45 protein-coding genes (2 of these 45 cut by a window edge) are annotated in these 57,671 nt (G+C 44.1%); 6 read left to right on the top strand and 39 right to left on the bottom strand.

Annotation, left to right across the window (positions count from 1 at the left end):
- The 22 genes from GMA13_RS02455 to GMA13_RS02350 form a co-directional block, all read right to left on the bottom strand.
- On the bottom strand, positions 1–1,010 hold the start of the coding sequence (locus GMA13_RS02455; protein WP_255882627.1) for an alpha-amylase family glycosyl hydrolase. 1,354 nt of this gene lie to the left of the window's left edge; only the first 1,010 of its 2,364 coding nucleotides appear in the window; the start codon lies at positions 1,008–1,010; its stop codon lies beyond the left edge, outside the window.
- A gap of 239 nt (positions 1,011–1,249) precedes the next feature.
- Positions 1,250–1,579, bottom strand: a complete 330-nt coding sequence (hisE, locus tag GMA13_RS02450) for a phosphoribosyl-ATP diphosphatase (RefSeq protein ID WP_255882626.1) — start codon at positions 1,577–1,579, stop codon at positions 1,250–1,252.
- A 15-nt stretch (positions 1,580–1,594) separates the two neighbouring features.
- Entirely contained in the window at positions 1,595–1,915 is a 321-nt protein-coding gene (gene hisI, locus GMA13_RS02445; protein WP_255882625.1) for a phosphoribosyl-AMP cyclohydrolase, read from the bottom strand.
- A 4-nt stretch (positions 1,916–1,919) separates the two neighbouring features.
- Complete coding sequence (gene hisA / locus GMA13_RS02440; RefSeq protein WP_255882623.1) at positions 1,920–2,651, bottom strand: 1-(5-phosphoribosyl)-5-[(5-phosphoribosylamino)methylideneamino]imidazole-4-carboxamide isomerase; 732 nt, start codon at positions 2,649–2,651, stop codon at positions 1,920–1,922.
- Positions 2,652–2,709: 58 nt separating this feature from the next.
- A complete protein-coding gene (hisB, locus tag GMA13_RS02435) occupies positions 2,710–3,288 on the bottom strand; it encodes an imidazoleglycerol-phosphate dehydratase HisB (RefSeq protein WP_255882622.1) in 579 nt (192 codons plus the stop codon).
- Positions 3,289–3,300: 12 nt separating this feature from the next.
- Positions 3,301–4,356: a histidinol-phosphate transaminase gene (locus GMA13_RS02430; protein ID WP_255910359.1), complete on the bottom strand. Its 1,056-nt coding sequence runs from the start codon at positions 4,354–4,356 to the stop codon at positions 3,301–3,303.
- A gap of 95 nt (positions 4,357–4,451) precedes the next feature.
- The gene (gene hisD, locus GMA13_RS02425; protein ID WP_255910356.1) at positions 4,452–5,744 is read right to left on the bottom strand and encodes a histidinol dehydrogenase; all 1,293 of its coding nucleotides are present in this window, start codon (positions 5,742–5,744) and stop codon (positions 4,452–4,454) included.
- Between the two features lie 5 nt (positions 5,745–5,749).
- On the bottom strand, positions 5,750–6,388 hold the full coding sequence (hisG, locus tag GMA13_RS02420) for an ATP phosphoribosyltransferase (protein WP_255882617.1): 639 nt from the start codon (positions 6,386–6,388) through the stop codon (positions 5,750–5,752).
- A 24-nt stretch (positions 6,389–6,412) separates the two neighbouring features.
- Entirely contained in the window at positions 6,413–7,618 is a 1,206-nt protein-coding gene (hisZ, locus tag GMA13_RS02415) for an ATP phosphoribosyltransferase regulatory subunit (RefSeq protein ID WP_255910353.1), read from the bottom strand.
- Between the two features lie 328 nt (positions 7,619–7,946).
- Positions 7,947–9,308, bottom strand: coding sequence for an AI-2E family transporter (locus tag GMA13_RS02410; RefSeq protein WP_255882615.1), 1,362 nt, complete (start codon positions 9,306–9,308; stop codon positions 7,947–7,949).
- A 12-nt stretch (positions 9,309–9,320) separates the two neighbouring features.
- Positions 9,321–13,691, bottom strand: a complete 4,371-nt coding sequence (locus GMA13_RS02405) for a PolC-type DNA polymerase III (RefSeq protein WP_255882664.1) — start codon at positions 13,689–13,691, stop codon at positions 9,321–9,323.
- A 27-nt stretch (positions 13,692–13,718) separates the two neighbouring features.
- On the bottom strand, positions 13,719–14,756 hold the full coding sequence (gene ispG / locus GMA13_RS02400; RefSeq protein ID WP_255882614.1) for a flavodoxin-dependent (E)-4-hydroxy-3-methylbut-2-enyl-diphosphate synthase: 1,038 nt from the start codon (positions 14,754–14,756) through the stop codon (positions 13,719–13,721).
- A gap of 127 nt (positions 14,757–14,883) precedes the next feature.
- Positions 14,884–15,936: an RIP metalloprotease gene (locus GMA13_RS02395; protein ID WP_255882613.1), complete on the bottom strand. Its 1,053-nt coding sequence runs from the start codon at positions 15,934–15,936 to the stop codon at positions 14,884–14,886.
- Positions 15,937–15,976: 40 nt separating this feature from the next.
- Entirely contained in the window at positions 15,977–17,122 is a 1,146-nt protein-coding gene (locus GMA13_RS02390) for a 1-deoxy-D-xylulose-5-phosphate reductoisomerase (protein WP_255882612.1), read from the bottom strand.
- A 51-nt stretch (positions 17,123–17,173) separates the two neighbouring features.
- Positions 17,174–17,998 (bottom strand): CDP-archaeol synthase, encoded by an 825-nt coding sequence (locus tag GMA13_RS02385; protein WP_255882611.1) that lies wholly within the window; start codon positions 17,996–17,998, stop codon positions 17,174–17,176.
- A gap of 20 nt (positions 17,999–18,018) precedes the next feature.
- A complete protein-coding gene (locus GMA13_RS02380; protein WP_255882610.1) occupies positions 18,019–18,777 on the bottom strand; it encodes an isoprenyl transferase in 759 nt (252 codons plus the stop codon).
- A 131-nt stretch (positions 18,778–18,908) separates the two neighbouring features.
- Positions 18,909–19,463 (bottom strand): ribosome recycling factor, encoded by a 555-nt coding sequence (frr, locus tag GMA13_RS02375; protein ID WP_255882608.1) that lies wholly within the window; start codon positions 19,461–19,463, stop codon positions 18,909–18,911.
- A gap of 24 nt (positions 19,464–19,487) precedes the next feature.
- Complete coding sequence (gene pyrH, locus GMA13_RS02370; RefSeq protein ID WP_255882663.1) at positions 19,488–20,195, bottom strand: UMP kinase; 708 nt, start codon at positions 20,193–20,195, stop codon at positions 19,488–19,490.
- Positions 20,196–20,497: 302 nt separating this feature from the next.
- The gene (gene htpG, locus GMA13_RS02365) at positions 20,498–22,393 is read right to left on the bottom strand and encodes a molecular chaperone HtpG (protein ID WP_255882607.1); all 1,896 of its coding nucleotides are present in this window, start codon (positions 22,391–22,393) and stop codon (positions 20,498–20,500) included.
- Between the two features lie 227 nt (positions 22,394–22,620).
- Entirely contained in the window at positions 22,621–24,063 is a 1,443-nt protein-coding gene (locus GMA13_RS02360) for a nicotinate phosphoribosyltransferase (RefSeq protein WP_255882606.1), read from the bottom strand.
- Positions 24,064–24,600, bottom strand: a complete 537-nt coding sequence (locus GMA13_RS02355) for a cysteine hydrolase family protein (protein ID WP_255882605.1) — start codon at positions 24,598–24,600, stop codon at positions 24,064–24,066.
- Positions 24,601–24,948: 348 nt separating this feature from the next.
- Positions 24,949–26,307, bottom strand: a complete 1,359-nt coding sequence (locus tag GMA13_RS02350) for a D-alanyl-D-alanine carboxypeptidase family protein (protein ID WP_255882604.1) — start codon at positions 26,305–26,307, stop codon at positions 24,949–24,951.
- A 297-nt stretch (positions 26,308–26,604) separates the two neighbouring features.
- On the opposite strand from GMA13_RS02350, the gene GMA13_RS02345 reads away from it, so the two are divergent.
- Together GMA13_RS02345 and GMA13_RS02340 are read left to right on the top strand one after the other, a co-directional pair.
- Positions 26,605–27,729 (top strand): exonuclease SbcCD subunit D, encoded by a 1,125-nt coding sequence (locus GMA13_RS02345; protein ID WP_255882603.1) that lies wholly within the window; start codon positions 26,605–26,607, stop codon positions 27,727–27,729.
- Entirely contained in the window at positions 27,726–30,473 is a 2,748-nt protein-coding gene (locus GMA13_RS02340; RefSeq protein WP_255882602.1) for an AAA family ATPase, read from the top strand. Before GMA13_RS02345 ends, GMA13_RS02340 begins: the two co-directional genes overlap by 4 nt.
- A gap of 53 nt (positions 30,474–30,526) precedes the next feature.
- On the opposite strand, the gene GMA13_RS02335 is transcribed toward GMA13_RS02340, so the two are convergent.
- The 7 genes from GMA13_RS02335 to GMA13_RS02305 all read right to left on the bottom strand — a co-directional run bounded on the left by GMA13_RS02335 (position 30,527) and on the right by GMA13_RS02305 (position 40,301).
- Positions 30,527–32,035, bottom strand: coding sequence for a dockerin type I domain-containing protein (locus GMA13_RS02335; RefSeq protein WP_255882601.1), 1,509 nt, complete (start codon positions 32,033–32,035; stop codon positions 30,527–30,529).
- A gap of 218 nt (positions 32,036–32,253) precedes the next feature.
- Positions 32,254–34,278, bottom strand: coding sequence for a SpaH/EbpB family LPXTG-anchored major pilin (locus GMA13_RS02330; RefSeq protein WP_255882600.1), 2,025 nt, complete (start codon positions 34,276–34,278; stop codon positions 32,254–32,256).
- Positions 34,279–34,649: 371 nt separating this feature from the next.
- Complete coding sequence (locus GMA13_RS02325; protein ID WP_255882599.1) at positions 34,650–36,668, bottom strand: bifunctional 4-hydroxy-3-methylbut-2-enyl diphosphate reductase/30S ribosomal protein S1; 2,019 nt, start codon at positions 36,666–36,668, stop codon at positions 34,650–34,652.
- Positions 36,669–36,677: 9 nt separating this feature from the next.
- Positions 36,678–37,298: a 1-acyl-sn-glycerol-3-phosphate acyltransferase gene (locus tag GMA13_RS02320; RefSeq protein ID WP_255882598.1), complete on the bottom strand. Its 621-nt coding sequence runs from the start codon at positions 37,296–37,298 to the stop codon at positions 36,678–36,680.
- A 167-nt stretch (positions 37,299–37,465) separates the two neighbouring features.
- Positions 37,466–38,143 carry a (d)CMP kinase gene (gene cmk / locus GMA13_RS02315; RefSeq protein WP_255882597.1) on the bottom strand — a complete coding sequence of 226 codons (678 nt, stop codon included), beginning with the start codon at positions 38,141–38,143 and terminating at the stop codon, positions 37,466–37,468.
- An 18-nt stretch (positions 38,144–38,161) separates the two neighbouring features.
- Positions 38,162–39,409 (bottom strand): NAD(P)/FAD-dependent oxidoreductase, encoded by a 1,248-nt coding sequence (locus GMA13_RS02310; RefSeq protein ID WP_255882596.1) that lies wholly within the window; start codon positions 39,407–39,409, stop codon positions 38,162–38,164.
- Complete coding sequence (locus GMA13_RS02305; RefSeq protein WP_255882595.1) at positions 39,402–40,301, bottom strand: MurR/RpiR family transcriptional regulator; 900 nt, start codon at positions 40,299–40,301, stop codon at positions 39,402–39,404. The genes GMA13_RS02310 and GMA13_RS02305 overlap by 8 nt, the downstream gene beginning before the upstream one ends.
- 404 nt (positions 40,302–40,705) lie before the next feature.
- Between GMA13_RS02305 and hisH the strand changes: the two genes are divergently transcribed.
- Positions 40,706–41,320 (top strand): imidazole glycerol phosphate synthase subunit HisH, encoded by a 615-nt coding sequence (gene hisH, locus GMA13_RS02300; RefSeq protein WP_255882594.1) that lies wholly within the window; start codon positions 40,706–40,708, stop codon positions 41,318–41,320.
- 17 nt (positions 41,321–41,337) lie between these two features.
- Positions 41,338–42,093, top strand: a complete 756-nt coding sequence (gene hisF / locus GMA13_RS02295; protein WP_255882593.1) for an imidazole glycerol phosphate synthase subunit HisF — start codon at positions 41,338–41,340, stop codon at positions 42,091–42,093.
- A gap of 216 nt (positions 42,094–42,309) precedes the next feature.
- Here the strand turns inward: hisF and pulA (GMA13_RS02290) are convergent, their stop codons facing one another.
- Together pulA (GMA13_RS02290) and pulA (GMA13_RS02285) are read right to left on the bottom strand one after the other, a co-directional pair.
- Positions 42,310–45,372, bottom strand: coding sequence for a type I pullulanase (pulA, locus tag GMA13_RS02290; protein WP_255882592.1), 3,063 nt, complete (start codon positions 45,370–45,372; stop codon positions 42,310–42,312).
- A gap of 65 nt (positions 45,373–45,437) precedes the next feature.
- Positions 45,438–47,690 (bottom strand): type I pullulanase, encoded by a 2,253-nt coding sequence (gene pulA / locus GMA13_RS02285; protein ID WP_255882591.1) that lies wholly within the window; start codon positions 47,688–47,690, stop codon positions 45,438–45,440.
- Between the two features lie 381 nt (positions 47,691–48,071).
- Here pulA (GMA13_RS02285) and GMA13_RS02280 point away from each other — a divergent pair, with 381 nt between their 5' ends.
- Both GMA13_RS02280 and GMA13_RS02275 read left to right on the top strand, forming a co-directional pair.
- Positions 48,072–48,908 carry a CHAP domain-containing protein gene (locus GMA13_RS02280; RefSeq protein ID WP_255882590.1) on the top strand — a complete coding sequence of 279 codons (837 nt, stop codon included), beginning with the start codon at positions 48,072–48,074 and terminating at the stop codon, positions 48,906–48,908.
- A gap of 5 nt (positions 48,909–48,913) precedes the next feature.
- Positions 48,914–49,363: a phage holin family protein gene (locus GMA13_RS02275; protein WP_255882589.1), complete on the top strand. Its 450-nt coding sequence runs from the start codon at positions 48,914–48,916 to the stop codon at positions 49,361–49,363.
- Positions 49,364–49,410: 47 nt separating this feature from the next.
- Here the strand turns inward: GMA13_RS02275 and GMA13_RS02270 are convergent, their stop codons facing one another.
- The 8 genes from GMA13_RS02270 to GMA13_RS02235 all read right to left on the bottom strand — a co-directional run.
- Positions 49,411–50,316: an alpha/beta hydrolase gene (locus tag GMA13_RS02270; RefSeq protein ID WP_255882588.1), complete on the bottom strand. Its 906-nt coding sequence runs from the start codon at positions 50,314–50,316 to the stop codon at positions 49,411–49,413.
- On the bottom strand, positions 50,303–51,643 hold the full coding sequence (locus tag GMA13_RS02265; RefSeq protein ID WP_255882587.1) for an HD domain-containing protein: 1,341 nt from the start codon (positions 51,641–51,643) through the stop codon (positions 50,303–50,305). The genes GMA13_RS02270 and GMA13_RS02265 overlap by 14 nt, the downstream gene beginning before the upstream one ends.
- A gap of 91 nt (positions 51,644–51,734) precedes the next feature.
- On the bottom strand, positions 51,735–52,646 hold the full coding sequence (gene era / locus GMA13_RS02260; RefSeq protein ID WP_255882586.1) for a GTPase Era: 912 nt from the start codon (positions 52,644–52,646) through the stop codon (positions 51,735–51,737).
- Between the two features lie 182 nt (positions 52,647–52,828).
- The gene (locus tag GMA13_RS02255) at positions 52,829–53,323 is read right to left on the bottom strand and encodes a diacylglycerol kinase family protein (RefSeq protein ID WP_255882585.1); all 495 of its coding nucleotides are present in this window, start codon (positions 53,321–53,323) and stop codon (positions 52,829–52,831) included.
- Between the two features lie 3 nt (positions 53,324–53,326).
- Positions 53,327–53,830, bottom strand: coding sequence for an rRNA maturation RNase YbeY (ybeY, locus tag GMA13_RS02250; RefSeq protein ID WP_255882584.1), 504 nt, complete (start codon positions 53,828–53,830; stop codon positions 53,327–53,329).
- A complete protein-coding gene (locus GMA13_RS02245) occupies positions 53,831–54,766 on the bottom strand; it encodes a PhoH family protein (protein WP_255882662.1) in 936 nt (311 codons plus the stop codon).
- 322 nt (positions 54,767–55,088) lie between these two features.
- On the bottom strand, positions 55,089–56,756 hold the full coding sequence (locus GMA13_RS02240; protein WP_255882583.1) for a leucine-rich repeat protein: 1,668 nt from the start codon (positions 56,754–56,756) through the stop codon (positions 55,089–55,091).
- 149 nt (positions 56,757–56,905) lie between these two features.
- Positions 56,906–57,671, bottom strand: partial view of an ABC transporter permease gene (locus tag GMA13_RS02235; RefSeq protein WP_255882581.1) — the 3' portion only. Its footprint extends 38 nt past the window's final position; the window shows 766 of its 804 coding nt (coding positions 39–804); its start codon lies off the right edge, out of view — the gene reads right to left on this strand; its stop codon occupies positions 56,906–56,908.

Genomic DNA, 57,671 nt, shown 5'->3' with positions numbered 1-57,671 from the left:
CCGGCGATAAAGTTATCGTGCGACTCAACCCACAGAACAAGGTCGGAAGCTTTTGCGCCGGTAACGTTGTAGCTTATAAGTCCGGGCGAGTTTGTACCCTTGCCTGCTGCGTTACGAACCTTTGTGCCGTATGCACTGTCTGTAATTCTCATATATTTTGTGTAATTTCCACTTGCTGTTCCAAACGGAGCAAGAACCTCACCATAGATGAACACATCCGGCTTAATCTCTTTAGCATAAGATGTAACATTTTTCCAGAAATCGCTTGCGTAGTGAAAGCCGTTTATATCCGGGTCTGAGTCAAGCTCAATGTGCTTTGCGGCGTCAAAACGGAAGCCGTCTGCACCATAATCAAGACATTCCTTGATAAGCCCCTTAACGTATGACTGAACCTTCTCGTTTCCTGTGTTAAGATCAGGGAGCTTGCTTAAGGTGTACTGAGTCATTGAATAACGGTTAGAGTCGGAAACAGTCCTCTGCGTGTTATGCCAGCAGTCCGGATCATCACGCAAATCAGGTATAACAGAGTCAGCAATCTGAGCAGTGCTGGCGCCGTCCTGCTGAGCCATATGGTTTGCAACAATGTCAACAATAACATTAACGCCGTACTTGTCAGCCTCGTCGCACATAGCCTTGAAGTCTGCCTTTGTGCCAAAGTTATTGCCTACTTCAAAGTTAATCGGCTGGTATGTAACCCACCAGTCGCCTGCGTAAAGTCCGCTGTTGATTGTTGTTTTGTTTGCCTGAACAGGCGAAACCTGTACCGATGTATAACCTGCCTCGGCAATTTCCTTCATATACTTTTTAACGTCGTTGAAATACCAGTTAAAAGCGTGAAGAATATTTCCGTTGCCTACGTTTGAAGCAAGATTATAGCCGGTATTCTGGTTTGAAGCGGCTGTATCGGCTGTATTGTCAACAGCGGTAACAGAAACAGGAATAACCAAGCTGCCTGTTGCCATTACAGCGGCAAGAGATGCGCTGATAAGCGCTTTTTTTGAAAATCTCATTATATTGACCTCCTAAAAAAATATATATTAATTATATACTTTTTCTTAAAAAATTTCAATTAAATATGCACAATAAAAACGGGTGTCAGAGCATTTCGTTAAATCGCCCAAACACCCGTATGTATTAATGTAAAAATTCACCAAGGAATTTTGTGAGTTATAGCTATTATTTCACTCAAACCCGCAAAACAGCACCAACTAACGCACAGTGGATTTTGCAAATAAACAAAACTCTCAAGTTATGAATTCTTATCAACCTGATGAAAGGTTTTGAGATTGCCTGTCTTTTCAGACCTTTTGTCAAGCTCTGCTAAAACATCCTCAAGAGGAATGCCCATTTCAACCATAAGCACAGTCAGGTGATACATTAGGTCGCAGATTTCATAAACGGTTTCGCCGTTGTCGTTGTTTTTTGCGGCGATTATCGTTTCGCTGCATTCCTCGCCAACCTTCTTTAATATCTTATCTCTGCCCTTGTCAAACAGATAACAGGTGTAAGAGCCTTCTTGGGGATTCTCCTTACGGCTTACAACTGTATTATACAGTGCAGATAAAACGCTGTCATTCATATTCTATGTTCTCCTTTATTTTAATTTTGTGAAAAAGCAGCTGTGGTTTCCTGTGTGGCAAGCGGCTCCGGTTTGCTCCACAGTTACAAGAATTGTGTCGTTGTCACAGTCAGAATAAATATCAATCACCTTTTGCAGATGACCTGATGTTGCACCCTTGTTCCAAAGCTCCTGTCTGGAACGGCTGTAAAACCATGTGTAGCCGGTTTCAAAGGTTTTTTGGATTGATTCTCGGTTCATATAGGCAAGCATCAAGACCTCGCCTGTTGATTTTTCCTGTACTATTGCCGGAACAAGGTCTGATTTTTTAAAAAATTTATCAAAATCTATATTCATACTATTACTCCGTTTTTTCTACTCTCTTGCCAATAATAATTGCGTCCTTAAGCTTCAAGTCGCCTGTATAAATTGCCTTTCCTGCTATTGCGCCGTAAATATTCAGCTCGGCAAGGTTTATGATATCCTTTAAATTCGACACGCCGCCGCTTGCAATAATATCACAGCTTACAGACGCCTTAAGCTCATCAAGCTGAACAAGGTTCGGACCTGAGAGCATACCGTCCTTTGAAATGTCAGTGAAAATAATTTTTGATACGCCGATTTTCTCCATCTCTTTTGCAAGAGTAATATAACCAATGCCCGAATTGTCAAGCCAGCCCTCGGCGCAAGCCAAGCCGTCTTTAGCGTCAATGCCGACTGCTATTTTTTCACCGTATTTGTTAACGGCGTCAACGACAAGCTGCTTGTTCTTAAGTGCGGCTGAGCCTAAGATAACTCTTGCGGCGCCGTTTTGAAGGTAAAAATCGACAGCCTCCATATCTCTGATACCGCCGCCAACCTCAACGTTAAGGTTTGTTTTTTCGCATATGTTCAAAATTATTTCGTGGTTTTTCCTTACTCCGTCCTTAGCGCCGTCAAGGTCAACCATATGAATCCACGTTGCACCGTCATCCTGAAATGCCTGTGCAGTTTCAAGCGGACTGTCCGCTACCTTATGTACTGTTGAATAATCGCCCTTGAGCAGGCGAACACAGTTACCGTCCTTTAAATCTATTGCAGGTAATACTATCATAATAATTCCCCTTCCAAAACAAATCAAATAAACCCCTAAACTGATTTGTGAAATATCTTTACAGAACTCCCTTTGTTGAAAGCGTTTTGCCTCTTTGAGTTTTTTCTGCGGCACTGGCAAGTGCGTGAGCCACAGCCTTGAAGATTGCTTCTATTATATGATGGCTGTTTGCGCCGTATTCGCATTTTATATGCAAGGTTATTCCTGCGTTAAAGGCAAGCGCACGAAAAAATTCTTCTGTCATACAGCAGTCAAATCCGCCGACAACAGCCTGCGGCATTTCAGCCTTGAACACAAGAAACGGTCTGCCGCTTACATCTACGCTTGCAAATGCAAGTGCTTCATCCATTGGAATATAAAAGCTGCCGTAGCGCTTTATGCCCGACTTATCTCCGAATGCCTTGGCAAGAGCCTGACCGATTACAATACCTACATCTTCAACGGTGTGGTGACAGTCAACCTGCAAATCGCCCTTTGCCCTTACTGTAAGCCCGAAGCCCGAATGCATTGCAAGCGCTGTAAGCATATGGTCAAAAAAGCCGACGCCCGTATCTATTGAAATATTGCCGCCGTCCAAATCAACGGCAACAAAAATCTCCGTTTCCTTTGTTGTGCGCTCAACAGCGGCATTCCTCATTTTAATCATCCCTTATAATTTATTGCAGAAATCGTTTATCTGGGAAAGAACCGTCCTGTTTTCGTCATCCGTTCCTGCGGTAATTCTTACATAGTCGCCCATATATCTTATAGCAGTACCCTGTGAAAGCAGGTAATCAAAAAGCTCCTTGGAAACGGGCGATTTTACAAACACAAAGTTTGAACAGCCGTCAACAACCGCAAAATACTGCGGATAATGCTGTGCAAGCTCTGCAACACTATTATATAAGCTTTCCCTTTGCGTTACAATATAGTTTTTAGTTTTTGTTAAATATTCCTTATGTGAGAAGATAATTCTTCCAATTTCCTGTGTAACAGTGTTAACATTATACGGTGATTTTACAGCTTTCAGAGCCTTTGTTATGGTTTTATTCGCCACAGCAAAACCAAGTCTTATTGCCGCCGCACCGACAGCCTTTGACGCCGTTCGCAAAATTATGAGGTTATCATACTTGCAAACCTCGCCCAAAAGCGACTTATTCCAAAAGTCCATATACGCCTCGTCAAGTACAACAAGGCAGTTAAGGCTTGTGATAATGCGCACTACATCATCTGTGTCAAGGCCTTTTGAGGTCGGGTTACAGGGGTTGGAAAAGATAACTGCGCCGACATTTTCTTTCTTTGCTGTTTCAATAAGCTTGTCAACGTCTATTGTAAGGTCGCTGTTTTTTTCAATTGTTTCACAGTTAAGCTCCGATATTGAGGTGTAAAAGCGGTACATTGAAAAATCAGGCGCAACCGTTACAAGCGTTTGACCCTTCATAAGAAACGCCGTCATTATTATAGAGATAAGCTCGTCAGAGCCATTGCCTGCCGTTACGTTTTCGGCGCTGATGCCGTAATAATCGGCAAAAGCCTTGCACACTGCCGAGGCATTTGGGTCCGGGTAGCGGTTAAAGCTTATATTATCAATTGCACTGTGAATTTCCGCCATAATATCCTCAGGCAGATTCACGAATGATTCATTGGCGTCAAGTCGAATTTTCATCTGCCCTGTTATTGGGTCATATGGCTCAAGATTGCATATTTTTTCATTTAATTTATACATATATTTTTCCTCTGTCTTTCTGCCAATAATCAATGCTGTTTGTAACGGCATACTGTTACGATTTGCCCGCTGATTGTTTGATTTTTCAGAATTGCTTACTCCAAACCAAAGCGAACCTTAATTGAATTTGCGTGTGCTGTCAAGCCCTCTGTATCGGCAAACTTAATTATGTCCGCCGCATCTCTTTCAAGAGCCTTTTCAGAGTAATATATAAAGCTTGAACGCTTAATAAAGCTATCAACGCCGAGCGGCGAGAAGAAGCGGGCTGTTCCGCTTGTAGGCAGAACGTGGTTAGGGCCTGCGAAATAGTCGCCGAGCGGTTCCGGCGAGTAGTTGCCGAGGAACACCGAGCCTGCGTTGTCGAGAACGCCTATGTAGTCGAGCGGATTCTCCATACAAACCTCAAGGTGCTCCGGAGCAAGTCTGTTTGCAAAATCTATCATCTGTTTGTTATTTTCGCAAATAATAATTGCGCCGTAGTTTGAAAGAGCCTCATCAATAATTTGCTTTCTTGAAAGCGTTTGGCTCTGTCTTTCTATTTCAAGCTTAACGCTCTCGGCAAGCTCCTTGCTTGTTGTAAGCAGGATTGACGAAGCAAGAACGTCGTGCTCTGCCTGCGACATCAAGTCAGCCGCTACAAATTTCGGGTTTGCGCTGTTGTCAGCCATAACAAGGATTTCGCTCGGACCGGCAATCATATCAATATCAACAGTGCCGTAAAGAAGCTTTTTTGCCGTTGCAACAAAAATATTGCCGGGGCCTACAATCTTGTCAACCTTTGGAACTGTCTGTGTACCGTAGGCAAGAGCCGCAACAGCCTGTGCGCCGCCCATTAGAAGTACACGGTCAACGCCTGCCGCTAAAGCTGCCGCCATAATATCCGGATTCGGCTTGCCCTGCTTTGTAGGCGGAGTTACCATTATAATCTCATTAACGCCTGCAATTCTTGCGGGAATAGCATTCATCAAAACTGACGACGGATAAGCCGCCGTACCGCCCGGAACGTAGATTCCTACTCTGTCAAGTCCTCTTACACGCTGGCCTAAAATTACCTTATCGTCCTTTGTTGTGAAAAAGCTCTGACGAAGCTGACGCTTGTGAAAATCAGATATATTCTCGGCTGCCTTCTCAACAGCCTTTAAAAAGTCAGGGTCACAGCTTTTTGCAAGCTCCTGCATTTCTTCCTTTGTAATCTCGGTTTTTTCGGGAGCCTTGCCGTCAAATTTTATGGTGTATTCACGCACAGCCTCGTCGCCTCTTGCCTTAACATTTGCAAGAATTTCGCTTACTGCCGCTGTTACGTCTTTGTTTGTCTTTTCGCTTCTGCTTTCTATTTCCTTTAAAAGCTCAAGTTCTGCCTTTCCGTCAGCTACTACTGATGGTATCATTTATATCACTCCGTTTTTGTTATAAATTTCTCCATTTTGTCAACAAGCTCTTCTATCTCCTTCTTGCGGAGCTTTAAGCTTGCGTTGTTTGCAATAAGCCTTGCCGAGATAGGAACAACCTCCTCGTACACCTCAAGGCCGTTTTCTTTAAGTGTAGAGCCTGTTTCAACAATATCTACTATTGCGTCGGCAAGACCGAGAAGCGGAGCAAGCTCCACACTGCCCTCTATTTTTATAAAGCGAATATCCATCGCCTTGTTTTCAAAATGTGTTCTTGCAACATTCGGATATTTCGTTGCTATTGTCTTTGCCTTGTAGCCGTCATAAAAATTATAGCCTGCCTTGCCTGCAACGGCGAAGCGGCACTTGCCGAAGCCTAAATCAAGCAGCTCATAAAATGATGTGCCGTTTTCTAAAATTGTGTCCTTGCCGACAACACCCAAATCACACACACCGTGCTCTACATATGTAATAACGTCTGCCGCCTTTGCAAGCACAACCTCAATTTCACCGGAGCCTATTGGCAGAATAAGACGTCTGCCCTTGTTCCTTACGGCGGTGCAGTCATAGCCTATCTGCTCTAAAAGCCCAACCGTGTCCTTTTCAAGTCTGCCCTTTGTCAGAGCTATTCTCAACGGTTTCATATATACAACCACAAACTCCCTTCATTATTCCATGCTTTCAATATCAACGGTTTCCGGTGAGCTGTTCATAAAGCACACCTGCTTAACTCCGTTTTCCTTAGCGTAGCTTATTACCTCGTCACGGCTTTTGAAAACGCTGTTTTCGCACTTGAAGCCGCTGAGTGTATAAAAGCGGCACTGGCTTATTGCCTCCATCTCGAAGCCTTCGTATGCGTGGACAATTATATCGGCAGGCTTCTCTTCAAAGCTTTTGCCCGAATTCAGCATAATATCTGCCAGTGCGTCTGCGTTAAGTGCAAAGCCGGCCGCCGGCATAGGAGCGTCAAACTCATCAAGAAGTTTATCGTATCTGCCGCCTGTCAGCACAGCGTCGCCGCTGCCCTCAACAAAGGCACTGAAGATGAAGTCGCTGTAATAGTCGTTTCTCTGAACAAAGCCTAAGTCCATAATGAGCTTGTCCCCCATCATAAGCTTTGACAGTGCGTGGTATATCTCACTTAAATACGCAAGGTCGCCCTCACCCTCTGTTCCTGCAAAAAGCTCAGCTGCCTGCTTTAAAACGTCTTCGCCGCCGAACAGCCTTGGAAGCTTTCTTATAGCCTCGACTGTATCTGACTTTGGAAGAGTGTCAAGTATTGAATTGAGCTGTGAATAGTTCTTTGACTGGATTGATTCCCTTATGCTTTCCTTTGTTTCATCATTGCAGTCAAGCTTTTTTGCAAGTGAACGGAAAAGTCCCGCATGGCCTAACTCTATTCTGAAATCGGGAACAATTTTCTGCAATGCTTCAATAGCCGTTATTATAACCTCAAGGTCGGCTCTTTTTCCTGAAGCGCCCAAAAGCTCAATGCCAGTCTGTCTTATCTCGTTCTTTCTGCCTGTAAGGCTTGGGTTACTGCGGTAAACCGTTTGATTATAAAAAAGTCTTATTGGCAGCGGTTTGTTTTGCAGCCTTGTTGCAACCACTCTTGCTATTGGCAGGGTGGAATCGGGGCGTATAACCAAAAGTCTGCCCTTATTGTCAGTGAGCTTGAACATACGGTCCTGTGCGATTGCGCTTGATTTAAGATTAAACTCGTCAAAAAACTCAAGACCCGGCGTCTTGACCTCATGATAGCCCTTGGAACGGTAAACAGAGGTTGTAATGCTTGTTACCTCGTTAATTGCGCTTGTTTCCTCAAACAAATAGTCCTTTGTGCCCTCCGGCGTAATTTTATAATAGGCTTTCATAGCTCGTTTCCTTTCTTTTACTTTAGCGTGCTAACATAATAACACAGTAAAGTTATATTGTCAACTCTTTATTTACAGTAAAAATACTACCTCATAGTGCCGCAAAACGGACAGCCAAGAGCTACCCTGACTGTCCGAAAAGGGAAGCAGAACTCGTGTTGAGTTTTGCTGTGATTAGCATTTGCACTTGCTCAAAAATTCATATGTTTGTGCGAAAATCCAAGACCGTTCCTTACAACCTCGCTATAACAATTCAACAATCTAAACACACAAATCTCAAAGCTGATATTCTTTAATAGAAGGACGAAGCGACAATAATAATTTTTCATTATTTATTACTGCTGTCCGACTTGTCGGAGTCATCGTCGGTGTTGTCCTTTTTCATTTTCTTAGCCTCTTCCTTAACCTTTGATTTTATCGTACTGATAAACTCTGTGTTAAAGATATAGCCTTTTTCTTCTTCCAGAGAAACTTCACGAGGGTCTTTCGGCATTTGCTGTTTTATAATGTCGTCCTCAGGCGGAGTACCAAGAACATCCTGCTTGCCGACCTTTTTAATTCGTGAATTGACGTGGCGTGTAAGCAACACATAAAGCGTTGAGAACACAGGCACCGCCAAAAGCATACCCCAAAAGCCGAACAGTCCTGAGCCGACAATAACGCTTGCCATTATCCAAAAGCCGGAAATACCAATGGAGTTGCCGAGAATCTTAGGTCCGATAAAGTTGCCGTCAATCTGCTGTAATATAAGCAGGAAAACAGAAAACCAGATTGCCTCAATTGGGTTGATAACAAGCATTATGAATATTGTTATAACAGCACCGACAATCGGGCCGAACATTGGCACAAGGTTTGTTATTGCTATAATAACGCTTGTCAGCACTGCGTAATCAAACCCGAAAACAGACATTCCGATAAAGCACAGCACGCCGATTATTAAAGAATCTATAATCTTTCCGTAAACAAATTTACCAAAGATTTTATTTGACAGCTCGCCTATCTCAAGAAGCTTTGAATTTGCTTTTTCGGGAATATACGCTAATCCGAATTTCTTAACCTGATAAATAAGCTTTTCCTTACAGCCCATAAAGTAGCAGGAAATAAACACGCCCATAAACAGGTTAATCACAGAAGTGGTTACGTTCTTAGTAACGTCAAATACAGACGGCATAAGGTTTGAAGAAAAGCCGGAAATCAAATTTGAAATTTCGTCGCCCGTTATTCTTGTTACTATATCGTTTAAGAATACAAAAATATCGCTGTTCTTTGTAAGCTGAATATTGAACCACTTATCCATAAAGTCAGTAAGCCAAACTCTAAAGCTTTCAAAATAGACAGAGAAGTTTGTAATAAGCTTGTCAACGCTGTCGATAATTTCAGGTACAAGAATTACAATAAGGAAAGCGATAACGCTGAAGATTATCAAATACGCCAGCACAAGCGCAAGAGGCTTGCGAAGCTTTCTGGCATATTTTCCCCTTTTTGCCATTCCCGCAAAAACCTTTTCCGACAAATAGACGTAAGGCAAATTAACAAGAAACGCCACTATAAAGCCGACAACAAACGGCATAAGTACGCCCAGCACGGTTGAGAATATTCCCCACACTGTGTTGATATTAAACAATATAAACAGCAAAAACACCGTGTATGTTATCAGCAGCATAGCGTGCTTAAGTTTTTTTGATTTCATACCTTTCCTCCTTTAGAACAGAGTAAGCTGGCTGCTTTCGGGCAGGTTGCCCAATGCGCCGACCTCTCGGAGGGTTTCAATAACAGCCTTGGAAATTTTTGTTCTTCCCTGAAGGTCCTCAACCGACAGATACTCGCCCTGCTTGCCCTTTTCGGCAAGAACCTCTGCGGCAGCATCTCCTACGCCCGAAAGCGACGAGAACGGAAGCCTTATCTTATTTCCCTCTATAACAAACATTTTAGCCTCTGATTTGTAAATGTCAACAGGCAAAACCTCAATTCCTCTTGCGAGCATCTCATTTATTATCTGCAAATTGGCATATTCAGCCTCGTCCTTGGCGCTTGCCTCATAGCCCTTTGCTTTGATATTTTTCATTTTTTCTCTTACGGCATTAATACCCTTAAGCACTGTTGCACCGTCAAAATTCTCTCCTCGAACCGAGAAGTACGCCGCATAATACTCAGTCGGCTTATGCACCTTGTACCAGCCGAGCCTTAGTGTTGCAATCATATAAGCCGCTGCGTGAGCCTTTGGGAACATATATTTAATTTTCATACAGGAGTCGATATACCACTGCGGCACATCGTGCTCCTTCATTGCTTTAAAATGGTCCTCTGTTAAAAGCTTTGTCGACTTGCCCTTACGGACAATCTCCATTATTTTAAACGCCATTTTCGGCTCAAGTCCTCTGTGCAGCAGATATGTCATAATTGAGTCACGAGTACCGATAACCTCGGAAATTGTGCATTGGCCGCTGTGAATAAGGTCGGCGGCGTTGCCAATCCATACGTCTGTACCGTGAGAAAGACCCGAAATCTGCAAAAGGTCAGAGAATGTTTTCGGCTGTGCCTCAACAAGCATATTGCGAACAAAGTCTGTTCCTACCTCCGGCAGAGAGAAGGTTCCTGTCTGTGAGCCTATATCCTCCGGCTCAATGCCCAGAGCTTTTGTTGAGGTAAACAGCGACATAACCTCGGGGTCGCTCATTGAAACGTTCATTACCGATATGTTCGTGAATTTTTCAAGATAGTGGTAAATTGTAGGAACATCGTGTCCAAGCTCGTCAAGCTTACAAATTGTGTCGTGGATTGAGTGGAAGTCGAAGTGGGTTGTGATATTGTCCGACTTCATATCGTTAGCCGGGTGCTGAACGGGACAGAAGTCGAAAACCTCGTTGCCCTTAGGCACAACAACCATTCCGCCGGGGTGCTGACCCGTTGTGCGCTTTACTCCGGTACAGCCTGCGGCAAGACGAGATTCCTCGGCTCTGTGCAGAACCTTGCCCGTTTGCTCGCAGTATTTTTTTACATAGCCAATCGCCGTTTTTTCGGCAACCGTTGCTATTGTACCCGCCTTAAACACGTTGTTCTTGCCGAACAGCTCCTCTGTGTAGCGGTGAGAGTGCGACTGATATTCGCCGCTGAAGTTCAAGTCTATATCAGGCGTTTTATCGCCGTCAAAGCCCAAGAAGGTTTCAAACGGAATTTCGTGGCCGTCACGGTCATATGGAGTTCCGCACTTCGGGCAGTTTTTCGGCGGCAGGTCAAAGCCTGAGCCGACGCTGCCGTCCGTTATAAATTCACTGTTTTTGCAGTTCGGACAAATATAGTGAGGGCAAAGCGGATTAACCTCCGATATACCGGACATTGTTGCGACAAAGGACGAACCAACGCTTCCTCGTGAGCCGACAAGATAGCCGTGCGCCTCACTGTCGGCAACAAGCTTTTGCGCTGTCATATACAAAACAGAGAAACCGTGCTTTGTAATTGAGCCAAGCTCTCTGTCAAGCCTTGCCTGAACTATTTCAGGTAACGGGTCGCCGTACTTTTCCTTCGCCCTTTTCCATGTAATTGTTGTAAGCTGTTCCTCAGCACCGTCAATGAACGGCGGGAAAACTCCCCTCGGTATCGGACGGACACGCTCAATTGACTCGGCGATTTTTCTTGTATTTGTAACAACAACCTCGTATGCCTTTTCCTTACCGAGATACTCAAATTCCTTTAGCATCTCCGCTGTTGTCCTAAGATAAAGCGGAGGTTGGTTTTCGGCGTCTGCATAACCCTGAGCCGCCTGCAAAATCTTTCTGTACTCAGCGTCCTCCGGCGCCTGAAAGTGAACGTCACAGGTTGCGACAACTGGAATGTTCAGCTTTTTGCCGATTTTGATTACCGTTTTGTTAAGCTCCTGAAGCTCCTTAATGTCGGAAACCGTGCCGTTTCTTAGCATAAACATATTGTTGCCTATTGGCTGAATTTCAAGGTAGTCATAGAATGAAGCTATTTTCAGAAGTTCTTCCCAAGGCTTGCCCTCCACAATGGCTCGGAACAGCTCGCCTGCCTCGCAGGCACTGCCGATTATAAGACCCTCACGGTGCTTAATAAGCTCCGACTTCGGGATTCTCGGCTTTTTGTAAAAGTAAGTAAGGTGAGCCATTGAAATAAGCTTGTATAGGTTTTTAAGTCCTGTATTATTTTTAACAAGAATAATCTGATGGTAAGAAACAAGCTTTTTAATATCTGCTCCTGCTATATTAGTATTAATTTGCTGTACGGTGGTTATGCCGTAATCATCATTAAGACGGTCGGCAAGACACAGAAAAATTCTTGACAGTATCTCTGCGTCATCACAGGCTCTGTGGTGGTTAAAAGAGCCTAAGCGCAGATATTTTGCAACTGTGTCAAGCTTGCAGTTTTTAATATCCTTTAAAACAGCTCTGCAAATTGCAACGGTGTCTATTGATGTAAAGCTGTACGGCATACCGCAACGGCTTGCCGCCGCTCTTATAAAGGACGTATCAAACGGTGCATTATGCGCAACTAAAATTGCATCATCGCCGCAGAAATTGTAAAAATCCTTAAGCGCACTGTCCTCAAACGGAGCGTTCTTTACCATTTCATCGGTAATGCCTGTAAGCTCGGTTATCTTGCCCGGAATAGGCCGCTGAGGATTAACAAAGGTTGAAAAGGTATCTACAACAGCGCCGTTTTCAATCTTGACTGCACCGATTTCCGTTATAGCCTCCTTTGCCGCCGAAAGGCCGGTTGTTTCAAGGTCAAAGCAGATGAATCTGCCTGTTTTAAGGCATTGGTCGCCCTTGCCGACTACCGAGGAAATCATATCGTTAACAAAATATGCTTCGGTGCCGTAGATAACCTTGAATGCGTCGGGCTTTTCCTCGTCGTCACGGCTTACAAGACTCTCCACCGTATCCATAGCCTCAGGGAAAGCCTGAGCAACGCCGTGGTCGGTTACCGCTATTGCAGGGTGCCCCCATGCATGTGCCTGCTTAATAAGCGAAGATGCGTCCGAAACGCCGTCCATTGATGACATTTTCGTATGCAGGTGAAGCTCCACTCGCTTTTCGGGTGCATTGTCAACAACCTGCACCTTCTTTATCGTGCCTATTGCGCTTGCACGAAGAACAATTTCGTTTATGTATCTGTCATACTCAATGTCGCCTCGGCAAACTATTGTACTGCCTTTTTTTATATCAGCGGCAGGCTTAGCCGATTTGATATCGTCAAACACCTTGACTATCATTGAGCCTGTGTAGTCCGTTATCTTTATTGTAATAATATTCTTCCTGCCGTCCTTGGTTGTCTTGCAATCTGTTTCAAACACATCGCCCCAAATGACAACCCTGCCCGAATCTGCGGCTATGTCTGTTATGGACATAATCTTCTTTGTGCTGAAAGCATTGCCGTAAAGCGGCTTTGCACTGCCCTCAATAACAGCCGGATAGTAATAATCGTCCTGTCTTATTTCAACGGTTTTTACAACCTCTCTCGCCTTTTTACGTTTGGAGCTTTCCTCAAGCTCCTTTTCCTCATCGTCAAAGGCTATTATCTGTTCACGTCTTTTTTTCTCTTCAATTATATTCTGCTTTTGTATGTACTGCTCGCTGTCGGCTTCTATTGTAAGAACTCCGTCAAAGCTGACGCTGAAGCTCTGGTTGAATTCCTCAAGGATAATATTCGCAAGCGCTCGGTCAAAGCTTTTCGCCTTTAAAAGTGCTGCGCCGCCGTGACACAGCATAACGGTGAGCGTTCCGTCCTCGTTTATTTTTACCGTAGAATCATTAAGAGAGCCGTTAAGGCTTTGGTTACGCCTTTTAAGCTCCTTTATAAGCTCAGGGTAATAATCGGGCGAAAAGCTGCCCTGAGGGAACACCGGCTTTATAAACGCACCGGAAAGCCCCATTGGCAGCTCCTTGATTATGTTTTCGGCGTCGAACAAAAGTTGTCTTGGCACTGTATGTTCAAACCGTACCGTAAGATTCATCATTCGTGTTGCCGAATTGATTTTTGCGGCTTCTATAACTCCGTTTTCGAGCTGCTGCGGCAGCTTGCCGCCGTACTCGCTGAAAAGCTCCTTTATCGTCATCAAATCGGTTTACCTCATTTTCTCAATTCACATTTTCTCAATTTCATTTATCAGCTCATCAATCAATACGTTTTCGGGAACCTTCTTGATTATCTCTCCCTTTTTAAATATAAGGCCCTCGCCCTTGCCGCCGGCAATGCCTATATCAGCCTCTCTTGCCTCTCCGGGTCCGTTGACAATACAGCCCATAATGGCAACCTTTAAGTCCTTTTTACAATCTCTGAGCCTTTGCTCAGCCTCGTTTGCAAGGCTAATCAAATTTATTTTTGTTCTGCCGCAGGTTGGACAGGAAACAAACGTAACTCCGCCCTTGGCAAGTCCCAACGCCTTAAGCAAATCCTTGGCAGCATAAATCTCCTTAACCGGGTCGGCTGTAAGGGAAATTCTTATAGTATCACCTATATCGTGAAGCAAGAGCGAACCGATTCCTGCCGAGGACTTGATAAGTCCCATTCTTTCCGTTCCTGCCTCGGTAACGCCGAGATGAAGCGGATAGTTGCAGTGAAGCGAGGCAAGCTCATACGCTCTTACCATTGTTTTAACGTCTGAGGACTTCATCGACAGAACTATGTCGGTAAAATCAAATTTTTCTAAAAGTGAAGCGTGGTAAAGTGCGCTTTGGCACAATGCCTCGGCTGTTGGAGCGCCGTATTTAGCCAGAATATTTTTCTCAAGACTGCCGGAATTTACGCCGATTCTTATGGGTATATTCTTCACCTTGCAGGCATTCGCAACAGCCTTTACTCTGTCGTCAGAGCCAATGTTGCCGGGATTTATTCTTATCTTGTCAACTCCGGCTTCAACACATTCGAGCGCTATTCTGTAATCAAAATGAATATCGGCTACAACCGGAATATTCACGGTATTTTTGAGCGCATAAATAAGCTGCACTGCCGACAAATCCGGCACTGCGGCTCTTATGATTTCACAGCCTGCGGCTTCAAGCTCCTTAGCCTGTCGCACGCTGCCCTGTATATCCTCAGCAGGAACGTTGAGCATTGATTGAATTGAAATATCGGCACCGCCGCCAATCAAAACTGTGCCTGCTTTTACCTGTTTTGTCATATATAGCCACAACCCCTTTCGGCAAATCGAGCATTTCATCGGTTTTATGCTAAAGTTCAAAACCGTTCCCCACAGCCTTGTTAATACTTGCTGCGACAATCATAATTATTTAATACCTCTTGCGGCATCAGCCAAAACCCGAACCTGTTACGATTCGCATTATATCGTTAAACGTAACTGCAAGCATAAACACCATTAATAGCGCAAAGCCTGCTGCGTGTATGGCGCCCTCGTACTTTTGCGGTATCGGCTTACGTCGGATAAGCTCAATGAGCAAAAAGAAAAGTCTGCCGCCGTCAAGAGCAGGAATTGGCAAAAGGTTAAATATGCCGAGGTTAATCGTTATAATCATCATTACGTTCAGAATGTTGTTGAAAGCATCAAGAAAGCTGCTTTCAAGGCCTGCTGAGGCTACCGTTGTAACCGCCGAGGCAACGCCTACAGGACCGGACATATCGTTAAAGCCAAACTTGCCCGTTACCAAGCCAATAAGGCTCGCCCAGACCATTCTTACCGTTGAAACCGTCTGTCCTATTGTTTCACCGCAAACAGAGAAAAAGTTTTTGTCAACACGCTCAACGTAGAAGTCACGTACAATCTGCTTTGTGCCGTTGTTGTCATAGGTGGCAAGCGGTACATTGCCAAGGTCAATGCTCTGACCGTTTCTGTTCACCTTAATATCAGGGCTGAAACTTTGGCAGGTTCCGAGTGCAAAGGTTATATCCCGTGCGTTCCAAATTGCATAGCCGTCAATTTCCTCAAGCCTGTCGCCTATCTGAATACTGTTTGAGGTTACGGAATTATCGTCAAATGCGGCAATTGTTGTTGAAGCGTAAAACGGCTGCTGGAGAACAAGAATCAAAGTCATAACTAAACCAAGAACAATATTCATAACAGCGCCTGCCGCAACAATAATAATACGTTTCCACACCGCCTTGTTGCCAAAGGCTCGTGGGTCGTCGCTGTCCTCGTCTTCACCCTCCATTGAGCAAAAGCCGCCTATCGGCAAAAGCCGAAGCGAATATTTTGTTTCACCCTTTGTAAAGCTGAAAAGCTTTGGCCCCATACCGAGGGCAAATTCATTGACCTTAACGCCCGAAAGCTTTGCCGAAACAAAGTGTCCTCCCTCATGAATAAGCACGATAAGTTCAAACAGCAGTACCCCTATAATAATCAGCAATGCAACGTCTATGGTAAATCATCCTTTCATACTCTAATGCTTAAAAGCTTGCTCTTACAAGCTCTCTTGCCGCTTTGTCTGCGTTTAATACGTCTTCAACGCTCTGCGGCTGTATGTTATCCTGCCTGAGCATAGCCTTAAGCACAAGCTCCGGAATTCTCAGGAACGGTATTTTTCCATTCAAAAACAATCCGACAGCCTCTTCGTTTGCACCGTTAGCCGCCGCAGGGCAAAGGCCGCCCCTGTCAAGTGCGTCACGACAAATCTGCATACACTCAAAGGCTTCAATGTCCGGCTCAAAGAACGTAAGCTTTCCAACATCGGCAAGGCTAAGACGCTGAACGGGACAAGGCAATCTTTCGGGGTATGTCAGAGCGTACTGGATTGGTATTTTCATATCAGGCATACCGAGCTGTGCGATAACAGAATTATCGTTAAGCTCTATAAGTGAGTGAATAATGCTCTCACGGTGAACAACAACGTCAATTTTATCCTGCGGCATATTAAACAGCCACGAAGCCTCGATAATCTCAAGACCCTTGTTCATCATTGTAGCGGAGTCTATGGTAATTTTTTGACCCATACTCCAATTTGGGTGCTTAAGCGCCTGTTCAACTGTTACACCCTCAAGCTCCTTTTTGGTTCTGCCGAAAAACGGTCCGCCGGACGCAGTAAGAATAAGCCTGCTGAGCGCCTTATCGTCAGGTACTCCCTGCAAGCACTGAAAAATTGCGGAATGTTCACTGTCAACAGGATAAAGCTTTACGCCGTTTTCCTCAACAGCCTTCATAACAAGACTGCCGCCGGAAACAAGGGTTTCCTTGTTTGCAAGGGCAATATTTTTGTGCGCCTTTGCGGCTGTAAGGGTCGGCAGAAGTCCTACCATTCCTACAACCGAATTCAAGACGGTATCACATTCTTTGTGCTGTGCGGCAAGGCAGAGTCCGTCCATTCCGCTTACAACCTCAATGTCAGTATCCTTAAGAGCTGCTTTAAGCATTGGTGCTTTTTTCTCGTCAAATACAGCAACCAATGACGGCCTGAATTTTCTTGCCTGCTGTTCAAGCAGCTTTATATTGCCGCCTGCGGCAAGCGCAGTTACTCTTATATTCAGCTTTTCACACACCTGCAAAGCCTGTGTGCCGATTGAGCCTGTTGAGCCTAAAATTGAAAGAGCGTCAGTCATTTTGTTATCCTTTCACATATATGTAAAATCAGGTGAAATAATCGGCAAATTTTATTTTACGAGTATCGGGAAATATTCGATAAACAGCATAAGAAACGGCGCAGTAAAAATAACGCTGTCGCATCTGTCAAGTATGCCTCCGTGACCGGGGATAACACTGCCGTAATCCTTTACGTGACAGCTTCGCTTGATAGCGGAAAAAGACAAATCGCCGATTATCGACACAACGCCGCCTAAAAGCGCCATAATCACAAGAGAAAGATACTGCACCTGCTCGCCGTTTTTGAAGCCTATACACTGGAAAACAACAGCAAATATAACAGCGCCCAAAACTCCTGCCAAAAGTCCGCCGACAGCACCCTCAACCGTCTTTTTGGGGCTGATTTTCGGGCAGAGCTTGTGCTTGCCCAAAAGACTGCCTGCAAAATATGCACCTGCGTCTGCAACCCAAGGAATGGCGAGCGACATCATAATATAGAAAAGAGAGTTCTCTGTGTTTTTGTCACACATAAATACTATTGTACCCATACCTACGGTTATAACCGTTGTAGTGGTAAAAGCAAAGGCAATTTCGTCAAATTTAATGCTGTCGGAAAAAGCAAGAAGCATTATAAACATAGCAAAAACATATGCAATTGCCAAAATATGCCAATAGCCTAATGTAAAAAGTATCGGCATTAAAGCCGCAAAAACAGCAGACGGAATAATTATCTGCGGTTTTTGCGTAAGACCTCTTGCCGAAAAAATCTCTGTCACACAAACAAGTGCAACAAGAGCAACTAAAATATTATACATTATCGGCGCATACTGAGCCGCAATCAGCATAGCCGCAACTATTGCAGAGCCTGTAACGCCGGAAATAATTCTTGTTTTCATATTAAACCCGCCTTAAAAAATTATACGCTGCCAAAACGTCTGTTCCGGCGAGCATACTCTAAGATGCATTCTTCAAGCATCTTTTTTGTAAAGTCAGGCCACAAAACATCGTCAAGTATTACATATTCCGCATATGCGGACTGCCACAAAAGGAAATTTGAAATGCGGTATTCGCCGCTTGGTCTTATTATTAAATCGGGGTCGGGCTGATTAGCCGTGTATAAATTTGAGGAAATGAGCTGCTCGTTTACGTCATCCGGCAATATTTCACCGCTTGCCGCCATTTTTGCAATGTTCCTTGCCGCCCTTACAATTTCATCTCTGCCGCCATAGTTCATTGCAATATTAAGCACCATTCCCGTTCTGTCCTTGGAGCACTCCTCGTTCTCCTTGATAAGCGCCTGAAGCTCCGGCGAAAAGGCGGTTTTGTCGCCTATAAAGCGAACCACAATATCCTCATCCTTAAAATCTCTTATAGCCTCTTCAAGGTAGGATTTAAACAAGTCCATCAGGGCGTTGATCTCATTTTCAGGGCGTTTCCAGTTTTCGGTTGAAAAAGCATAAACAGTGAGATATTTTATGCCGATATTGGCACAATGCTTTGTTATAGTGCGAAAGTTCTTCGCTCCCGCCCTATGGCCTGCGCTTCTTGGCAGTCCACGCATTTTCGCCCAGCGACCGTTGCCGTCCATAATAATGCCGATATGCTCAGGCAGGATTACGTCTTGAAGGCTTAACTGCGCTGAGCTGTTTTTATTTTTAAATAAACCGAGAGCCATAATTACACCGCCGTAACCTGATAAATTTTAGTGTGGATATTGTGCAGCTTCCCCTGCCAAAGCTTCGGCACAGCAGCCAAAGCGGTCAAGACCGTTGTGCTTTAACAAGGGAAGCGTGCCATATTGCAGCATCAGATAGCCATAACTTCCTTTTGCTTCTTCTCCGCCATTTTGTCAATCTCTTTGACAAATTTATCTGTGAGGTCCTGAATTTTCTTCTCAGCCTTTTTGAGGTCGTCCTCGGTAAGCTCGCCGTCCTTTTTCTTTGCCTTTACCTTGTCAACAGCATCTCTTCTTACGTTTCTTACGGAAACCTTTGTTTCCTCAGCCATTTTGGAAACCTCTTTTACAATTTCCTTTCTTCTGTCCTCGGTAAGCGGCGGAAAAATTATTCTCAGCGCTTTACCGTCATTCTGCGGGTTAATGCCGAGGTCTGAGGTCTGAATAGCCTTTTCAAGCGCTCTTAAAACCGATACGTCCCAAGGCTGAATCATAAGCGTTCTCGCCTCTGTAACCGACACAGCCGCAAGCTGGTTTATCGGCGTTGGGGCGCCGTAGTAATCAACCATTATTTTATCAAGCACGGCCGGGTTTGCTCTGCCTGCTCTTATTGCCGCATAGTCGTCGGCAAGATGTGAAAGTCTTTTTTCCATTCGGCTTTCTGCCTTAGCAATTGTTTCGTTCATATCAATTCTCCTATATATTTTTTATTACTCTACAAGTGTTCCGATATTTCCGCCGCATACTGCTTCAACAATATTCTGCGGCTGGTCAATGCTGAAAACAAGGATTGGAATGTGGTTATCCTTACACAGCGAAGCCGCTGTGCTGTCCATAACCTTTAAGTCCTTGTTTAAAACATCATAGAAGGAAACCGTATCGAACTTTTTGGCGTTCGGATTTATCTTCGGGTCGCTGTCATAAACACCGTCAACCATTGTTGCCTTGAAAATTATGTCGCAGTCAATTTCAGCCGCACGCAATGCCGCTGCTGTGTCTGTTGAGAAAAACGGGTTGCCCGTTCCGCAGCCAAACACAACAACTCTGCCTTTTTCAAGGTGGCGAACAGCCTTGTTGCGTATATATGGCTCGGCAAAAGCCTGCATTGCTATTGCAGTCTGCACTCTTACATCAACGCCGAGCTGTTCAAGAGCGTCCGCAACGCCGAGGGCATTGATAACGGTAGCCATCATACCCATATGGTCTGCTCTTGTGCGGTCCATTTTTCCGCTGCTTCTGCCTCGCCAGAAGTTGCCGCCGCCAACAACAATTGCAACCTGCACGCCCATATCTACAAGCTGTTTTATAGGACGGCAGATTTTCAAAACGGTGTCAAAGTCAATGCCGTGTTCGCTCTCGCCGGCAAGCGATTCTCCGCTGAGCTTTAAAAGCAATCGTTTATACTTTGGTTCCATAATAAACTTCCTTTCATAACGGTTATAGTGGGGCAATAATGCGCAAATGCTATGCCCTGAGCATACTTAGTCACTCTTATAATACTATATATTGTTTTTCATGTAAAGGTATACCGCAAATTTTTCACAGCAATTTAATAATATTTTTCCTTACAGAAAAATAAAATCCCGTCATTTTGACGGGACTTTATGCTAAAGAAATATGTATTTTATTATATAGCGGTTAAATTCAGCAAAGCAAGCCGCAACAGCCAAGACCTATACTGTGAACGATTTTTAATAATTCTTCATTGCGCCTGCAAAGCTTACATAAGCGAGCAGACAAGGTCGCAGTAGTGTGTTGCGTCCTCAAGCGGAAGTCCGGCTATAAGCAAAGCCTGATTGAACAGAATTTCGGCGTATTTTGCCGCTTTGTCCTTATCATCGGCTTCAAAGGCTGACTTAAGAGATGTAAACGCAGAATTTTCCGGATTCAACTCAAGCACCTTTGAGGATTTCGGCTTTTCCTCGTTGCCCGGAAGCTGAGCATAATACTTTTCAACCTCAAAAGTAACCGGACCTTCCGTTGAAAGGCATACCGGGTGACTCTTAAGCTTGTTTGAAATAACAGCCTTCACAATCTTTCCGTTAAGGCTCCCCTTGATAAAGTCGAGAAGCTCCTTGTTGTCCTCCTGCTTCTTTTCGGTTTTTTGCTTTTCCTCGTCGCTCTGCAGGTCGGCGTTCTCAGCTGTGATTGACTTGAACTGCTTATCTTTGTACGACACAAGAGCCTGAGCTACAAACTCGTCAACGTCCTGTGTGAAATAGAGAATCTCATAGCCCTTGTCACGGCAAAGCTCCATTTGCGGCATAGCGGTAATTTTTGCAATGCTGTCACCGCATGCATAGTATATGTACTTCTGGCTTTCGGGCATTCTTGACACATAGCTGTCAAGCGTTGTCAGCTTGTCCTCCTCATTTGAGCTGTAATATACGAGCAAATCAGAAATATCGTCCTTGTGTACGCCGTAATCGCTTACAACGCCGTACTTAACGTGTCTGCCAAAGTTTTTCCAGAAGCCTTCATACTTTTCTATGTCATTGTCCAGAATTTTCTTAAGCTCGTTTTTAATCTTCTTTTCAATATTCTTTGCAATTATTGAAAGCTGACGGTCATGCTGTAAAATTTCACGGGAAATATTCAGCGACAAATCGGGCGAATCAACAACACCCTTTACAAATCCGTAGTATTCCGGCAAAAGCTGTTCGCATTTATCCATAATCAAAACGCCGTTTGAATAAAGCTGCAAGCCTCTTTTATATTCTCTTGTGTAGTAGTTGAACGGAACATCGCTTGGAATAAAGAGCATAGCCTTATAGGACACAACTCCCTCGGCGCTTACTCTGATTGTAGCAAGCGGGTCATTGTAGCTGCCGAAGTTCTCCTTGTAGTATGCGGCACATTCCTCGTCCGATACCTCGGATTTTGACCTCTGCCAGATAGGAACCATACTGTTTACTGTTTCACGGTTTGTAACGCTCTCCCATTTCGGGTCTTCACCCTCTGCGGCTGTGTTCACAGGTGTTGTAACGTCCATTATAATCGGGTGGCGAATATAGTCGCTGTACTTCTTAATAAGGTACTTTATTCTGTACTCGTCAAGGTATTCGCTGTACTTTTCGTCCTCGTCATCCTCTTTTAGGTGCATAGTTATCTGCGTGCCGACCTTGTCCTTTTGGCAAGGCTCAATTGTGTAGCCGTCAACTCCGTTTGAGTTCCATTTGTAGCCCTGGTCGCTGTCATAGCGTCTTGTTATAACGGTTACGTCGTCTGCCACCATAAATGCCGAGTAGAAGCCAACGCCGAACTGGCCGATTATGTCTGATTTTTCGTTCTCGTCAAGCTCCTTCTTGAATTGGAGCGAACCGCTTTTTGCTATTGTGCCGAGGTTGTCCTCAAGCTCCTGCTCACTCATACCGATACCATCATCTGTAACGGTGATTGTACGTGCGTCCTTGTCGGAGTAAATATTGATAGACGGGGTATCAGCCATAGCCTCTCTCGCCTTTTCATCTGTAAGAGATACAAAGTGCATCTTGTCAATAGCGTCGCTTGCGTTTGAGATAATTTCTCTTAAAAAAATCTCCTTATGCGTGTAAATTGAGTTGATCATAAGGTCCAAAAGCCTTTGTGATTCTGCCTTAAAGGTCTTTTTCTCCATAACAATCAGGTCCTTTCATTTTTGCAATATAAAGTTTAGTATATTATAGCATTTTTTGACACCCTGTCAATGAACAAACAGTTAACGAGTGAATAAAACAAACAAAATGCCGGTATAGTCTTAGTAATTTTTATGACCGACGCTTTGCAAACATTTTTAATTTTCGTTAATTTCTCCTATGACATTTTAAAAAAATTACGGAAACACAATGCTAATGAGCATAATTATTACAGCTTTGCCTTCTCAAGTAACTCACGCTTTATTCCCCACAGCTTTTCCGACAAATCGACATAATAGCTGTGCGGATTTTCAAAGCGTTTTACCTCGTCCCACAAAAGGCTTACCTGATTTTCACAGTACGCCTTAATATCTGAAAGCGGCGGAATGTTATAAACCAATTCGCCGTTTTTGAATATCGGCTGTAAAAGCTCCTTTGCCGTATAGCTTGTAAGCGTTTTTGTTTTCCATGTTGCGTTCTGGTCAAAGATTATAATAGGCCGTCTATCGTCTATTGTTTCGTCATAAACGCAAAGCTGGTCTGCAATTGCCTTTCCGCTTTCCCTGTCGTAAAGTCGGTATAGCTTTTTAAAGTGCGGATTGGTTATCTTGCCTACGTTTTCGCTTATCTTGATTTTCGGAACAATTTCGCCGCTGTCATTCTCGACAGCTACAAGCTTATAAACCCCGCCGAAAACAGGCGAGCTTTTCGAGGTTATCATTCTCTCGCCTACACCGAACAAATCAATTTTTGCGCCCTGCATAACAAGGTCGCTTATCAGATGCTCGTCAAGCGAGTTTGAGGCTACTATTTTACAGTACTCAAGACCTGCTTCGTCGAGCATTTTTCTTGCCTTTTTAGAAAGATAAGAAATATCGCCCGAATCAAGGCGAATTGCAAAGCTTTTTATGCCCATAGGCACAAGGATATTTTTAAATGCCTTTATTGCATTCGGAACTCCGCTTTTCAGAGTGTTATAGGTATCTACAAGCAAAGTTGAACTGTTTGGGTACAGCTTGCAGTAGGCTTCAAAAGCCTCGTATTCGGTGTCGAACATTTGAACCCACGAATGAGCCATTGTTCCGCTTGCGGGAACACCGTAGAGCATATCGCTCAACGTGCAAGCTGTTCCTGCTGCACCGCCTATATAGGCAGCTCTTGCGCCGTCTATTGCTCCGCTTGCACCCTGAGCTCGGCGAGAGCCGAATTCAAGCACCGCCCTGCCCTGTGCCGCACGAACAATTCTGTTCGCCTTTGTAGCTATCAGCGACTGATGATTCAGCGTGAGCAAAACAAAGGTTTCTATAAGCTGGGCTTCAATCGCAGGAGCTTTTACTGTCATTATCGGTTCGTTTGGAAACACAGGAGTTCCCTCCGGTACGGCGTAAATGTCGCCTGTGAATTTGAACTCTGCAAGATAGCGCATAAAGTCCTCGTCAAACATATTTTTGCTTCTGAAATATTCAATTTCTTCCGCTTCAAAGTGCAGGTTTTTGATATAGTCAATCACCTGCTCAAGTCCTGCGGCAATGGCAAAGCCTCCGCCGTCCGGTACTGAGCGAAAGAAAACGTCAAAATATGTGTTGCGCTTGTAAAAGCCGTTTTTTAAGTAGCCGTTGCTCATTGTAAATTCGTAAAAATCCGCAAGCATCGACATATTCTGTCCGTTCATTCAAACTCCTCCTATAACCTTAATTTGCAATTTCTTCATAACCTCTAAGGCTGATGTATAAAGCTTTTCATCAATATCAGCTGTGCAAAGTGAATCCACTATAATTTCAGCCTCGCTAAGAGCTGTTTTTGCCAAAACAGCGTTTGAAATAACGCAAATGCTCGTAACAACGCCGACAAGCTCAACGCTATCATAGCTGCTATCTCTGAGGTAATCGAAAAGCTCAGCCGAACCGAAGCTCGGCTTGTAAAAGCATTTGTCACAGTCCCGTCGCATAGCTTCAATTTTGCCGTAAAGCTTCCAGCCGTGTGTTCCGTTAACGCAGTGAACAACAGGCAGATTTTTGCCCTCGCTTGTGCTTAGGTAATCCTCACCGTGCGTGTCGAAGGTAAAGGCAATGTCACCGCCGCTTTGGCGGTATTCCTCAATTTTTGCGGCAATTCTATTTTCAAGCGCCAAAGCCTGCTCAAAGCCGAGCGAGCCGCACACGAAATCGTTTTGATAGTCGATGACTATCAGAAGCTTTTTGGGGTTCATTGGTACTTCTCCTTTGTACATTTAATGTAATTTCCAAAACGATTTGGAATGGTTGCTATGATGAATGTTCATTAAATACCGCAGGGGCAACCCGTAAAACGCCGAAACACACAAGCAATTGATACCGTAAACGTACTGTTGCCGACTGCCCCTGACAACACGATACTAATTTCATTAAAGCAAGCAGGATTACGCAAAACCGCTCCCTACAACATCGTTGCAAAATCAACAAAGCATTTATCTTTATTTTTATCTTTATTTTTATCTTTATTTTTATCTGTATTTCCTCTAATACTCAAAATGGCTGCTTCACCAACGATGAAACAGCCATTTATTTTTTATGACAAATTACAAATCTCTCGGCTTATTTACCTTTTCCTTATCCTTACCCTTGCCCTTGTTAAGTCTTGCAACAAATATCAAATATGCTGCAAACAGAACAATAACAAAAGCTGCCGCTATAATAAATATCGGTGAGGTAACAACATTCTTTATTACCGTCATTGCATATACAAGCTCGCTCTTTTCGATTGTTTCGCTTGCAACAAGGTTTATTTTCGTCAGCTCCTGATCCTTGTAGTAGATTGTTGCTGTGCCTACTACCGTACCCTTGCTTACAGGTGTGTCGATAACCTCAGGTACATCAGATTTTATTACTATATCGTCCTTTGACTTATCAATCGGAAGCATTGTTGAATAAGCGTATTGCGGGACAAGCATAAGTGTGTCTTTATCCATTGCGTAATTAATCTTGACCTCGCATACAGGTGTTTGCTCGGCTACAACCTGCTGAAGCTCCATATTTGAAAACGCCCACTCATACAAAGCCTTGCTGTCAAGCATTGCGCCGTTGTCACGGTAGTCGCCGTTATCGTCATAGCAGGGTGAGTGCATTGCAACGCACATATATGCCACGCCGTCCTGAACAGCGCTTGAAACCAAGCAATAGCCTGCTTCATCGGTTGTTCCTGTTTTAATACCCTTGGCGTATTCATAGTAATAATCGCCCTCAGAGTTTTCGTTAATCATATAGTTTGTTGTAATAATCGGGTTTTCGTCGTCTTCGTCGAGGCTAAGGTGATATGTAACCGTATTTGTTATGTCGGTAAATCGTGGTGTTGTAATTGCATACTCGGCTATCTTAAACATATCACGGGCGGTTGTGTAATGGTTTTCGTCGTGAAGTCCGTGTGGGTTTACAAAGTTGGTGTTATCACAGCCAAGCTCCTTTGCCTTCTGATTCATCAGCTTAACAAATTCAGGAACATTGCCGTCGCTTATATAATCGGCAAGCACAAGTGCGGCGTCGTTGCCGGAAGGCACCATCATACAGTAAAGAAGCTCAAGCACGCTGATTTTTTCATCAACATATTCCGCAAGACCGGAAACCGAGCTGTCTGTTCCCTCAAGCTGGTCAAGCACGCTCTGCTTGATTGTTACCATAGTATTTTCAAGATCCTTTACCTTTTCCGTGACAATGACGTATGTCATAATCTTTGTTGTTGATGCAGGATAGCACTTTTTATCTGCGTCCTTCTGGAAAATTGTGGTATCCGTATCAAGATTTACAAGATAGATATAATCGCTGTTCAAGTCAAGCTGAGGATCAAAGCTTACGCCTGCGGCGCTTGCGTTAAGCATAAGCATTGTTGACAGTATGACGAATGTCAACACAAAAGCAATTCCCTTTGACAATTTTTTTCTCATAGAATTTTTCCCTTCCCTGTGGTAGAATAAAGTATAAAGTTATGATACAACATTTTAATTAAAATTTCAATTGTTATATTGCAATAATTTTATTTACACGGGTTTGCGGGCAAGCCATTTAGCCCAAAGCCTTAAAAAAACCGTTATGGGCTAAGCCCCCGTTAGCTTGCCCAAAGGATAATTTCTTATTTGCATAGCAAATATTTTCCTGACGTAAGGCAGATTTCACTTTGCCGCAGGAAAATTTAATTGCAATGCAGTTTTTTGACGACATTGCTTAAAAAGGACGGTAAGACTATGAAACTAATACACACGGCAGACTGGCATTTAGGGAAAATAATTTTTTCCCACTCAATGCTTGAACTGCAAACAGAGTTTTTAGAGGACTTTTTAAAGCCGCTTATCATCTTGGAAAAGCCCGACGCCTTTGTGCTTGCAGGCGATATTTTCGACAGGAGCATTGCTCCGCCAGAGGCGATTCGGATGTTTGACGGCTTTATCGAATTTATCACAGAGTTGAACATTCCTCTGCTTTCGATAACAGGAAATCACGACGGCGCAGAGAGAATAACGCTTGGTGCGTCAATACTTAAGCAAAGCGGAATACACATTGCAACTGACATAAAAAACGCACTTGAGCCTGTTGTGCTTGAATCAGACGGCGAAAAATTTTGCTTTTACCTTATACCTCATTTTGACCCTCCTGCGGCAAGGGAGTTTTTTGGTGATGACAGTATAAGAGGCTTTGGCGAAAGCTACAAGGCTCTTACAGACAGAATATATAAGCAGCTTGACCGCAGATGCGTAAACATTGCAGTGTCGCACTGCTTTATGAGCGGCTGTACCGTAAGCGACTCGGAAAGTCCTGTGTATATCGGCGCAAGCGGAGAGGTAAGCGGCGACTTATTCTCCGGCTTTGACCTCACTTTGCTCGGTCATCTGCACAACGCACAAACAGCAGGCAAAAACGGATTTTATTCAGGCTCACCTCTTAAGTATTCATTCGGAGAACAGGGCAGCCAAAAGGGAGTGAATATCTTTGAAATAAGAAACGGCAAAACACAGCGCCGTTTTGTTCCGTTTACACCTTCGCTTGATATGAGGGTGATTTCAGGCGAGTTTGATAAGCTTTGCGAATACGGCAGAGAAAAGCCAAGTGACGATTACATTCATATTCACCTGACGGACAAAAAGCCAATTTTTATGCCGCTGCAAAGGCTGCGTGAGTTTTACCCGAATATTCTTGAAATGAGCAGTGAGCTTTTGGCGGCTCCGGGGGAAAATATTTCCGTACCGTCAAAGCGGAGCTTCGGCGAGAGTGTGGAGCTGTTCTGTGAATTTTCAAAGCAGATATGCGGCGTTGAGGCTGACGAAGAGGAAATAGAGCTGTTCAGAAAAATTGCGGAGGAGGCGCTAAGATGAAACCGCTAAAACTTGTAATGGAGGGGTTCGGCTCGTACATAAAGCGCACTGAGATTGATTTTACAGCTTTCGGTGACAATGCGCTGTTTTTAATAACAGGCAGTACAGGCGGCGGAAAGACCACTATACTTGACGCCATATGCTTTGCGCTGTACGGCAAGGCAACAGGCGGACTGCGAAGCTGGGAACAGATGAGAAGCATTGGCGCAGATGACAGCATACCCACCTGTGTTGATTTCACATTTTCACTTGGGCAGAAAAAATACCGATTTTTTCGCAGTCAAACCATTTACACAGGCAGACGTGACGGAGAAAGAAAAACAAGGGTTGAAAATGCCTGCTATGATTTATCCTATGGTGAGAAGCTGTTGAAAAGCGGAGCAGACAGAGGCGTTACGCTTCAAGCGCAAAGCTTGCTCGGACTTGACTGCGACCAGTTTTCACGAGTTATGATTTTGCCTCAGGGCGAATTCCGCCGCCTGCTTTTGTCGCCGTCAAGTGAAAAAGCAAAGCTGTTTGAAAAGCTGTTTGATTCACAGCAATGGTCAAGAATAACGGACTGTGCAACAGAAAAAGCCAAGGCTGTTGAGGAAGAGGCTCAAATACTTGTTGCTAACCGTCAGGCACTTTTAAGCTCCTGCGGCTGCGAAACAAGCTGTGAGCTTGAGGAAAAATCAGCTCTTGCCGCAGAAAGATACACAAAAGCAAAAAAGACGGCTGAAAAGCTTGACGCTCAGTTCAAATTAAAACAGGTTCAGTCACAAAAGCTGAAAAGACTCGACGAGCTGAAAGCCGCAGCAGAGAAAAGCCGCATTGCCCTTAACCGAGCAAATGAGGAGCAGAAAACGGCAATTGAGCTTTTTGCCGCCGCAGAAAAAAACAGCGAAGCTATAATCCCCTTGCGTGAGGAAATAAACCTTGAGCGTGAAAAGGCGCTTAAGCTTGACGAGTCGCTTAAAAAGCTTTCACAAATAACGCTTGCAAAAAAGGAGCTTAAGCAATGCGAGGAATCGCTTGATAAGGCTCAAATGCAGAAGGAAACGCTTGAACAGCAGGCTAAAGAAATTATAGGCAAAACAGCAATTGGAGAGGAATACATAACCACTGTTCGGCGTGAAATTGAGTCAATACCAAACGAGATAATCAAGCTTCAAACGCTGAACGAGATAAGTGAGAATTACAAATTGCTTGAAAACATAAAGCAAAAGCTTGAAGATGCCGAAAAGGAAGCCGAAATCAGCGTTAACGCATACAACAGCGTAATGCTTGAGCTTGAATTGCTCAGAGAAAGCGAAAAAGCGGTGGAAGAAAAATTGCAGGGCAATATGGCAGTTTATCTTTCCTCACAACTTGAAAGCGGCAAGCCCTGCCCTGTGTGCGGTTCAAGCTCTCACCCACACCCTGCAAAACCAATCGGCGAGGACGAACAGGGACTTGCAAGAAAGAAAAAGGAGCTTGCTCACCTTATCAAGGAAAAGGAGCAGTTATGTTCACAAAGGCTGAGATTTAAGTCGGAAAAAGCAGCGTTGTGTGACCAGCTAAAGCAGCAGCTAAACGAGCAACAGAGCAAGTGCGACAGCTACAACATTTATTACAAGACCTGTAAGCATGATTTGGATATGCAAAAAAGCAGGCTTTATGAGCTTAACGCAAAGAAAGCTAAGCTTCCGACCGCTGAAAGAAAGCTTGCCGCACTTAAAGCTCAGCTTGAGCAAAACAACAAAAGCTCAGCCGCATTGGCACAGGAAATTCTCTGTCTTGAAACTCAGAAAGCTCAATCTCAGGAGAGGATAAGCACTCTCTCGCAGTATCTCGGCAATCAAATTGAGGGTGAAAGCAAGCTTAAGTCAAGCCTTAATGCCGCAAGACAAAAAATAAACCTGCTCGAAAAGCAGGTGCAGGAAATTCAAAAAACGCATTCTGCGGCTAAAAGCCGCCTTGAGGTTGCCGCCGCACTGATTAGCGAAAGGAAACAGCAGCTTGACGAATATGAAAAGCAAAGGCTTGAAGCCGAGGAGCAATGCGCCGAATTTGAAATCAAGGACTATGAAAAAACGGCGGAGGAATGTAATGAGCTTGAACGCCGTCTAAAGCTTATGCTTGGTGAAAGCGGAGAGGCAAAAAGGGAAAGCGAGAGCCTTAAAAGCTCGCTTGAACAGATACAAAAACAGTTTGAAAAATCAAGAGAGGTAGAAAAGCTGTATTCAAACCTATGCCACCTTGCCGACATACTGAGAGGCAGCAACCCGATGAAGGTTCCAATAAAGATGTTTGTCCTTGGTATGATGCTTGAGGATATTTTACTTCAGGCGAATAAGTATTTTGTTATACTCAGCGACGGCAGATACAAGCTTGAAAAGGTTACACAGGAACAGGGCGGCAACTCACTGAGAGGACTTGACATTGAGGTTTTTGACGGCTCATACGGCGGCACAAGACCTGTTCACACTTTATCGGGCGGCGAGATGTTCTTGGCATCGCTGTCACTTGCGTTCGGACTTTCGGACGTTGTTCAGGGCTATTCGGGCGGCATAAGGCTTGACTCTATTTTCATTGACGAGGGCTTCGGCTCTCTTGACAGTGAAACGCTTGACACAGCTATGAAGGCACTTGACAGAATAAACCGTATGGGCAGAACCGTTGGTATAATCTCACACGTTTCACAACTCAGCGAAAAGATTGGTAACAAAATCATTGTAAGTTCTGACAACACAGGAAGCCACATTGGCGTGGCGGTGCAATAAAAAACGGCTGTGCTATCCTTTGCGGTAACACAGCCGATATTTATTTGTAATTATTAACCGAAAATAGTCATACGCTGAATTAAAATTGCGTCAATCATAGTTACTTTTTGGTCGCCGTTCATATCCGCCCTTGCAAGCACTGCTTCGTCAAGAGTTGACAACCCTATGGTATACTTTTGCAGCAAAATTGCGTCACGCATTGTTACTGTGCCGTTGCCGTCAATATCACCCTGAACTGCGGAGGGTACAAATGGCGAAAGTGAAATCTCTGATATTACGCCGGTTTCATTCGGGGTTTTCCTTACGTCGGCAAGGAAAACGCCGTCCCTCTCGGCAAAGCCGTACATCAAGCCTGTTGCAGTATCCGGCAGTGTATAAACTCTTTGGTCGTCGCTGCCGTCAAAGGCAATTGCGTTAACGCCGTTCGGAAGCGAGTAATAAATAACGTTTCCGATAAGCTCTAATCTGCTGAAATCACCTATAAAATAACCTGAGTGGTCAAGCGTTTGCCAATATACACCCGTCAGGGCGCTTGGTACCGTCTCCGCCTCGTTGGTAACAAGGTTTCTGCGTTCAAGGTAGGAATCGTTTTGTGAATCATAAGCAGCATAAACCGCCTCGTCGCCCATTACACAAATTTTTGAATCAACATCGTTCCAAAACCTGTTTGGGTAAGAGGTTTCGGAAATTGTGTCAGAGGTTGTCCAGGAGTAATGGTCGGACGCCTTAATTTCCTCGTCGGTACACAAAAAGCTTGAATGGCCGACATAGCCTACTTTGTCTGGAACAGGGTCGTCGTAGGTTAAGTCAATATGATATGTTTTGCCGCCTATATCAACAGTGTTCCAAACGTGGTTCATCTCTTCGCTGAGGGCATAGCCAACCTCAATTGACAGCCTGCTCATTACAGCCTTATACGCAAAGCTGTAGCCCTGGCAAACAGAGCGTTTGTTAACCAATGTGCCGTAGGCGTTGTAAACAAACGGTGACGGCTCTGCCTGTGAATCGTAAACCTCGGTTGCATATTCACTTTTTGAAACTATATAATCGTGAACATACAGCGCCTTTGCAAAGTCGGTACTCTGCGACTGCGCCAAAGCCACAATCTTATCAATCTCCGCATAAAATGGAGTAAAGTAATCGTCCTGTTCTTCGGCAGTGAAAAGATATTTTGGGTAAAAATCCACTACCTGACCGTCTGAGTACCGTGAATATGAAAAAGCGTTTGAAAGGTTAATAAGATCCGGGTTTTCGTTACGCACATAGCCTATAATAGTTGTCATTTCGTCAGCGTATATACCATACGCAGAAATATCAATAGATTCCTCAAAATTACGCACGCCTTTTACAATATCATCCACAGCGGACAAAACCTGCTGAGATAAATTGTCGGGCATCTTGGACGCAGCAAGAATATCGCCCGAAACGCTTGACGGCGCCCACTCAACACGGACTTTTGATATAATTTTATCAGAAGAAAGCGCAAGGGCGCTCGGCGCAGAAGCAAGCGCAACAGCCGCAGCCAATACAAAAGAGCTTATTTTAAGCAGTTTATTTTTCATATCTAATCACCTCTCTGAGTATACTCTAACATATTTAACAAGTTTTTTCAACACTTTGCGGTAATTTTATACATTGATTTTTCATTTGCAAGTTGCCCTGTTTACAAAAAGGCTATATAAACGGCTATACACAGAAGAAGCGCCGCAAATTCGGAAATTTGCGGCGCCTATTAATTTAAGCCAACAAAAGACTTATGTATTAATTTTAAACGCTTAAATTAAGCATTCTTTTTCTTTGACCTTTTGGATTCTACGAACATAAGCACTGAACCGCCAATAAGAATTAAGCCTGCAACGGTAAAGATGATTGTTCCTATTCCACCTGTCAAAGGAAGATCCGGTTGTTTTATGTTTACTACTGTGAAGTCGCCATCTGTCGAGTATGTTGTACTTGATACTACAAAGTCTATCGGACTTGTAAGAAGCTGATAACCGGTCTGTGTTTTTGTTTCAACAAGCTGATAACTACTTCCTTGTCTAAGACCTGCAATGAAAACCTTACCCTCTTCATTAGTCTTAACCGTTGCGTCTGCGTCGGTTACAGCTGCACCGGCGTCAGCAGTTATTGCAAGCTTGTAATAGCCGGGTTTATCGGTTTCTGGAGTTACTGCCATGTTATTGCCTGCATTATCCTTAAGCACAAACTCAACGTCCTGCATAACAGTGCCGTCTGTACTATTTTCAGCACGTTTGATTATGCTGTATCCGCCTGTTACAGTTTTTGCTGTACCCTCGTCGCTGCCTGCAACATCATACTGATTCGTATAGTCGATTTTAGCGGTATTTACAATATCAACATTTGCAACTGCGTTTTGGTTTATATCAGTTTCAATCTCAACAGCTACTGATTTAAGAGCGCCTGTTGCGGCGTCGTAAAGATCGGCAATGTTGTTTTTGAAATCAACGGTAATTACTTGTCCGGCTACTGTCGGTGTAACGCCGGTATACTCTGCATTATTAACCAAAATTTTTGCACTCTTATATGTAAGTTCTGCCGGGAGAGTATCGGTTATTTTATACTCCTTGTAGGTGCTTATATCAGCAGGAACAGTTGGAGTAATTGTCCATTTTACAGTTTCGCCTATTTCAGCGGTTACCTTATCAACAATTTTTGTAATTGTTGGTTTTGCTGAGTTGTCAATAGTTACATCAAATCCGGCATATTCAGGATTTGCTTGCATTCCGTCCCAATTCCACGTTCCAAACGGAATCCCGTATTCAGTACTTTGGTCTGTTGATAATGTTGTTGTGACACCCTTGACTATTTCAAAGGGCTGCTCCGGGGCAAGAGTCAACGTTTCTCCGTTAACTATAGCCGCCTTTGTCTCAACGAACACATATTTTCCGACCGGAAGACCGTCAACGGCAATTGTACCGTCCTCCTGAGCCATTACTACCGTGTCATATCTTGAGTCGGTATTGGTCTTTAACCCGTTTTGATATCCCTTTTGTATCGGAGCAACACCAACAACCGGAACACCTGTGTAATCCTTAACGTCACCTGATGTTGTCGGCGTTGTAGTGGTTACATCATAAAGTGTGAATTCAGGATACTGTGTAACCTTATCTGCATCTGTTATATCGGCAATATTTTTGTTGTTTATTGTTTTTGTAAGCTTGGCTGCACCGAGCGTTGTCAGGTTTTTAGGGTAAACATAAACGTTTGTCAGCCATGAGTCACTGTTACCGTAACCGGAAGTACCGCCGGGATTTCTCCCTTGGTCGGTCATCGGCAAATAAACGAGGAACGGAGCCGACTCGGTATCAACATAAACGGGCTTATCTGTCTCTTTAACATAATACAGACCTGCAACGTTTGTTGTAAGCGTAACCTTACCGTCGTCATTAGTTGTGCCGGAAATTTTTTGATCATCAGCAGCCGCATTATAAATCTCTTCAGCCTGAGCAATGGTTTTTGTGTTACCAATATCAGCAACCTTAACCATTGTAAACGTAACACCCTTTAGCGGCGTATAATCGGAATTATACGCACCGGGGTCATCATCTGTTGTACCGTAAAGTCCACTCGTGTTGCCTATAAACTGATCAGGATCATACCAGTTATAATAACTTCCATCGGACGGCGTTGGTCGGGCATATTTTGTAATATTCAGGGTATACGGACCTTCCGGCATCTGGTACTTTTCACCAACTGCAGAAGCTGACATTGCAAGCCCGGCAAACGCTGAAAAAGCCAACAACATAGCCAGAACTACGCTCGTGATTTTTTTTGTGATTTTCACTTTGGAATCATCCTCTCTGATTTTTAAAATTATATTTTAATTCCCACGAAAAATTAAAACCGTTGTGTGCCTTACAAGCTTTTGTAAGTGTTTTATACCTCTATTAAATTTATATCGTTATTATACCACCCTTACTGTATATTGTCAATATTCTTTTTTAACTCTTCTAAATATCTTTGTGCATATTAACAGCACACAAAAAATAGCCTGTAACAAGCCACAAATGCTGTTACAGGTTATTATATTGTATTTTACGAGCAAAATTTGACAACGCTTCGACGCACTTTTCAGCATTATCCCGATATATAACATAAGCCGAGCCGCCCAAACGGACAGCCCGGCTGTTATTTTGATAGATTAGCAATTTATAATTATTCAGCAGTTTCCTCAACGGGTGCTTCTGTTGTTGCAACAACCTCGTCAGCCTCATCAGCCTGCTCAGCCTTAGCGTCATCAAGAAGCGCTCTGATTGAAAGGCTTACTCTCTTCTTGTCAAAGTCGATTGCGGTAATCTTAGCATTAACAACCTGACCTACTGTCAGCTCATCCTGCGGCTTCTCAATTCTGCGGTCAGCAATCTGAGAAATGTGGATAAGGCCGTCAATACCCGGCAGAATTCTTGCGAATGCGCCGAAAGAAACCATACCTACAACCTGAGCCTCAACAACAGTGCCTACCGGGTAATCTCTCTTAAGAATCTCCCAAGGGTTGTCCTCGCTCTTCTTGTAGCCAAGAGAAATGTTGCCCTTCTCTGTGTCGATATCCTTAACGTAAACCTCAACTGTGTCGCCTATGTTTACAATCTCAGACGGATGCTTAATTCTACTCCAAGAAAGCTCGCTGATGTGAATCATACCGTCAACGCCGCCAATGTCAACAAATGCGCCGTATGATGTAAGAGATTTAACAACGCCGGTGTAAACCTTGCCAACCTCACAGTTCTTCCAGAACTCTTCCTTAATCTTGTCGCTTTCCTCCTTGAGGACAGATCTAATAGAGCCTACTGCTCTTCTTCTCTTAGCGTCAACATCAATAATTCTGAAGTTTACTTCCTTCTTAAGAAGGTCGTCAAGCGACTCGCCTCTTGTAAGCGTTGCCTGTGAAGCAGGAACAAAAATCTTCATTCCGTTTGAAGCAACAAGAACGCCGCCCTTGATAACGTCTGTTACAACGCCTGTAAGAATGTCATTTGACTCAGAAGCTGCAACAATTGTGTCCCAGCCCTTTAAAGCGTCAACACGCTTCTTTGAAAGCATAATAACACCCTCTTGGTCGTTGGTACGCATAATGAGCAAATCAAGAGTATCGCCAACCTTAACGAGATCCTCAATTTTTGCATTCGGATCATTTGTAAGCTCGTCGAACTTAACAACGCCGGCTTGCTTTCTGCCAACGTCAACAAAAACCTCGTTAGGGGTAATTCTCTCAACTACGCCCTGTACCCTCCCATCTGTATTTAAACTTTTGAGATTCTCCTCGAGCATCTCAGCAAAGTTGCTTTCTGCATTTTCGTTGTTTGTTTCACTGGAATTGTTTAAAATGTCTGTCATGTTATCCAGTACCTCCTTTATTATCCTTGCCGGCGCAGACGCACCGGCCGTTACGCCGATTCTTTTGGCAGATAAAACCATATGCGGCAAAATGTCGTCCTTGCCCTGTGCAAGCACGGTGTTTTCACAATAGCTTTTGCAAATGTTAAAAAGCTTGCAGGTGTTTGAGCTGTTGCGGTCACCGATGACAACCATAAAATCCGATTGCTGTGACAATTGCGCTGCCTCTGTCTGCCTATCAGTCGTAGCATTACATATTGTACCAAATAAAATCGAATTTGTATATACCTTTTTTATTGTTTTAGAACATTTTTCCCATAAATTTATGTCAAAAGTTGTTTGAGCGACAACTGAAATCGGTTTATTTTTCAAATAAGGAAATTTAACGGCAAGCGCCTCTATTTCTTCGGGTGATTTGACCGTGTGATTTTCACCCTTGCAGTGGTTCTGTATGCCAACTACCTCGGGGTGATTTTTGTCGCCGACAATCAAAACCACATCGCCAAGACCCGACCTTTCACGGACGGTTCTGTGAATTTTTGCAACAAACGGGCAGGTTGCGTCTGCATATTTAAGCCCAAGCTCATTTATCCTGTTGTACACCTGCGCACCAACTCCGTGCGAACGGATTACAACCGTTTCATCCTCTTTAACCTGCTCCGGTGTATCAACTATACGCACGCCCTTTTCGGCAAACTCACTTACCATTTGGGCGTTATGTATTATCGGTCCGAGAGTGCAGACATGCCCGTTATTTTCGACAAGCTTATAAACCATATTTACAGCTCTGTTTACGCCAAAGCAAAAGCCGGCTGTTTTTGCAAGCGTTATTTCAGTCACCTAATCACCTCAGAATTTATCCTTTTCACGAATTGCCGCTATTTTTTCGGCAAGCTTTTTTGTAGCCTCTCTAAGCTCTTTGCCGCTGCCCTGCGTAATACCGAGCTGTTCGCAGCTTATCGGGTCGCCGTAGGTTATTTTCACCTTGTTAAACATTTTCATTTTGCCGCCCTTTGCCGTTATGCAGGCAGGTATAATAGGCACGTTACACTGATAAGCAAGCATAACCGCACCTGCACGAAGCTTTAAAAGCTCGCCGTTTAAGCTTCTTTTGCCTTCCGGAAAAATGCCGAGAACTCTGCCGTCTAACAAAAGCTTCTGTGCGTTATTAATTGCCGTTTGGTCGCCTGTGCCACCACGGTGAACAGGAAAAGCACCCAGTGAGCGAATTAGGGCGGCAAAGAATTTGTTGCGGAAAAGCTCCTCCTTCGCCATAAAGTTTATTATACGCTTCTGCCCTATGCCCAAAAGCACCGGATCAGAGTAGGACTGGTGATTGCAGGCAACAATATAAGCGCCCTGCGGCGGTATGTTGTTTCTGTTTGTTATTTCGTATCTGTAAATCAGCTTGAATACAGGCGTACAAACCATCCTTGCAAGCTTAAAAATAAACGGTTTTTTCTCTTTCATTTTTTCTCCTCGCTAAGTGATATGTTATGTCGGATTTGCCAAAACTATTGTTCACGGCTTCCGTAAAAGGCAATGTCTAAAATTAACAACATTCAGTGAAATTTTGCCCTTTGCGCAAGTTAACGGCGGGCTTTGCGTTCAAGGCAGGTTGACTCTATGGTCATAAATCAAACATTCATCACAGCAATTCTGTCCTGAACAATAGATATTATCTTCTCAATTGATTGCTCCAAATCAAGCTGCGAGTTGTCAACAATCACGCTGTCCTCGGCAGGCTTAAGCGGCGCAATCTCACGGTGAGAATCCTGATAATCTCTTTCTTTTATAAGCCGCAAAACCTCGTCATAATCAACAGCCTCGCCCTTTTGCTCAAAATCCTTCAAACGTCTTTTTGCACGGCACTCCGGAGATGCTGTAAGGAAGATTTTAACCTCGGCATTCGGCAACACAACTGTGCCTATATCTCTGCCGTCCATTATCACGTTATTCGACTTTGCTAAAGCTCGCTGCATACCAAGCAGGTATTCCCTGACCATTGGTATTGCGGAAATCTCAGACGCCGCCGTACCCATTTGCGGTGTCCTTATCTTGTCAGACACATCCTGCCCGTTTAAGAACACCCTCTGCTCGCCGTCAATGAACTTAAGCTCGACACTGCTGTTTTCAAGATAGCGTTCAAGCTCGGCTTCATTGTGAATATCGACTCCGCCGACTGACGCACCGTAGCCGAGTGTTCTGTAAAGCGCACCGGTATCGACATATATAAAATTAAGGCGTTTTGCCGCCGTTTTTGCAATCGTGCTTTTTCCTGCACCGGCAGGTCCGTCTATAGCCACAGAAATCATATTCTCCTCCTATATATATTAAAAATCGTCAAGGACGCTGTTTTGTCCTGCAAGCGCACCGGTTGAGAATGCAATTTGCAGGTTGTAGCCGCCTGTGTAGGCGTCAACGTCGATAACCTCTCCTGCAAAGTACAAGCCGCCGATAAGCTTTGACTCCATTGTTTTCGGGTTTATCTCCTTGGTGTTTACGCCGCCTGAGGTTATTATAGCCTCGTCAATCGGACGGAAACGGTTTGGCACTACCTCAAAGCCCTTAATAAGCGTTGCCAACGCTGTGCGCTGTTGCTTTGTTATGCTGTTGCATTTCTCTGTCGGTGCTATTTTCGACCGCTCTATTATAACAGGAATCAGCTTTGAGGGCAAAAGCTTGCCGAGTGAATTTGCAAAATCTTTGTTGCAGAACTCGTCAAAATCACGCACAAGGCGTTTGTCGAGCGTGTCGATGTCAAGCGCAGGCTTTAAATCGACAGTAATGGTATAATCCGAAACCTCGCCCTTTTTCATATGTGATGACGCACTCAGCACAAGCGGACCGCTTATGCCAAAGTGAGTAAACAGCATTTCGCCCTGCTCTGAAAATACAGGCTTTTTGCCGTTTTTGAAATGAACGGAAAGGTTTACATTCTTAAGTGACAAGCCCTGAAGCCTTGCGCAGGTATTGCCCTTGCACTCCAACGGTACAAGTGACGGCTTTATCTCCTTTATAGTATGCCCTGCCTGCTTTGCAAGCATATAACCGTCGCCGTTTGAGCCTGTTTTGGGATATGACGCACCGCCGCAGGCTACAATTACGCTGTCACCCTTTATCTCCGTGCCGTCTGTAAGATAGACACCGCAGACTCTGTTATCAGCAATTATAAGGCTCTTAGCCTGCTTTTCATTCAGAATTTTACAGCCGTCCCGTTTTACCGTTCTCAGCAGAGCGTCAACAATGTCAGATGCCTTATCTGAGCTTGGAAAAACTCTGTTTCCTCTCTCGGTTTTAAGAGCAACTCCTGCACTTTCAAAAAAATCCATTGTATCGGCAGGAGTAAAGCTGTTTACGGCACTGTACAGAAATCTGCCGTTTGTCGGCGTTTTTGAAATTAAATTATCGGGAGATGAATTGTTGGTTACGTTGCATCTGCCCTTGCCGGTTATCATAACCTTGCGGCAAACCTTTTTATTTTTTTCAAGCAATATAACCCTTGCTCCGTTTTGTGCGGCAAAATGTGCCGCCATCATTCCAGAGGCCCCTGCACCTATAATGACAACGGTTTTACTCATTTTTTTCCTCGTTTTCATCGGCATATTTTGCAATTTCCGAGGTTTTAGCGTAAACGTCATATTTATCCCAGTAGGTTTCAAGACGCTGGAAGGTGCTCTCTACGCTTGCTTTTTTCGCCAACACAGTAGCGACAATAAGCGCATTTATAAGGCTAAGCGGCGCTACAAGGGAATCGACTATTGAAGCCATATCACTGCTTGCAAGCAAGACATAGTCGGCAGGAGCTACAAGCGGAGAAATCATACTGTCTGTTATCGCAATAACTGACGCATTTCTGTCTGATGCGAATTTCATTCCCTCAACCGCTGTCTTTGAATAGCGCGGAAAGCTGATGCCGATGATAGCGTCATTTTCGTTGATATGCAGAAGTTTTTCGTAAATTTCAATCTTGCTTGTAGTGCTGACAACCCGCACGTTACCAAAGATAAGGTCAAAGTAATATCCAAGGAAGTTGGCAAGAGCAGACGAACTGCGAACGGCGAATATATAGATATTCTCAGCCTCTACAATTGCCTTTACCGCCGCTTCAAAGTCATCGTGCGACACTTCTTCAATAGTGCGCTTAATCTTCTCTATATCCTGATTTAGCACGCTTTCAAGAATGTTATCCTCACCAAAGCGAGTGCTTGTTACCTCAATTCTCTGAACAGATGTCAGCTTGTCCTTGATAAGCTCCTGCATTGCCTTTTGAAGCTTTGGGTAGCCGTCATAGCCTATCTCAACAGCAAAGCGCACAACGGTTGACTCGCTTACTCCGACAGTTTCGCCAAGCCGTGACGCCGTCATAAACGCCGCCTTGTCGTAATGCTCCTCAATATATTGTGCAATACGCTTCTGTCCCTTTGACAGCTTGCTCCTCATATTTTCAATTTTTGCAAATAAATGCTCCATTTTTTCCACCTTGCAAAAGTAATATTAATATAATTATACATATTTAAGTTTAATACAAAAGCAAAAGAAAATCAAGCAAAAAGAGTGTAAACTTTCATACCAAGCTTGATTTAAGACAAAATTAAAGCATATTTTGGCTGCGTTTGTTAAAAAATGCAATTTGTGTTTGCAAGAGCTGCATTAGTATGATAAAATGAGCCTATTAGAAATCATAACCGCAGTATGCCTGCGGCAGACACTTACCTTTAGCAAGGGAGGCTATGTTCTGTTCGGGTTTTATCGGTGCAAGCGGAGCAGTCAAGACCGTTTACTGCAACATCGGTAATACTTGCTGGGGCTTTAACATTATTCTTTTTTCAAAGTAATTTATTTATTGCCGTTTGCGGCATTCGGAGGTTTTATATATGATTGGCATAATCGACTACGGTGCAGGTAATCTGCAAAGCGTATATAAGGCGCTGAAATTTATAGGCAGCGAATGTAAGATTGTTGACAGCCGAGAGGAGCTTTTTAAGTGCGGCAGCGCAATCCTGCCGGGCGTCGGCTCGTTTGCAGACGCTATGGACTGCATGGCAAAAAGCAGACTTGTTGAGGCTGTTAAGGACTACGCTCAGGGCGGCAACCCGTTCCTCGGAATTTGTCTGGGGCTGCACCTGCTTTTTTCGGAAAGCGAGGAAAGCCCGGGTGCAAAGGGACTCTCACTGCTTGACGGCAGCATAACAAAAATTCCAAACTCTGACGGCTCTTTAAAGATTCCGCATATGGGCTGGAACTCAATAAGCATAAAAAAACATAACGGCATTTTCAAGGGCGTTCCGGACGAAAGCTACGTTTACTTCGTTCACTCATATTATCTGACCGCCGCTGACAGCTCTATTGTAGCCGCAACAACAAACTACGGCACAAAGATTGACGCCGCTGTTGAGTGCGGCAACATTATAGCAACTCAGTTTCACCCTGAAAAAAGCGGCAGCGTTGGACTTAAGATGCTTGAAAATTTTGCAGCAATGACTAAATAAGATAAAGAGGTTTTTATATGTACGCAAAAAGAATTATACCGTGCCTTGACGTCAAGGACGGCAGAGTTGTAAAGGGAACGAGCTTTGTAAATCTGCGTGACGCAGGCGACCCTGTTGAAGCGGCTATTGCCTATGATAAGCAGGGAGCTGACGAGCTTGTGTTTCTCGACATAACCGCTTCAAGCGACTCAAGAGCGATTGTAACCGATATGGTAAGCGCTGTTGCAAACAGCATATTTATTCCGTTCACAGTTGGCGGCGGCATAAGGACAGTTGAGGATTTTACCGACATTTTAAGAGCAGGTGCCGACAAGGTGTCGGTAAACTCGGCGGCGGTTAAAAACCCTGATATTATAAACGAAGCGTCATACAAATTCGGCAGTCAATGTGTTGTATGCGCAATTGACGCTAAACGCACAAGCAGCAGTTGGGAGGTTTATATCAACGGCGGCAGAGTACCTGTCGGCATGGACGCAATAAAGTGGGCAATTGAAGCCGAAAAACGAGGAGCAGGCGAGATTTTGCTGACAAGTATGGACTGCGACGGACAAAAGCAGGGCTATGATTTGGAGCTTACAAGGGCGGTATCAGAAAGCGTAGGAATCCCTGTTATAGCTTCAGGCGGTGCAGGCGCACTTGAGCATTTTTATGATGCGTTTACAAAGGGAAAAGCAGACGCAGTGCTTGCGGCTTCGCTGTTCCATTTTGGTGAGATTCCGATTCCTCAGCTTAAGGAATACCTTGACGGAAAGGGTATCTCGGTGCGAAAATAAAACCATTAAAAGTTTTCGGCTCCCACTTGGGAGCCGATTTGTGTTTATTGCATTATAAGCAAATTTTGATTTTAACGCACAATAGCCAACCAGCCTAAAAAGCTTAGGCTATATAATAATTATCCAGCACCTGCAAAACAGGCTCATTGCTTTCGCAATGAGCCTGTTGTTATGCCTTATTTAGGTTAGCTTATTTAACTTTGAGTAAGCGGCGGATTATAATGCCGGCTTCTCTGTATAAACTGTGTACTCGCTTTCAGCCGCTCCCTTGTTTGGCTTTGCAACCTTCATAACTACCCACAAATCGCTATCTGCGTTTACGTTATCTGTTGTCTGGTTGCCGCTGCCATCGTTGATTATCCAGTTGTATACACCTGTTGTTGTATTAATCTGAATATCATACCAGCCGTCGCCGTCAGCATCTGACATCTGTGTGCCCGGCCATGCGCCAAGATAATCGCCTACACCGTCTTCCCACGAATAAAGGTTAGGAATCCATGTTTGACCTTCAAGCAGCTTAACGTGAACAAATCTCTTAACAGCGTTGAGCTTGTAAGCATATGTTACTGTCTTTTCGCCGTTTGAGTATACACCCTCAGCGTTTGCAGGAATCTTTGTTTCGTCAAGAACATAGAGCTTAACTGCAGGAGTTGATGTGGTGTATGCTTCGCCTGCACGGCCTCTGGTTGTAACAGAAGCTGCAATCTCTTCGCCTGTTTCTGTGTCAACATACTTAGTTGTAACAGAACCTACACCTGATACCGGCAGATTAAGAACAATCTTCTGATAAGAGATAGCGTCCTTAATGTTAACTACTCCGTCAAAGTTTACATCGGCAATTTTAATCTGCTCCTCTGTAAGACCAACCGGAATTTCCAAAGCGTGCTTCTGAACAAGCACTGCGTCCATAAGAGTTGCAGGGGTTTTACCGTCGCTGAGGCTGTAAGCCTTAAGTGTGTACGGAATGTATTTATACTCAACTGTCTGAGGCTCCTGCATAAATACGCCCTCTGCGTTATTCGGCACCGCCTCTAAGTCATAGTCGATTGCAAGAGTAGCGTCAGGCTGTGTTACATATTTCTTGTTACAATCGTCGGCAATTGTCATCTGTTTGAGAATTTCGCCTGTTGAAGCGTTGATGTGCTTAACAACAACTGTACCTGTGTCAGACTTCACGCCTGAGCTTTCATAGCTTGCCTTGTCAGCAAGAACATAAGATGTGTTTGCAGGAATTGTAATTTCTGCGCCTGTGTTGATTTCGCCAAGGCTGTTTACGCCTGCCTGCTCTCCGTTAACAAGAATTACCCAGTTCTGCGGCAGATTTTCGCCCGGAAGTGTAACAGTCTGAGCCTCGTCAGAGCTGTTGAAGATTACAGCAACATTCTTCCAGATTGCTGTATCGTCGTTGATTGTGTACGCAAGAACACCAACCGGAAGCTTAGCCGGTGAAACGTACTTAAGCTTGCTTTTTGCAACTGCTCCTGTTGCATCTCTGAACGGAGCATAAGCATCTCTGAGCTTAATCATACCCTTGTAGTAAGAAACAAGGTCTGCATAGTCAACAAGACGGTTCCAGTCGAGCTTGTTGATTTCAGGGCTTGATTTATAAGAGTTGTGGTCGCCGTACTTTGTTCTTGCGAACTCTTCACCTGCAAGAATAAACGGAACACCCTGTGATGTGTAAACAAGAGCCGCCGACATCTTGTTCATCTGAATAAGATCCTCATATCTGTTTGAATAAAGGTCAGTAAGCTCGCCCTTTACCGAAGCCACAAGTCTGTCATAAAGAGTGTGGTTATCGTGGCAGTCAACATATGTAACTGTCTGCTCAGGAGTCTGCGCCTTCCAGTTACCGCTTGTTGTGTTAGCCATTATACCTGCAAGCAGGCTGCCCATATTGCTCTTGTTAGCTTCCTGAAGGAAGCCCTTGCCTGTTGCCTCAAATACACTGCCCTTTGCAGCATCCCTGAACTGGTCGTTGAAGTAAGAAATTCTTGTGCTTAATGCGGCTGACTGAGTCTGGTTAGCCATTGCAGGATAGCTGTAAAGCTTATCAGAGCCTGTCATATTCCAGCCTTCGCCGTACATAATGAGGTCAGGGTTGATTGTGTCAAGACTTGCACGAATCTGGTTCATTGTTTCAACATCGTGAAGACCCATAAGGTCAAAACGGAAGCCGTCAATGTGGTACTCCTGTGCCCAATATGTAACAGAATCTATCATATACTTTCTATACATAGCACGCTCTGACGCTGTGTCGTTGCCGCAGCCGGAGTTATTAGCCCACTTGCCGCTGTTGTAAACTCTGTAATAGTAGTTAGGAACAGTTTTGTTGAAGAATGAGGTTTCGCCTTCGTGAGTATGGTTATAAACAACGTCCATAATAATGCCTATGCCTGCATTATGCAGAGCCATAACCATCTGCTTAACCTCGTTGATTCTTACGTTACCGTCATACGGGTTTGAAGAATAGGAGCCTTCCGGAACATTGTAGTTCTTCGGGTCGTAGCCCCAGTTAAACTGAGTTTGCGGGCCGTCCTCCTGAATTGAGCCGAAATCATAGAACGGGTTGATGTGAACATACTTAATGCCCATATCCTTGAGGTAGTCAACGCAGGTTGAAATTTTACCCTCACCGTTAAGAGTTGTGCCGCTTTCTGTGAAAGCAAGGTATCTGCCACGGTTAGCTTCGCTGACTCCTGAGCTTTTGTCATAAGAGAAGTCCTTAACGTGAATTTCCCAGATGTTTGCGTCTGTCTGGTTAGGAACGAGCTTATATGTATCGTTCTCCCAGCCCTTAGGGTCTGTGCTGTCAAGGTCAACAACCATGCTTCTGTTGCCGTTAACACCGGCAGCCTTAGCGTATATGTCGCCTGTTCCGCCGGTCTTTCCACCAATGGTGATTAAATACTGGTAGTAAACATTTTTCAGGTCCTTCTCAACTGTTACTGACCAAACGCCATTTGTCTCGTCAAAAGTCATCTCAAGAGTTTCTAAAACGTCTTTTACGCCGGCTTTCTTTGACTCGCTTGCAGAACCTGTTGCATAAAGTCTTACCATTGCCTTTGAAGCAGTAGGTGACCAAACCTTGAAGGTTGTTGCCGCAGGTGTATAGGTTGCGCCGAGGTCATTGCCTGTATACGCCTTCTGATCAAGCTTAGCGGCTTCGGTTGCATACTTATTGGTAACAGTTGCAGCCGATGCATTCATTGGGATTGCAACGGCAGTTGATATCATCATAGCTGACAAAGCCAAAGCAATCGCTTTTTTGAACTTCATATGAAATCCTCCTTTTAATAATTTACAACATTTATAACACTTTGCGTTCTCGCAAAGTAATTATCCTATTTCTTTTTGTTTTTGCGCCATCTTTTTACAAGATACGCAATGCCCAAACCTGTAATTACGGTGCCTATTGCTCCCATAATATACGGCATAGCCTGAGGCACTTTGTCGCCTTCGCTTTGTGCAACTTCCGTAGCAAGCTGTGTTGCGGTTACAGTATCAGGCAGAGAGTCAATGCTTGTTTTTTCTGCCTTAATTCCTGCCTTTTCAAAGCTTGCCTTGTCAACAAGAATCAAAGCCTCGCCTGCGTTTACCTTTACTGTGTCGCCCGAAATATCAGAAAGCTTTTCAACTCCTGCGCTTTCACCGTTTGCAACAACCACCCAATCCTTGGGGAGATTATCACCCTCAAGCTTAACCTCTTTTTCGCTGTCACCGCTGTTGAGAAGGCAGATAACCTTATCCCATTCATTCTCAGCGTCGGGGTTTTGGTACATATAGCCGAGCAGGTGCTTGTCGGTTTCGGTATAGAATAAAAGCCTGTCAATTGCCGAATTATCCTCGCAGGTAAACGGAGAATACGCCTTTCGCAAGCTGATAAGCCCTTTATAATACTTAACAAGGTCGCTGTATCTTGTCAGACTGCTCCAGTCAATCTGATTAAGCTCTACGCTCGACTTATAGGAGTTGTGGTCGCCGTCCTTTGAGCGAGCCATCTCCTCGCCTGCAAGCATAAACGATATTCCCTGAGCAGTAAGCACTGCTGTGGCGGCAAGCTTGTTCATACCAACAAGCTTTTCGTCCCTTGCACGGTAGTCAGCGTCAGTGCCAAGCACAGACGCAACAAGCTTATCGTAAAGAGTCATATTATCATGGCAGGAAGTGTAGGTTACGGTCTGGCTCGGCTGCTTTGCCCAGTCGCTTGTAGCCGCCGCTATGCCGCCCTTGACGTTCACCCTTGAGCCCATGCCCTGAACAAAGCCACCCTCGGTTGGGTTGAAGTTACTGCCCTTAAGCCCATCTCTTATTCCGTCATTAAATGCGGCAATCCTTGTGCTGAGCTTGTTCATATTGCCCTGTGTGGCTAAAATTGCGTCGGTGCTTGTTGAAAGCTGCCACGCCTCGCCGTACATCAGTATCTTCTCGCCGTTTTCAAGGGTGTCAAGAGCCTCTCTGATTTGGTTCATCGTGTCAACATCATGCAGACCCATAAGGTCAAAGCGGAAGCCGTCAATGTGATATTCCTGTGCCCAATACTTAACGGAATCCACCATATATTTGCGGTACATTGCACGTTCCGAGGCTGTGTCGTTACCGCAGCCGGAGCCGTTTGCAAGGCTGCCGTCCTCATTATGTCTGAAATAATAGCCGGGAACTGTTTTGTCAAAGCAACTGTCGGCGGCATCGAAAACATGGTTATATACAACGTCCATAACAACGCCGATTCCCGCCTTGTGAAGAGCCTGTATCATAGCCTTGGCTTCCTTTATTCTGACATTGCCGTCATACGGGTTTGTGGAATAAGAGCCTTCGGGTACATTATAATTCACAGGGTCATAGCCCCAGTTGAACTGGGTTTCGTCACCGCTCGCCTCGTCAACCGAGCCGTAATCGTAAAACGGATTTATATGAACGTAATTTACGCCTAAGTCCTTAAGGTAGTCAACGCAGGTCTTGATTACGCCCTCGTTATTTAGTGTTGTGCCTGTTTCTGTAAAAGCAAGGTATTTGCCCCTGTTTTGCTCGCTTACACCGGAGCTTGCGCTTGATGAAAAGTCCTTTACGTGAACCTCCCAGATAACAGCGTCCGTCTGTTTGTCAACACGGTTAAAGCTGTCGCTTTCCCAGCCGTCCGGATTAGTCTGCGACAAGTCGCACACCATTGAACGCACACCGTTTACACCTGCCGCCTTAGCGTTAACATCGCCTGTTTCCTGTGTTTTGCCGTTAGCGGTAACCAGGTAGGTGTAATAACTTCCTGCAAGATTGCCTTTTGCTGTTACAGACCAGACGCCGTTTGAGCTGTCATAATCCATTTCGTGCTGAGCAATAAGCTTTGCGTTCGGTTCATCATCACTGCCGGTTGAATAAAGCTTAAGCTCTACCTTTTCAGCAGTAGGCGCCCAAACCTTGAAAGACGTACTCTCTTTTGAGTATACAGCGCCCAAATCGTCGCCTGAATACGCAAGCGAATCAAGCTGAACATATGATTTTGTAAGGTTAGTCTGCGCATCAGCGTTTAAAGCAGATGCGACCGGTGAAAAAGCAAGCAGCATTGAAAGCACCCCGGCTGTTATAAATTTCTTTTTCATAGTATTCCTCTGAAGATACATTTTTAAAAATATAAGTATTCATAATTTATTTAATTTTAACATTTTTTATTGTCAGCTTTTTTCCGAAGAGGAATTATCCATCGGTCACAGAATAGAAAACCTCGGCTATAATTTGTTGGTATTGCACAAATTCATTTTTTGACATTTTATAAGCATACAATCATTTTACAAATTATTTGTTTTGTCGATACTGCTTGTTTGTTTTAGTAAAAGCATCACTTGCTGTTTCTAAACGTGAACACCACCGACGAACCCCTTGCGTATATCGAACATTTGTTCTATAATAATTACAGGAGAATTTACTGCACACAAAAAGGAGAAACAGCATATAACATAATGAGAGGAGTATCAAACGTAACTATGGCTAATATCAGAGAAAAATTTGTTTCGGCGGCGGCAGGCTATATCGGCTATGACTGCACGCTGTTCAACAGCTACTTTGGCGCTCCGCGAGGTACGCCTTGGTGTGCTGAATTTGTATCAAAATGCGCATCTGACGTAGGTGCGATTGGCAAGTGTATTGTCAAAACAGCAGGAGCTGGCTCAATTGCTCGTGAGGGTGTTGCCAAAGGCTTTGGCAAATGGCTTGAGGGTCACTTAACAGTGCCGATTCCGGGTGACATAATCTCGTTTTGCTGGAACGGCAAGGGAAGCTATCTTGCCGAGGGGCAGGATAAGTATTTCAGCGACCATGTGTCGATTGTGGAGTACGTCAAGAATGGCTTAATTCACACAATTGAAGGCAACGCAAACGGGTCAAACACAAGCTCAACAGTCTGCCGCAAAACGCACAAGCTTTACGGCAATACAATTAACGGCTACTTCCGACCCAACTGGAGCTTAGCCGACAAGAGCTACAAGGAAAACGGAGATGATGAAATGAATTTTAAATTCGGTGACAGAAGTGACGGAGTGCTTGCATACAAGTCATTAATTTTGCTTGCAAACAAGCTTGATATTTTAAAAAGTAAGGTGGACAAGTCAAACAGCTTTGGCGACGGCACACAGGCGGCAACGCTTGAAATTCAGAAAAAGTTCGGCTTGCAGCAGGACAAAATTGCAGGCGTAAAAACGATAACTGCGCTGAGAAACGCTGTTATTGACGCACTTACAAAAGTAATTGCGAAAAAAACTGACAGAAACGCCGTTCTGACAGAGGCAGCTTCGGCTGTTAACGACCTTAAGGTAAAGGCGTGAGTGGTGTGAAGGAGAACATTATATCCACAGTACTTTCGGCAGTAGTTGCAGGAGTCAGCGCATATTTTAAGGTTATTTCCATTCCGCTTATTGTTTTGCTCACGGTAATGCTTATTGATTACCTTACAGGTATGGCAGCAGCATTCTTTAAAGCGGAGCTTTCAAGCAAGAAGGGCATCAAGGGCATAATCAAAAAGATTGGTTACCTTGCCCTTGTATGCGTTGGAATCGGAGTTGACTTTATCATTCGCTTTTGCTTTGAGCAAATCGGGATACCGCTTGAAATCGGTATGCTGTTCGGCTTGATAATCACAGTATGGCTGATTATCAACGAGCTGTTATCCATTCTTGAAAATGTAGGAAGAATAGGAGTTCCTGTTCCGAAAACACTGAGCAAAATAATAAACAAGCTCAAGCTTGCGGTTGAACGCAAGGCAGATAACAACACAAAGTAAAGCTTAATAAAATACACAACCCCCGATTCGGTCAATCTGTTTCAGACCTAATCGGGGGTATTTTTTTGACCTTTATAAAATCTGCAAAGCTCACATATAACCTCTTTTGACTGCTCCAAGAATGGGTCGGCAACAGCAAAAACGTGTGGAAGCTTTTTACCGCCGTGTGCCTTGTCATAGTCGCAAAGCGTGAAGCTGACATTGTTTGAGCGAAGAATATCGGCAAGTATATACGATTGCTTATGCAAGAAATCGCCTGCCGAGGTAACTATATAAAACGGCGGAAGATTGGCGCTTGCGGCGTTATTGAAATTCATATACTTATAGAATCGGCTATGCCTGTGCCGTTTGCCGAGAAGCAACGGCAAATTAACATAAAGCAGAAAATTGCGACACAAAAGATTTACCGCAGGCGAAATTGCTCCGACTGCCGCTATTTTAAATTCAGGCGGCTGCACGCAAAACTCCTCTTGGAGCTTTTCATCAACCGTTATTGCAGCTGTCAAACAGGCAAGCTGAGCACCTGCTGAATCTCCAAGCAGGAAAACACTGCTAATATCGGCAGGATATGAATTAAGGTTTTCGCAAGTCCAGTTAAGAGCTGCAAAAATGTCCTCTATCTGGTGATGAATCAAATGCTTGCCGACATAACGGTAATTGATTGATACAACGACAAAGCCTCGTTTTGCAATCTTTATACAAAAGTTGCGGTTTACCTCTTTACTGCCGTATATCCAACCGCCACCGTGAATGTCAATTATCACAGGCAGAGGCTTTGCGGTGTTTTCAGGATAATATATGTCGAGCATATGCTCGCTTAAAGAATCCGAACAGTACGGCAAATCGAAAACCTGAACTACTCCGCTGTCCGGAGTTTGTGCAGCTATTCTTCGTGCGTCAGATATTGAAATAAACTTCCAATACAGTTTGAGTAATGGCTTATAGATATTCATAATTCACCGCCTGTATAAGAACCTGTCTTTCGTTTTCAAGCTTTCCGTCAATTACAAGGTCGAGCAGATGTTCAAGAATTTCGCCTACTCCCCTGCCCTGCTTTATTCCCAATTTAATAATATCGCTGCCGTTAATTTCAAGCTGAGATACATACACGCAGGCGTTTTCATCAATCAGCCGCCTTGCAATTTCAGCGCACTGCAAAACACGCTCAAGGCGCTTTGCTTTTTCAGCGCCGTTTTGTGCTGTGATGTCGGCGTAGCGAATTTCACTGAAAATCAATAGAGCATTCTCCCTGCCGATTTTCCTCATAAGTCTTTTTACTTCGCTCTCGCATGGGGCACAGGCATAATCATGATATTCAATAAGTATCTCAAGCTGTGATATAAGCCTTGACGGAGCTTTGAGCTTTTTCATTATTTCCCGGGCAATAGACGCACTGAGCCTTGCATGGCTGTAAAACACCTGATTGCCGTCAGAGTCAAGCGTATTACACTGCGGCTTTGCTATATCGTGCAAAAGCATAGCAAGGCGAAGTTCAGGCTTTGGCGAAACAGAATCGACCGCCCTTGCCGTATGCTCAAGCAGAGTTTGCCGATGATTTTCGCCGGATAAATATAAATTTCGACACTCCAAAAGCACAGGGATAAACTCGCCGAACACATCGCAAAAGCTTAAAAGAATATTCCCTGCCGCTTTGCCGCATACAAGCTTTGAAAGCTCTGCAAATATTCGCTCGGCGGCTATTTTCTTCAAAAGGTGCTTGCTTCGGTGGATTGAAGCGGCGGTTTTCGCTTCAATTGAAAAACCGTACACAGCGGCAAAGCGCAGTGCTCTGAGTATACGCAATGCATCCTCGGAAAAGCGTTTGTCGGGGTTGCCCACACAGCGGATAATTTTGTTTTTAATATCCGCCTTGCCGCCGAACAGATCAACCACTCCCGTTTTATCACTGTAAGCCATAGCGTTTACGGTAAAGTCACGGCGCATTAAATCTGTATCAAGGCTTACCCCAAAGCTTACGCTTTCGGGTCGGCGGCAGTCAAGGTATTCGCCGTCACTGCGGTATGAAGTCACCTCAATTTTTTCGCCGTCTATAATAACCGCAACAGTACCGTGCTTAATTCCGTTATCAACCGTTTTACACTCGGCAAACACTCTTTTTATCTCATATGGCAGTGCGTTTGTTGTAACGTCAAAATCCTTTGGCTTAATTCCAATCAGGCAGTCACGCACACAGCCGCCAACTGCATAGGCGTCAAAGCCGTTATCGTTAAGCATATCTAAAATCAGCTTACAGCCGTTTGACAGGTTTATGGTGTTCACCTCCGGTTATTGCCGCTGCTGGGCTATTTGAATTAAAGGTATTATTTCATATGTACAGCGAGGTTTAACTTTACTGCAATTTAACCTGTATTTACTGAAAATCGTTGTCGTCAAAGCCGAGCGAACGCAGAATGTTCTCCCTGTTGCGCCAATCCTCCTTGACCTTGACCCACAACCTGAGATTCACCTTGCAATCGAAAAATCTCTCCATGTCCTGTCTTGCAAAGCTTCCAACCTTCTTTAACATACTTCCGCCTTTGCCGATTACTATGCCCTTGTGACTGTCACGCTCACAGTAAATCGTTGCGTCTATGTCAAGTATGCCGCTGTTCTCTCGTGTTTTCATACGCTCAACAGCAACAGCCGTTCCGTGCGGAATTTCTTTATCAAGCAAGCGCAAAAGCTTTTCTCTGATTATCTCGCCTGCAAGAACACGCTCCGGCTGGTCTGTCAGAGTGTCATCGTCAAAGAAGTGTCCTCCCTCCATTGCAAGGGATTTAAGCTCGTCCTTTAAGTCCTCAATTCCGCTTCCCGTCTGAGCCGAAACAGGCACAACCGCAGTGAAGTCACATTCCTGTGAGTACGCAGATATAACGGATATAATATCGTCCTTGTTTTTCAGTGTATCAACCTTATTGAGCGCAAGCACAACCGGCAAATCGAGCTTTTTCGCCTTTTCAATAAGCTCAAGCTCGGTATCTCCCGGTGTTCTGTCGCACTCGGCTACAAGCAGAACAGCGTCAACGCCTGCAACGGACTCGTTCACAGAGCGAACCATATATTTGCCAAGCTCTGTTTTCGGCTTGTGCATTCCGGGCGTATCTATAAAAACAAGCTGAGTTTCACCCTCGGTTAAAACACCCATAATTCTGTTTCTGGTTGTCTGCGGCTTATGCGAAACAATCGCTATCTTCTGTCCCAAAAACCTGTTAAGTATTGAGCTTTTGCCGACATTCGGTCTGCCTATTATGGCGATAAACGCCGATTTTTCGTTCTGATTCATACTGTTCTCCCATTTGGTTATTTTTGTTTTATTCTATCACAGTTTTTGCACATAAACAAGTACAGTAAGCTTTACAGCACAGAGTGATTAAGCCAAAAATAAAAACTGTGGCAAAACGGAGCTCAATGCCGTATCCTGCAACGTATTGCAGGATGCGACAGAGCTTAAACCGGATGCCACAGTCATTTTTTTCTATTCTTTTTGAAAAGTGATTTTGCGTTGTCTGCCATTCTTTTCGGGCCAATCACAACAAACAGAGCCGCTATTACCAACGTAAGCACAAAAAGCGTGAAGCGTTCCGGACTTTCGCAGTGAAACACAACTATATTCCAAAGTGTGTCCGGCTCCCAAAGCAGGAAACACGCAACGGCAACGGCAAAGCCCGAAGCTAAAAGCACCGCACCGGCAGAAACGTTCTTTGCTATCTCTATAAGCCGATGATATTTTGTAGAGTAAAGGTTGCACACACGCTCAACGGCAGTGTTTACAAGCTCAAGGCTAATAACAAGGGCAATCATAATAAGCAGGAGCGACATCTTAATTGGCGACAGGCGGTAGTAGCTTGTAAAATACAGCAAATATAAGGTCACAACAATATGTATGCGCATATTACGCTCATGAATGATTGCGTATAAAACACCTTTGAAAGCGTACATAAAGCCCTTTAGAAATTTCATAGCTTATCTGTCAGCACCTATTACATAGCTTGATGATGAGGGCAGACCGAGCTGATTCATAACAAGCTCTTCCTTCTCCCTCATACGGATTCTTTCCATATTATCCTCGTGGTCATAGCCGAGAAGATGAAGAACGCTGTGCGCTGTAAGGTAGCCTACCTCTCTTTGCAGGCTGTGGTCAAAGCGCTTTGCCTGCTCCAAAGCCTTCTCCATAGAAATTACAACATCCCCCAGAATCTGCGCTCCTGTTTCGGGGTCAATGTCATACTTGCCGTTTTCTCCCATACCAAAGGAAAGCACATCTGTTACCGAGTCTTTTTCACGGTACTGCTTGTTGTACTCCTTGATTTGCTCGTTGTCAACAAAGGTCACGCTTATCTCTGCGCTGCCCTTGAACTCCTCAAGACGCAAAACAGCGTTGCAGCAGCGGCGAACCAACATTCTGAGTCCTGTCGGAATCTTAACCGCCTTTTGTTTGTTTGTAATAATTACTCTTATCTTATCCATTTATTTACCTCTCTTTGCCTCTTCGATTTTCTCGTAGGCCTTAATAATATCCTGAACAAGACGGTGCCGCACAACGTCCTTTTCGTTGAAGGTTATGCTTGCAATGTCCTTAATGCCGCTTAAAATTCTTACGCTCTCCCTCAGTCCCGATTTTACTCCTCTGGGCAAGTCAATCTGGGTTACGTCGCCGGTGATTACCATTTTGGAGTTAAAGCCGAGTCGGGTAAGAAACATTTTCATCTGCTCGCCCGTTGTGTTCTGAGCTTCGTCAAGAATAATAAAGCTGTCGTCAAGTGTTCGTCCTCGCATATACGCAAGCGGAGCAACCTCAATATTGCCCCTTTCAACATACTTCTGGTATGTTTCAGCTCCGAGCATATCAAAAAGTGCGTCGTAAAGCGGACGAAGATACGGGTCAACCTTGCTCTGCAAATCTCCGGGCAAAAAACCAAGCTTTTCGCCTGCCTCAACGGCAGGACGGGTGAGAATAATGCGGTTTACCTGATGCGCACGAAAGGCTGTAACGGCAAGGGCAACCGCAAGGTAGGTTTTACCCGTACCGGCAGGGCCTATGCCAAAGGTAATTGTATTTTCCTTTATTGCGTTGCAGTAGCGCTTTTGTCCTATTGTTTTCGGCTTAACAGGCTTGCCCTTTGATGTTATGCAAACGCAGTCGCTCGCAAGCTGCTCAATTTTCTCCTCGCTGCCCTCATTGACAAGAGCCATACAGTAGCGAACATTCTGCTCGCTGAGCGTTTCACCCCGATTGATAAGCGACAGCAGACTGTCGATAACCTTAGCCGCCTTCATAAGACTTTCCGGCTCGCCCGATATTTTAATATCCGAGCCTCGGTTGACAACAGAAACGGCATACTCGTTTTCAATAAGCTTAATATTTTCGTCAAAGCTGCCGAATAAAGCAACGGCATGCTCCATTCTGTCCACATTTACAATTTGCTCCAGAACACTTCACCTACAATTTTAAATTAACGCTGAAAAATAAAAACTATGAGAAATTCACAATATAATCAAATATTACATTGATTATCTGTTATTATACCACAGTTTTTTTACGATGTCATTATTTTTTCAATTTTTTTGAGCAACGATTAAAATTTTGTTCATTATTACCAATAATAACCATTGTAAAGCTCAATACAGTAAGATACTTTATCTATATTGCATAATAATTCGCATAAAAATAGCAGCCGCCCATCTTTTAGCCGATGAACAGCTGCTAACTGTCAGTTATTTTTGTTTAAGCAATGGTTACTATATTAGCAATGTGCTTTTGAAGCATAATTGCATCGGCAATTGAAATTGAGCCGCTTTTATCAACATCGGCGGCAATCAGTGCGTCACCCGAAATTGTGACTATGTTCGCAATGTGCTTTTGAAGCATAATTGCATCGGCAATTGTAATTTTTCCGTCGCCTGTTACGTCGCCCAAAACAACGTCATTCGGAACAACAACCGCATACACGCTGAAATGCTCGGTAGAAAAATTCAAATAACCGTTAGCATAAAAAGCATCCATATCAGTTTTTGAACCGTCATCTTCAATTCTGTAAACCTTTGCGTTTACATAATCGGACGGAATCTTAACCGTTGCCATTCCGTTAGGCTGAACTGCAATGCCGTTCTTTTGTAGCGTAACATCAAAAATTTCAGCTACTTCTCCGGCATTTCCAACGGCTGTATTTGCTTTATTTACGCTTTCGCTGTCAGTAAGCTTTTCAACAACCAAATCGGCATTGTTATTTGTTGTTACCAAAATGCCGTTTGCATCGTCTTTCAGGCAGTAGCCTAAGCTTTCAAAATTTATATTATTATCGGTTGCGTAGGTTTCGGCGGCTGTACCGGAGTAGCCGTAGATGATGAATCTTCTATAATTAGGACTAGAAAAACCATATGCAAACGCATATTCGCCAATGTATGTAACGCTGTCCGGTATCATTACTCGCATCAAGCAGCTGCAGTCATAGAATGCATTTTCCTCAATTCTTGTAACGCTGTTTGAAATTGTAACATCTGTCAAACTCCTGCATTTATAAAATGCTTGAGCGTGGATAACCGTTACATTATTTCCGATTTTTACTTGTTGTAAACTATAACATTCCGAAAACGAGCTGAAGCCAATACTTATAACGCTGTCCGGCATTGTTATGCCTATTAAGCCTCCGTTACCGGAAAAAGCATTGTCCGCAATAGATTTCGTTCCGTCTTTCAAAACAATTTCAGTATTTTCAGGCATTTCTCCCTTATATTTATATGCAACCTTGCCTGCATATACCACGCCGTTGGGCTGGTTGTTGTACCAAGCAGTGTCTGAAAATGCATTTGACCCTAACATTACAACACTTTCCGGAACTATAATGCTTTCAAGAGCAGTACAGCCAAAAAATGCATTCCCGCCAATTTCTGTTACTCTGTCCGGAATTGTTATGCTTTCAAGGGCAGTGCAGCCGTAGAATGTATTACTGCCAATACTTGTAACGCTGTCCGGGATGGTTATGCTTTGCAGGGATGGGCAGCTTGAAAATGCATAATCGCTAATACTTGTAATGCTGTTTGGGAGTGTTACACTCTTAAGGACAGGGCATTCATAAAAGGCACTTTCGCCAATTTTTGTAACGCTGCTCGGGATTGTTATGCTTTTAAGGCGCTTAAGACTGGAAAAGGCTGATACGCCAATGCTTGTAACTCTTCTTCCGTTAATTTCACTCGGTACGGTGATTTCCTTATCAGCGTTAAAATAGTCTGCTATTTCAATCGTGCCGTCCTCAAGAACTGTGTACCTATAGCCCCCATAAGTTTCTGCCGCCGCAGTTGGGAACACCGCAAGACTGAGCATAAGCGCAAGGGTTAGAATAACCGCAAGAACCTGTTTTTTGCTTGCCGCAAATTTAGTTTGTTGTTTTTTCACAATAAATTACCTCCTAAAGTGCAGTTTTTTAACAATGTCTTATTTACATTAATCTAACATATATGGGGGTAATTGTCAATTTGTTGTTGTCTATTATTGAACAATCAGCACAAAAAATAACCGCCTCAAGATGAAGCGGTTATCAAAAATCAGCTTCCTGCGCTTTCGTAGGACTTAACTCCCTTGTTCCACACAAGAACGCCTATTGTCATAAGCACAACAGCGGCAATTACTGTTCCGCCAAGATTAAACAGCGGATTCTCGCCTGTTAAGAAATAGCTTGCGGGATAGAACGCAGTAAATGCAAACGGGATAATGTATGTAATCACGTTGCGAAGAACATCATTGTAAATTGACGTTGGGTATTTTGCAAAGTCGTTCATCAGATAAAATACGTGGATAATATGTCCGCTGCGCTTTGTCCAGAATGCAACAGAGGCGGTAATTGTCTTTATGCCTGTGTAGATAAGAGTTGCAAACGGCAGAATAAGGAAAAACAGCAGTACGTTTATAACGCTCCACTGAACAGACACCTTGCCTATCGTTGCGGCGATAAGCGCAACGCCGACAATAAATTCTCCTATTGCGTCAACGCAGAACTTCTCAACAATTACGGTAAGCAAAGGGTTAAGCGGCCTTGTCAGGTATTTATCAAAGTCGCCCTTTGCAACAAGCCAATAGCCAACGCTCCAGAGATTGTCAAAGAACAGGTGGTCAAGTCCCTTTGGCAAAAGCGAAAAGCCGTAAATAAAAATTATCTCCTCGTAGCTCCAGCCCTTAAGTGCGGGAATACCGCTGAAGATTATCCATAGAAACAGGATATTGATTGTCTGATACACCATAAAGCCAAACATTCCCGTCAGGAAGTCCACCTTGTACTCCATAAGCTTTTTCAAATCCTGCGCTATGAAGATG

Source organism: Ruminococcus sp. zg-924 (genome assembly GCF_024433635.1).
Lineage (GTDB): Bacteria > Bacillota > Clostridia > Oscillospirales > Acutalibacteraceae > UBA7067.
Note: the sequence above shows the minus strand (reverse complement) of the source record. Positions and strands in the feature narration are given on the sequence as shown.

Excerpts from the sequence above, each read along its gene's own strand:
- GMA13_RS02430 (WP_255910359.1), bottom strand. The coding sequence starts at position 4,356 with ATGTATAAATTAAATGAAAAAATATGCAATCTTGAGCCATATGACCCA.
- frr (WP_255882608.1), bottom strand. The coding sequence starts at position 19,463 with ATGAACGAAACAATTGCTAAGGCAGAAAGCCGAATGGAAAAAAGACTT.
- GMA13_RS02255 (WP_255882585.1), bottom strand. The coding sequence starts at position 53,323 with ATGAAATTTCTAAAGGGCTTTATGTACGCTTTCAAAGGTGTTTTATAC.
- GMA13_RS02355 (WP_255882605.1), bottom strand. The coding sequence starts at position 24,600 with ATGAACCCCAAAAAGCTTCTGATAGTCATCGACTATCAAAACGATTTC.
- GMA13_RS02270 (WP_255882588.1), bottom strand. The coding sequence starts at position 50,316 with ATGAATATCTATAAGCCATTACTCAAACTGTATTGGAAGTTTATTTCA.
- hisH (WP_255882594.1), top strand. The coding sequence starts at position 40,706 with ATGATTGGCATAATCGACTACGGTGCAGGTAATCTGCAAAGCGTATAT.
- GMA13_RS02360 (WP_255882606.1), bottom strand. The coding sequence starts at position 24,063 with ATGAACGGACAGAATATGTCGATGCTTGCGGATTTTTACGAATTTACA.
- hisA (WP_255882623.1), bottom strand. The coding sequence starts at position 2,651 with ATGATAGTATTACCTGCAATAGATTTAAAGGACGGTAACTGTGTTCGC.
- GMA13_RS02245 (WP_255882662.1), bottom strand. The coding sequence starts at position 54,766 with ATGGAGCATGCCGTTGCTTTATTCGGCAGCTTTGACGAAAATATTAAG.
- hisZ (WP_255910353.1), bottom strand. The coding sequence starts at position 7,618 with ATGAAAGCCTATTATAAAATTACGCCGGAGGGCACAAAGGACTATTTG.
- hisF (WP_255882593.1), top strand. The coding sequence starts at position 41,338 with ATGTACGCAAAAAGAATTATACCGTGCCTTGACGTCAAGGACGGCAGA.
- GMA13_RS02280 (WP_255882590.1), top strand. The coding sequence starts at position 48,072 with ATGGCTAATATCAGAGAAAAATTTGTTTCGGCGGCGGCAGGCTATATC.
- hisI (WP_255882625.1), bottom strand. The coding sequence starts at position 1,915 with ATGAATATAGATTTTGATAAATTTTTTAAAAAATCAGACCTTGTTCCG.
- GMA13_RS02390 (WP_255882612.1), bottom strand. The coding sequence starts at position 17,122 with ATGACTGACGCTCTTTCAATTTTAGGCTCAACAGGCTCAATCGGCACA.
- GMA13_RS02335 (WP_255882601.1), bottom strand. The coding sequence starts at position 32,035 with ATGAAAAATAAACTGCTTAAAATAAGCTCTTTTGTATTGGCTGCGGCT.
- hisB (WP_255882622.1), bottom strand. The coding sequence starts at position 3,288 with ATGAGGAATGCCGCTGTTGAGCGCACAACAAAGGAAACGGAGATTTTT.
- GMA13_RS02310 (WP_255882596.1), bottom strand. The coding sequence starts at position 39,409 with ATGAGTAAAACCGTTGTCATTATAGGTGCAGGGGCCTCTGGAATGATG.
- hisD (WP_255910356.1), bottom strand. The coding sequence starts at position 5,744 with ATGATACCATCAGTAGTAGCTGACGGAAAGGCAGAACTTGAGCTTTTA.
- GMA13_RS02380 (WP_255882610.1), bottom strand. The coding sequence starts at position 18,777 with ATGGCTCTCGGTTTATTTAAAAATAAAAACAGCTCAGCGCAGTTAAGC.
- hisG (WP_255882617.1), bottom strand. The coding sequence starts at position 6,388 with ATGAAACCGTTGAGAATAGCTCTGACAAAGGGCAGACTTGAAAAGGAC.
- GMA13_RS02320 (WP_255882598.1), bottom strand. The coding sequence starts at position 37,298 with ATGAAAGAGAAAAAACCGTTTATTTTTAAGCTTGCAAGGATGGTTTGT.
- htpG (WP_255882607.1), bottom strand. The coding sequence starts at position 22,393 with ATGGAGAAAAAGACCTTTAAGGCAGAATCACAAAGGCTTTTGGACCTT.
- ybeY (WP_255882584.1), bottom strand. The coding sequence starts at position 53,830 with ATGGATAAGATAAGAGTAATTATTACAAACAAACAAAAGGCGGTTAAG.
- GMA13_RS02405 (WP_255882664.1), bottom strand. The coding sequence starts at position 13,691 with ATGACGATAAAGGAGCTTTTCAGCGAGTACGGCGGCAAGCTGCCGCAG.
- GMA13_RS02305 (WP_255882595.1), bottom strand. The coding sequence starts at position 40,301 with ATGGAGCATTTATTTGCAAAAATTGAAAATATGAGGAGCAAGCTGTCA.
- ispG (WP_255882614.1), bottom strand. The coding sequence starts at position 14,756 with ATGACAAAACAGGTAAAAGCAGGCACAGTTTTGATTGGCGGCGGTGCC.
- cmk (WP_255882597.1), bottom strand. The coding sequence starts at position 38,143 with ATGATTTCTGTGGCTATAGACGGACCTGCCGGTGCAGGAAAAAGCACG.
- GMA13_RS02350 (WP_255882604.1), bottom strand. The coding sequence starts at position 26,307 with ATGAGAAAAAAATTGTCAAAGGGAATTGCTTTTGTGTTGACATTCGTC.
- GMA13_RS02385 (WP_255882611.1), bottom strand. The coding sequence starts at position 17,998 with ATGAAAACAAGAATTATTTCCGGCGTTACAGGCTCTGCAATAGTTGCG.
- pulA (WP_255882591.1), bottom strand. The coding sequence starts at position 47,690 with ATGAAAAAGAAATTTATAACAGCCGGGGTGCTTTCAATGCTGCTTGCT.
- hisE (WP_255882626.1), bottom strand. The coding sequence starts at position 1,579 with ATGAATGACAGCGTTTTATCTGCACTGTATAATACAGTTGTAAGCCGT.
- pulA (WP_255882592.1), bottom strand. The coding sequence starts at position 45,372 with ATGAAGTTCAAAAAAGCGATTGCTTTGGCTTTGTCAGCTATGATGATA.
- GMA13_RS02340 (WP_255882602.1), top strand. The coding sequence starts at position 27,726 with ATGAAACCGCTAAAACTTGTAATGGAGGGGTTCGGCTCGTACATAAAG.
- GMA13_RS02410 (WP_255882615.1), bottom strand. The coding sequence starts at position 9,308 with ATGAAATCAAAAAAACTTAAGCACGCTATGCTGCTGATAACATACACG.
- GMA13_RS02345 (WP_255882603.1), top strand. The coding sequence starts at position 26,605 with ATGAAACTAATACACACGGCAGACTGGCATTTAGGGAAAATAATTTTT.
- era (WP_255882586.1), bottom strand. The coding sequence starts at position 52,646 with ATGAATCAGAACGAAAAATCGGCGTTTATCGCCATAATAGGCAGACCG.